This is a genomic window from Candidatus Nitrosocosmicus sp. FF01, assembly GCF_047711275.1.
Classification (GTDB): Archaea; Thermoproteota; Nitrososphaeria; order Nitrososphaerales; family Nitrososphaeraceae; genus Nitrosocosmicus.
Genome location: NZ_JBLNIG010000001.1, coordinates 348581 through 406038, shown reverse-complemented (window position 1 = coordinate 406038; position 57458 = coordinate 348581). Strand labels below are relative to the sequence as shown.

Annotated in this window: 67 protein-coding genes, 1 tRNA gene and 1 pseudogene (1 of these 69 cut by a window edge); 33 read left to right on the top strand and 36 right to left on the bottom strand. The window is 33.7% G+C overall.

Translation table 11 applies throughout. From position 1 onward, the window contains the following. The 6 genes from ACMT7R_RS02275 to ACMT7R_RS02250 all read left to right on the top strand — a co-directional run. Positions 1-1133, top strand: the 3' portion of a protein-coding gene (locus tag ACMT7R_RS02275; protein WP_415309816.1) for a hypothetical protein. The gene continues 391 nt to the left of window position 1, outside the view; the window shows 1133 of its 1524 coding nt (coding positions 392-1524); its start codon lies beyond the left edge, outside the window; it ends in the stop codon at positions 1131-1133. Beyond that, positions 1126-1395 (top strand): hypothetical protein, encoded by a 270-nt coding sequence (locus ACMT7R_RS02270; RefSeq protein ID WP_415309815.1) that lies wholly within the window; start codon positions 1126-1128, stop codon positions 1393-1395. The genes ACMT7R_RS02275 and ACMT7R_RS02270 overlap by 8 nt, the downstream gene beginning before the upstream one ends. Continuing rightward, positions 1388-2719, top strand: a complete 1332-nt coding sequence (gene serS / locus ACMT7R_RS02265; RefSeq protein WP_415309814.1) for a serine--tRNA ligase — start codon at positions 1388-1390, stop codon at positions 2717-2719. Before ACMT7R_RS02270 ends, serS begins: the two co-directional genes overlap by 8 nt. Positions 2720-2838: 119 nt before the next feature. Then, a complete protein-coding gene (locus tag ACMT7R_RS02260) occupies positions 2839-3114 on the top strand; it encodes a hypothetical protein (RefSeq protein WP_415309813.1) in 276 nt (91 codons plus the stop codon). Positions 3115-3167: 53 nt separating this feature from the next. After that, complete coding sequence (locus tag ACMT7R_RS02255) at positions 3168-3782, top strand: hypothetical protein (protein ID WP_415309812.1); 615 nt, start codon at positions 3168-3170, stop codon at positions 3780-3782. 78 nt (positions 3783-3860) lie between these two features. Then, complete coding sequence (locus ACMT7R_RS02250) at positions 3861-4259, top strand: hypothetical protein (RefSeq protein WP_415309811.1); 399 nt, start codon at positions 3861-3863, stop codon at positions 4257-4259. Here the strand turns inward: ACMT7R_RS02250 and ACMT7R_RS02245 are convergent. From ACMT7R_RS02245 to ACMT7R_RS02210, 8 genes are all read right to left on the bottom strand, one after another. Beyond that, positions 4256-4495 (bottom strand): plastocyanin/azurin family copper-binding protein, encoded by a 240-nt coding sequence (locus ACMT7R_RS02245; RefSeq protein ID WP_415310545.1) that lies wholly within the window; start codon positions 4493-4495, stop codon positions 4256-4258. The genes ACMT7R_RS02250 and ACMT7R_RS02245 overlap by 4 nt on opposite strands. Positions 4496-4508: 13 nt before the next feature. Next, positions 4509-4733, bottom strand: a complete 225-nt coding sequence (locus ACMT7R_RS02240; RefSeq protein ID WP_415309810.1) for a hypothetical protein — start codon at positions 4731-4733, stop codon at positions 4509-4511. 211 nt (positions 4734-4944) lie between these two features. Next, positions 4945-6582 carry a cytochrome b gene (locus tag ACMT7R_RS02235; protein WP_415309809.1) on the bottom strand — a complete coding sequence of 546 codons (1638 nt, stop codon included), beginning with the start codon at positions 6580-6582 and terminating at the stop codon, positions 4945-4947. After that, complete coding sequence (locus ACMT7R_RS02230; RefSeq protein WP_415309808.1) at positions 6563-7177, bottom strand: twin-arginine translocation signal domain-containing protein; 615 nt, start codon at positions 7175-7177, stop codon at positions 6563-6565. Before ACMT7R_RS02230 ends, ACMT7R_RS02235 begins: the two co-directional genes overlap by 20 nt. 180 nt (positions 7178-7357) lie before the next feature. Next, entirely contained in the window at positions 7358-8389 is a 1032-nt protein-coding gene (locus ACMT7R_RS02225) for a rhomboid family intramembrane serine protease (RefSeq protein WP_415309807.1), read from the bottom strand. Between the two features lie 45 nt (positions 8390-8434). Beyond that, a complete protein-coding gene (locus tag ACMT7R_RS02220) occupies positions 8435-8626 on the bottom strand; it encodes a hypothetical protein (protein WP_415309806.1) in 192 nt (63 codons plus the stop codon). A 93-nt stretch (positions 8627-8719) separates the two neighbouring features. Further along, positions 8720-8950 (bottom strand): Lrp/AsnC family transcriptional regulator, encoded by a 231-nt coding sequence (locus ACMT7R_RS02215; RefSeq protein ID WP_144728919.1) that lies wholly within the window; start codon positions 8948-8950, stop codon positions 8720-8722. A 76-nt stretch (positions 8951-9026) separates the two neighbouring features. Next, entirely contained in the window at positions 9027-9836 is an 810-nt protein-coding gene (locus ACMT7R_RS02210) for a helix-turn-helix transcriptional regulator (protein WP_415309805.1), read from the bottom strand. 116 nt (positions 9837-9952) lie between these two features. Here ACMT7R_RS02210 and ACMT7R_RS02205 point away from each other — a divergent pair. Further along, positions 9953-10052: transfer RNA gene (locus tag ACMT7R_RS02205), tRNA-Asp, on the top strand. 217 nt (positions 10053-10269) lie between these two features. Here ACMT7R_RS02205 and ACMT7R_RS02200 read toward each other — a convergent pair. Further along, complete coding sequence (locus ACMT7R_RS02200) at positions 10270-10536, bottom strand: hypothetical protein (RefSeq protein WP_415309804.1); 267 nt, start codon at positions 10534-10536, stop codon at positions 10270-10272. Between the two features lie 545 nt (positions 10537-11081). Between ACMT7R_RS02200 and ACMT7R_RS02195 the strand changes: the two genes are divergently transcribed. Next, positions 11082-11246 carry a hypothetical protein gene (locus tag ACMT7R_RS02195; protein ID WP_415309803.1) on the top strand — a complete coding sequence of 55 codons (165 nt, stop codon included), beginning with the start codon at positions 11082-11084 and terminating at the stop codon, positions 11244-11246. A gap of 26 nt (positions 11247-11272) precedes the next feature. On the opposite strand, the gene ACMT7R_RS02190 is transcribed toward ACMT7R_RS02195, so the two are convergent. The 3 genes from ACMT7R_RS02190 to ACMT7R_RS02180 form a co-directional block, all read right to left on the bottom strand. Then, the gene (locus ACMT7R_RS02190; RefSeq protein WP_415309802.1) at positions 11273-12274 is read right to left on the bottom strand and encodes a TIGR03557 family F420-dependent LLM class oxidoreductase; all 1002 of its coding nucleotides are present in this window, start codon (positions 12272-12274) and stop codon (positions 11273-11275) included. Positions 12275-12543: 269 nt separating this feature from the next. After that, the gene (locus tag ACMT7R_RS02185) at positions 12544-12930 is read right to left on the bottom strand and encodes a response regulator (RefSeq protein ID WP_415309801.1); all 387 of its coding nucleotides are present in this window, start codon (positions 12928-12930) and stop codon (positions 12544-12546) included. A gap of 255 nt (positions 12931-13185) precedes the next feature. Continuing rightward, positions 13186-13419 carry a hypothetical protein gene (locus ACMT7R_RS02180; RefSeq protein ID WP_415309800.1) on the bottom strand — a complete coding sequence of 78 codons (234 nt, stop codon included), beginning with the start codon at positions 13417-13419 and terminating at the stop codon, positions 13186-13188. A 150-nt stretch (positions 13420-13569) separates the two neighbouring features. Here ACMT7R_RS02180 and ACMT7R_RS02175 point away from each other — a divergent pair, with 150 nt between their 5' ends. Next, positions 13570-13845 (top strand): hypothetical protein, encoded by a 276-nt coding sequence (locus ACMT7R_RS02175; protein WP_415309799.1) that lies wholly within the window; start codon positions 13570-13572, stop codon positions 13843-13845. Positions 13846-14693: 848 nt separating this feature from the next. Here the strand turns inward: ACMT7R_RS02175 and ACMT7R_RS02170 are convergent. Next, positions 14694-15227 carry a hypothetical protein gene (locus tag ACMT7R_RS02170; protein WP_415309798.1) on the bottom strand — a complete coding sequence of 178 codons (534 nt, stop codon included), beginning with the start codon at positions 15225-15227 and terminating at the stop codon, positions 14694-14696. Positions 15228-15347: 120 nt separating this feature from the next. On the opposite strand from ACMT7R_RS02170, the gene ACMT7R_RS02165 reads away from it, so the two are divergent. The 4 genes from ACMT7R_RS02165 (at position 15348) to ACMT7R_RS02150 (ending at position 18779) form a co-directional block, all read left to right on the top strand. After that, complete coding sequence (locus ACMT7R_RS02165; RefSeq protein WP_415309797.1) at positions 15348-15788, top strand: hypothetical protein; 441 nt, start codon at positions 15348-15350, stop codon at positions 15786-15788. After that, positions 15751-16260, top strand: a complete 510-nt coding sequence (locus ACMT7R_RS02160) for a hypothetical protein (protein ID WP_415309796.1) — start codon at positions 15751-15753, stop codon at positions 16258-16260. Before ACMT7R_RS02165 ends, ACMT7R_RS02160 begins: the two co-directional genes overlap by 38 nt. Before the next feature lie 120 nt (positions 16261-16380). Continuing rightward, the gene (locus tag ACMT7R_RS02155; RefSeq protein ID WP_415309795.1) at positions 16381-17640 is read left to right on the top strand and encodes an NAD(P)-dependent malic enzyme; all 1260 of its coding nucleotides are present in this window, start codon (positions 16381-16383) and stop codon (positions 17638-17640) included. A 239-nt stretch (positions 17641-17879) separates the two neighbouring features. Continuing rightward, on the top strand, positions 17880-18779 hold the full coding sequence (locus ACMT7R_RS02150; RefSeq protein WP_415309794.1) for a B12-binding domain-containing protein: 900 nt from the start codon (positions 17880-17882) through the stop codon (positions 18777-18779). Positions 18780-18851: 72 nt separating this feature from the next. Here ACMT7R_RS02150 and ACMT7R_RS02145 read toward each other — a convergent pair whose 3' ends face one another. Then, positions 18852-19139 (bottom strand): hypothetical protein, encoded by a 288-nt coding sequence (locus ACMT7R_RS02145; RefSeq protein ID WP_415309793.1) that lies wholly within the window; start codon positions 19137-19139, stop codon positions 18852-18854. A gap of 205 nt (positions 19140-19344) precedes the next feature. Next, entirely contained in the window at positions 19345-20148 is an 804-nt protein-coding gene (locus tag ACMT7R_RS02140) for an inositol monophosphatase family protein (protein ID WP_415309792.1), read from the bottom strand. Between the two features lie 285 nt (positions 20149-20433). On the opposite strand from ACMT7R_RS02140, the gene ACMT7R_RS02135 reads away from it, so the two are divergent. Beyond that, a complete protein-coding gene (locus tag ACMT7R_RS02135; RefSeq protein WP_415309791.1) occupies positions 20434-22050 on the top strand; it encodes an ATP-binding protein in 1617 nt (538 codons plus the stop codon). A 54-nt stretch (positions 22051-22104) separates the two neighbouring features. Further along, the gene (locus tag ACMT7R_RS02130) at positions 22105-22398 is read left to right on the top strand and encodes a hypothetical protein (protein WP_415309790.1); all 294 of its coding nucleotides are present in this window, start codon (positions 22105-22107) and stop codon (positions 22396-22398) included. 377 nt (positions 22399-22775) lie between these two features. Here ACMT7R_RS02130 and ACMT7R_RS02125 read toward each other — a convergent pair whose 3' ends face one another. The 3 genes from ACMT7R_RS02125 to ACMT7R_RS02115 form a co-directional block, all read right to left on the bottom strand. After that, positions 22776-24926 carry an AAA family ATPase gene (locus ACMT7R_RS02125; RefSeq protein ID WP_415310543.1) on the bottom strand — a complete coding sequence of 717 codons (2151 nt, stop codon included), beginning with the start codon at positions 24924-24926 and terminating at the stop codon, positions 22776-22778. Between the two features lie 28 nt (positions 24927-24954). Continuing rightward, positions 24955-26229, bottom strand: a complete 1275-nt coding sequence (locus tag ACMT7R_RS02120) for a metallophosphoesterase family protein (RefSeq protein WP_415309789.1) — start codon at positions 26227-26229, stop codon at positions 24955-24957. 98 nt (positions 26230-26327) lie between these two features. Further along, positions 26328-26501 carry a hypothetical protein gene (locus ACMT7R_RS02115; protein WP_415309788.1) on the bottom strand — a complete coding sequence of 58 codons (174 nt, stop codon included), beginning with the start codon at positions 26499-26501 and terminating at the stop codon, positions 26328-26330. Between the two features lie 98 nt (positions 26502-26599). On the opposite strand from ACMT7R_RS02115, the gene ACMT7R_RS02110 reads away from it, so the two are divergent. Both ACMT7R_RS02110 and ACMT7R_RS02105 read left to right on the top strand, forming a co-directional pair. Further along, the gene (locus ACMT7R_RS02110) at positions 26600-26938 is read left to right on the top strand and encodes a hypothetical protein (protein WP_415309787.1); all 339 of its coding nucleotides are present in this window, start codon (positions 26600-26602) and stop codon (positions 26936-26938) included. Then, positions 26939-28420: a UbiD family decarboxylase gene (locus ACMT7R_RS02105; protein ID WP_415309786.1), complete on the top strand. Its 1482-nt coding sequence runs from the start codon at positions 26939-26941 to the stop codon at positions 28418-28420. It abuts the gene before it with no gap. A 14-nt stretch (positions 28421-28434) separates the two neighbouring features. Here the strand turns inward: ACMT7R_RS02105 and ACMT7R_RS02100 are convergent, their stop codons facing one another. Beyond that, positions 28435-28965: a hypothetical protein gene (locus ACMT7R_RS02100; RefSeq protein WP_415309785.1), complete on the bottom strand. Its 531-nt coding sequence runs from the start codon at positions 28963-28965 to the stop codon at positions 28435-28437. A gap of 238 nt (positions 28966-29203) precedes the next feature. On the opposite strand from ACMT7R_RS02100, the gene ACMT7R_RS02095 reads away from it, so the two are divergent. The 3 genes from ACMT7R_RS02095 to ACMT7R_RS02085 all read left to right on the top strand — a co-directional run bounded on the left by ACMT7R_RS02095 (position 29204) and on the right by ACMT7R_RS02085 (position 31272). After that, on the top strand, positions 29204-29407 hold the full coding sequence (locus ACMT7R_RS02095) for a hypothetical protein (protein ID WP_415309784.1): 204 nt from the start codon (positions 29204-29206) through the stop codon (positions 29405-29407). Between the two features lie 530 nt (positions 29408-29937). Continuing rightward, a complete protein-coding gene (locus ACMT7R_RS02090) occupies positions 29938-30546 on the top strand; it encodes a hypothetical protein (RefSeq protein WP_415309783.1) in 609 nt (202 codons plus the stop codon). A 582-nt stretch (positions 30547-31128) separates the two neighbouring features. After that, positions 31129-31272, top strand: coding sequence for a hypothetical protein (locus tag ACMT7R_RS02085; RefSeq protein WP_415309782.1), 144 nt, complete (start codon positions 31129-31131; stop codon positions 31270-31272). A 323-nt stretch (positions 31273-31595) separates the two neighbouring features. On the opposite strand, the gene ACMT7R_RS02080 is transcribed toward ACMT7R_RS02085, so the two are convergent. From ACMT7R_RS02080 to ACMT7R_RS02065, 4 genes are all read right to left on the bottom strand, one after another. Continuing rightward, entirely contained in the window at positions 31596-31766 is a 171-nt protein-coding gene (locus tag ACMT7R_RS02080) for a hypothetical protein (protein ID WP_415309781.1), read from the bottom strand. Positions 31767-31784: 18 nt separating this feature from the next. Further along, the gene (locus ACMT7R_RS02075) at positions 31785-31973 is read right to left on the bottom strand and encodes a VOC family protein (RefSeq protein WP_415309780.1); all 189 of its coding nucleotides are present in this window, start codon (positions 31971-31973) and stop codon (positions 31785-31787) included. A gap of 378 nt (positions 31974-32351) precedes the next feature. Next, entirely contained in the window at positions 32352-32699 is a 348-nt protein-coding gene (locus ACMT7R_RS02070) for a hypothetical protein (RefSeq protein ID WP_415309779.1), read from the bottom strand. Positions 32700-32922: 223 nt separating this feature from the next. Next, a complete protein-coding gene (locus ACMT7R_RS02065) occupies positions 32923-33441 on the bottom strand; it encodes a hypothetical protein (protein WP_415309778.1) in 519 nt (172 codons plus the stop codon). A gap of 274 nt (positions 33442-33715) precedes the next feature. On the opposite strand from ACMT7R_RS02065, the gene ACMT7R_RS02060 reads away from it, so the two are divergent. Beyond that, entirely contained in the window at positions 33716-33925 is a 210-nt protein-coding gene (locus ACMT7R_RS02060) for a hypothetical protein (RefSeq protein ID WP_415309777.1), read from the top strand. Between the two features lie 165 nt (positions 33926-34090). Here the strand turns inward: ACMT7R_RS02060 and ACMT7R_RS02055 are convergent, their stop codons facing one another. After that, positions 34091-34360, bottom strand: a complete 270-nt coding sequence (locus ACMT7R_RS02055; RefSeq protein ID WP_415309776.1) for a hypothetical protein — start codon at positions 34358-34360, stop codon at positions 34091-34093. 913 nt (positions 34361-35273) lie between these two features. Between ACMT7R_RS02055 and ACMT7R_RS02050 the strand changes: the two genes are divergently transcribed. Beyond that, positions 35274-35567: a hypothetical protein gene (locus ACMT7R_RS02050; protein WP_415309775.1), complete on the top strand. Its 294-nt coding sequence runs from the start codon at positions 35274-35276 to the stop codon at positions 35565-35567. A 347-nt stretch (positions 35568-35914) separates the two neighbouring features. On the opposite strand, the gene ACMT7R_RS02045 is transcribed toward ACMT7R_RS02050, so the two are convergent. Beyond that, positions 35915-36166, bottom strand: coding sequence for a hypothetical protein (locus ACMT7R_RS02045; RefSeq protein ID WP_415309774.1), 252 nt, complete (start codon positions 36164-36166; stop codon positions 35915-35917). Positions 36167-36498: 332 nt separating this feature from the next. Between ACMT7R_RS02045 and ACMT7R_RS02040 the strand changes: the two genes are divergently transcribed. Together ACMT7R_RS02040 and ACMT7R_RS02035 are read left to right on the top strand one after the other, a co-directional pair. Continuing rightward, on the top strand, positions 36499-37149 hold the full coding sequence (locus ACMT7R_RS02040) for a plastocyanin/azurin family copper-binding protein (protein ID WP_415309773.1): 651 nt from the start codon (positions 36499-36501) through the stop codon (positions 37147-37149). A 227-nt stretch (positions 37150-37376) separates the two neighbouring features. Next, positions 37377-37568 (top strand): hypothetical protein, encoded by a 192-nt coding sequence (locus ACMT7R_RS02035; RefSeq protein ID WP_415309772.1) that lies wholly within the window; start codon positions 37377-37379, stop codon positions 37566-37568. Between the two features lie 387 nt (positions 37569-37955). Here ACMT7R_RS02035 and ACMT7R_RS02030 read toward each other — a convergent pair whose 3' ends face one another. The 4 genes from ACMT7R_RS02030 to ACMT7R_RS02015 all read right to left on the bottom strand — a co-directional run bounded on the left by ACMT7R_RS02030 (position 37956) and on the right by ACMT7R_RS02015 (position 41217). Then, positions 37956-38225, bottom strand: coding sequence for a hypothetical protein (locus ACMT7R_RS02030; RefSeq protein WP_415309771.1), 270 nt, complete (start codon positions 38223-38225; stop codon positions 37956-37958). A 719-nt stretch (positions 38226-38944) separates the two neighbouring features. After that, positions 38945-39268: an antibiotic biosynthesis monooxygenase gene (locus ACMT7R_RS02025; protein ID WP_415309770.1), complete on the bottom strand. Its 324-nt coding sequence runs from the start codon at positions 39266-39268 to the stop codon at positions 38945-38947. 221 nt (positions 39269-39489) lie between these two features. Then, positions 39490-39819, bottom strand: a complete 330-nt coding sequence (locus ACMT7R_RS02020; RefSeq protein WP_415309769.1) for a hypothetical protein — start codon at positions 39817-39819, stop codon at positions 39490-39492. 1200 nt (positions 39820-41019) lie between these two features. Then, complete coding sequence (locus tag ACMT7R_RS02015) at positions 41020-41217, bottom strand: hypothetical protein (RefSeq protein ID WP_415309768.1); 198 nt, start codon at positions 41215-41217, stop codon at positions 41020-41022. Positions 41218-41542: 325 nt separating this feature from the next. On the opposite strand from ACMT7R_RS02015, the gene ACMT7R_RS02010 reads away from it, so the two are divergent. From ACMT7R_RS02010 to ACMT7R_RS02000, 3 genes are all read left to right on the top strand, one after another. After that, positions 41543-41752, top strand: a complete 210-nt coding sequence (locus ACMT7R_RS02010; RefSeq protein WP_415309767.1) for a hypothetical protein — start codon at positions 41543-41545, stop codon at positions 41750-41752. A 52-nt stretch (positions 41753-41804) separates the two neighbouring features. After that, a complete protein-coding gene (locus ACMT7R_RS02005) occupies positions 41805-42227 on the top strand; it encodes a hypothetical protein (RefSeq protein ID WP_415309766.1) in 423 nt (140 codons plus the stop codon). Positions 42228-42668: 441 nt separating this feature from the next. Further along, positions 42669-42923, top strand: coding sequence for a hypothetical protein (locus ACMT7R_RS02000; protein ID WP_415309765.1), 255 nt, complete (start codon positions 42669-42671; stop codon positions 42921-42923). A gap of 1077 nt (positions 42924-44000) precedes the next feature. Here ACMT7R_RS02000 and ACMT7R_RS01995 read toward each other — a convergent pair. Continuing rightward, positions 44001-44303 carry a hypothetical protein gene (locus ACMT7R_RS01995; RefSeq protein WP_415309764.1) on the bottom strand — a complete coding sequence of 101 codons (303 nt, stop codon included), beginning with the start codon at positions 44301-44303 and terminating at the stop codon, positions 44001-44003. Positions 44304-44315: 12 nt separating this feature from the next. On the opposite strand from ACMT7R_RS01995, the gene ACMT7R_RS01990 reads away from it, so the two are divergent. From ACMT7R_RS01990 to ACMT7R_RS01980, 3 genes and pseudogenes are all read left to right on the top strand, one after another. Then, on the top strand, positions 44316-44654 hold the full coding sequence (locus ACMT7R_RS01990; protein WP_415309763.1) for a hypothetical protein: 339 nt from the start codon (positions 44316-44318) through the stop codon (positions 44652-44654). A gap of 414 nt (positions 44655-45068) precedes the next feature. After that, a pseudogene (locus ACMT7R_RS01985) lies at positions 45069-45230 on the top strand (tryptophan-rich sensory protein); the annotation flags it as partial. 1668 nt (positions 45231-46898) lie between these two features. Further along, a complete protein-coding gene (locus ACMT7R_RS01980) occupies positions 46899-47543 on the top strand; it encodes a YsnF/AvaK domain-containing protein (protein ID WP_415309762.1) in 645 nt (214 codons plus the stop codon). A 456-nt stretch (positions 47544-47999) separates the two neighbouring features. Here ACMT7R_RS01980 and ACMT7R_RS01975 read toward each other — a convergent pair whose 3' ends face one another. Then, the gene (locus ACMT7R_RS01975) at positions 48000-48413 is read right to left on the bottom strand and encodes a hypothetical protein (protein ID WP_415309761.1); all 414 of its coding nucleotides are present in this window, start codon (positions 48411-48413) and stop codon (positions 48000-48002) included. Between the two features lie 798 nt (positions 48414-49211). Between ACMT7R_RS01975 and ACMT7R_RS01970 the strand changes: the two genes are divergently transcribed. Beyond that, positions 49212-51107 (top strand): sensor histidine kinase, encoded by a 1896-nt coding sequence (locus tag ACMT7R_RS01970; RefSeq protein ID WP_415309760.1) that lies wholly within the window; start codon positions 49212-49214, stop codon positions 51105-51107. Between the two features lie 40 nt (positions 51108-51147). Here the strand turns inward: ACMT7R_RS01970 and ACMT7R_RS01965 are convergent, their stop codons facing one another. The 4 genes from ACMT7R_RS01965 to ACMT7R_RS01950 form a co-directional block, all read right to left on the bottom strand. Then, positions 51148-51465, bottom strand: a complete 318-nt coding sequence (locus tag ACMT7R_RS01965) for a hypothetical protein (RefSeq protein WP_415309759.1) — start codon at positions 51463-51465, stop codon at positions 51148-51150. Continuing rightward, positions 51458-51583, bottom strand: coding sequence for a hypothetical protein (locus ACMT7R_RS01960; RefSeq protein ID WP_415309758.1), 126 nt, complete (start codon positions 51581-51583; stop codon positions 51458-51460). The genes ACMT7R_RS01965 and ACMT7R_RS01960 overlap by 8 nt, the downstream gene beginning before the upstream one ends. Positions 51584-51602: 19 nt before the next feature. Further along, entirely contained in the window at positions 51603-53102 is a 1500-nt protein-coding gene (locus tag ACMT7R_RS01955) for an ATPase domain-containing protein (RefSeq protein WP_415309757.1), read from the bottom strand. Between the two features lie 444 nt (positions 53103-53546). Continuing rightward, positions 53547-53852 (bottom strand): hypothetical protein, encoded by a 306-nt coding sequence (locus ACMT7R_RS01950; RefSeq protein WP_415309756.1) that lies wholly within the window; start codon positions 53850-53852, stop codon positions 53547-53549. A 701-nt stretch (positions 53853-54553) separates the two neighbouring features. Between ACMT7R_RS01950 and ACMT7R_RS01945 the strand changes: the two genes are divergently transcribed. Further along, a complete protein-coding gene (locus tag ACMT7R_RS01945; protein WP_415309755.1) occupies positions 54554-54790 on the top strand; it encodes a hypothetical protein in 237 nt (78 codons plus the stop codon). A 326-nt stretch (positions 54791-55116) separates the two neighbouring features. Next, on the top strand, positions 55117-55749 hold the full coding sequence (locus ACMT7R_RS01940) for a hypothetical protein (RefSeq protein WP_415309754.1): 633 nt from the start codon (positions 55117-55119) through the stop codon (positions 55747-55749). Positions 55750-56259: 510 nt separating this feature from the next. On the opposite strand, the gene ACMT7R_RS01935 is transcribed toward ACMT7R_RS01940, so the two are convergent. Continuing rightward, the gene (locus tag ACMT7R_RS01935) at positions 56260-57063 is read right to left on the bottom strand and encodes a hypothetical protein (RefSeq protein WP_415309753.1); all 804 of its coding nucleotides are present in this window, start codon (positions 57061-57063) and stop codon (positions 56260-56262) included. Positions 57064-57458 lie beyond the last annotated feature (395 nt).

Sequence of the window (57458 nt, the reverse complement as noted above, 5' to 3'; positions counted from 1 at the left end):
ATATTAATAAATTAAATAACAACTCAGACTTTAATATTATATCTACAATATCAGCGGTTGTATATTATCTGCTAAAGCCTTTTGACAGGAAAATAACCCAAAGAGCATATTTACCCATAGTAGCAGAAATTTCGAAATTCTCAAAAATAAATAGGAAAAAGTTCGATGAGGCCAGTGAGCAAATTTTGCAAACTGCCATAACATTGGATCTGATAGAGAGGAAAAAAGGCTTAATTTTTGTTGATAGACAAACTACTACTATCGTTGATGCGCTGGAGAACAACACATCTTATTTCATTAGAGGGTTAACTTGGAACAAACAAGCTTGTATAGAAGTCCTGAAAGAATCTGGTATAGTATTCACGGAAAAAAAGAGAATGAAGTATTTGGATGAATTTGAAGATGAAGATTTTGACAAAATAGTAAAGTCGATTGAAAAATTTGTCGAAAAAGAGTCTTTACAGAAAATTCAGGACAGCAACGGTGCAATTACTAGTAAAAATGTGCGAGACAAACTACTGACCTTTGGCTACATACTCACAAACGAAGAATCAAACAGCTTTCTTAAAGAGGCCCATTCATTCGCAAGAGTTTTGGAATCCTGTATTAGGAGAAAAAAATTTGGAATTGCATTAGCAATATCACTTGGAGATAGATATGATTTGGTAACCGAAGTTCAGAATCAGATTCAAGACGATAAAAGAATAATCAAAAAAATAGGATCAAAAATTTTTGGAGAAAAATGGAGATTCTACGAAGAAAAAGAAATTGTATTCATAAATGGTGAGGGTGTAATAGATGAAAAGGACATCGATCAATTTGCTAACCTAATAGGAGCATCGATATCATTTTCTGATAAGATTGTTTGTCTAAGAACGACAGGGACTGAAAATATGGAAATGTACAAATATACTTTGATTAATGGAGGTACCGTTAATTTAGACTCGGAAACGATAAGAAACAAAATCGGCAAGTTTACAGAAAATCAAGATTTGTCGAATATTGATCATTCTAGATCGAAATATTTGTCCGATAATGGAGAGAATAATATAGAAATTATAGTTCCTGTTAGTGAGTCAGAAGTCTTTTTATCAAATTTAAAAAAAATAGTTATGAATGCCAGAATTGCATAGCCTTTCCGTCGAAACCGAAATAGTGATGAAATGTAGCAATGAAAGCGAAGCAATTGTAATTTACAATTCACTGATTTCAGATAATATTGGTATACCTGCTTTCATGAACCTGGATATGAGAATAGATCAAAGAGATTTTTTACTGTACATAAGGTTTACCCAAGGCGAAAACAGAGAAAATAATATTAACACTTTAGTCAACACAATTGATGAGATCATGGAACATATTTCATTAGTTAGGAATGTGATAAGTATTGATTGATTCAAAAATCATTAAAGAAAATCCAGAAATGGTTAAAGAAATGCTAATCAAAAGAAATATTAACTTCCCGATAGATGGTTTGATGGACTCTGATAAGAAAAGAAGAAATCTAATAGTTGAACTACAAAACTTGAAACATCAAAAAAACATACTAGCTAAAGAAATTGCCACAGCAAAGAAGAAGAATGAAAGTGCAGCATCTAGTTTCAACCAAATGGAAGAAATTGGACAGCAGATTAAACGAGTAGAAGAAGAAGGCCGAGAAAATGAAGAAATATATCTAAATTATATCAATAGTTTGCCTAACTTTCCACATGAGAGCGTTCCCATTGGAAAGGACGAAGCTGAAAATGTAGTAATCAGAAAATATGAATTGGATATGGATGGCTCCAAGTTTTCTAATAATAATATATTCGACGAGCCGAAAGACGTGTCTAATTTTAAGAGAAAAAGTCATACCGATCTTGTTAGTGAACTTGATTTGGTTGATTTTGAAAGAGCAGGTAAAATATCAGGTTCTCGGTTTTACATACTAAAAAACGAATTGGTAAGACTAAGCATGGCATTGTCTAACTTTGCCCTAGATTATTTAACAAGATTAGGATATACTGCAATTCAGCCCCCTTTTCTTATAAGGAGAGAAGCTATGGAGGGGGCTGTTATTCTAAGTGATTTTGAAGAAACAATTTACAAGGTTGAAAATGAGGATCTGTACTTGATTGGAACATCGGAACATCCTATGGCTTCGATGCATATGGATGAAATTATTGATGGAAAAGATCTGCCGATCAAATATGCGGGAGTTAGCTCATGTTTTAGAAAAGAAGCTGGTGCACATGGTAAAGACATGAAAGGATTATTTAGAGTACATCAATTCGAAAAGGTAGAGCAATTCATTTTCTGCAAACCCGAGGATTCCTGGAAGGAACATGAGAAACTCTTACAAATAACAGAAAGATTTTATGAGTTGCTAGAAATTCCTTTTAGAACCATAGTATTGTGTTCAGGAGATCTTGGAAAAGTATCTGCAAAAACTTATGATATTGAAGCTTGGTTCCCAGTACAAGAATCATATAGAGAGATTTGCTCCTGTTCCAATTGCACAGATTATCAAGCAAGAAGTCTAAAAATAAGATTTAGAGACAATCCAAATGATGAAACAACTCTGGTGCATACGCTAAATAGTACCTTAGTAGCGGTTCAGAGAACCATAGTTGCCATACTGGAAAACAATCAAACTCCACGTGGAACTATAGCTATTCCAAATGTATTGAGAAAATATATGGATAATTTAGAAGAAATAGGGGGCAAAAAAATTAATTAATTTTTGGTTGGTATGGAATTGGATAGAATACAGTTTAATGAAATGATATAATTAAAATACTGTTTTGTAAAAATAGGCAACCAAAATATATATATCCTAGTTGTCAGGCTCATAATATAATGAGCTTGTTAAACGTACTGTCTCAAACAAGTAGTATGTTCCAAAACTTTGGCCTACAGATCGGGCCACAATACGACCCATTGTTCTATGATGTGATGATTTACATATTTGGAACTATGTTATTTGGAGTATTTTTGTTAGGTGCAATTTCATTCTGGCTAAGAAGAAAAGGTCTTGGTGGTCAATCATCAAAAGAAAAGTGGACCCAAGAATTAGAGAAATATTTCCAAAAAGAGCAAATAGGATTAATGCCTGACGAAAAGCATCATTGGTAAATATAGATCCTCTTTTTATTACTTTTAATAATTTTTAATTTTCATTTTATGAATTGTATCAAGTCATAATTAGTCATTGGGGTCTATCCCTAGGTGAAATCGAAACTATCAAGAATAACTTTAATAATTATGAAGTTATCGAATCGTATCTTCAAAAAAATAGCGATTGTGCTAGTATCCTGGAAATCGAATTCATAAAAAATATCTCTGATGAATTTTTTAATAGTATGTCCATAGACAAATGGAACATCTTCATAGATATTATCAAAAATATCAAGAAGAGGAGAGGTAATAAAGGGTTGCAGTTTAAATTAACCATAACAGATTACTTTGAAGAGCCTCAATATCAGGATGAAGATATAAAAGACAAGATCGAACTCTTATTTTTTAGAAGTATGATTTTTCTGCTGAGACATAAAAATCATAATGAATTCATCAAAGGATTAGAAAGGATTGAAATAGCAATTGAAAATATTGCAGAGTTATCCAAGCAAACCAAAAAATTTTATAATGCGGCCGATGAGTCTCCGCCCAACAAATCAATGGTTAAGAAAGACTCTGTTCACTATGGAGGAAGAGATCAACAAAATCATAGACATTTTGGGACAAATATTCAACTTTACGTATTCATCTTTGATGTTGACAAGAGAATATGGAGAACTCTGTGATTCATCAGTTGTATGTTGTTTAGTTAACTAAAGAAGATCCCACAAAACTAAAAAACTAAGTCTCCTGAAGTTTAGATCATGGGGAAAACTAATAGTGTCGAAAGAGATCCAAACATGATAAGTCTAACTTTTGAGAATGAAGAAACTCAAAGTGGTCAACCTCTAATCGGCAAGGTATCGATTGTTTATGATGGAAGATATGATAGCATAAGTATCAATTCTCAGATCGAGGATTCATCAGATGTTTTTTCCTATGTAGAATTACAGGGAAAAAAGATCAACCATCCCTATGCCCGGCTTTCTATCATGAAAAAGGAGATATTAGATCCTAAAAAAATAGAATTCAAAGTTTCTACGCAACATAAACCCATAAAAGATAATTCTACAGCAAAGTTTAGGGCGACCCTTATTCAAGAACATAAAGAAATAGGATCCGCCGTAAAATTTATTCGAATAAAAAATAATGGTTTAGGTTAGCCAAAACTCGGTTCTACATCAACCTTTCCAGTCATCCACGGATGTGGTTCGCAATGATACATATATTCACCTCGCTGAGTAAACGTAAATTCGTATGTACCCTGTGGAGGAATTAAACCAATAGTTGCTAGAGAATCAAACCGTCCATTTATAGGATCTTCATAATTATTGTCGGTAGTTACTGTGTGTGCTGTTACATCATTATTGGTCCAAACAACTTTGTTTGAAAGTCCCAGTGATGCACGTACCTCAGTTGGGAGAAAAGAAATTTGGATTTGCCGGCAGAGAAGATCCTTCTACAATTGATATAGCGGTTGTACCAGATGGGTTTAAGATTTCCTCGGCAACGTCTGGTTTTGCATTTATTGCAGGAGTATAAACAAATTGATAATAGGATAAACTAATCGTAACAATTACTACGAAGGAAATAATACTAATCCCACCAATTTGGGACTGTTTCTTTACTTTTTCCAATTGAGTTTTATTTTCATATACGATAATAAATATTTTGTTTATTAAGAAAAATCAAGAAGGAAAATTGCAGATGTCTGGACCTGTTTAAGAGATATTTTATTTCTCAAAAGAAAGGTATCTGACAGACTAGTTGAAAGTAACTAGAGATATAATAATCAGCGTAATATCTCTCCGCGAATTGCATTCGTAAGTTCCATACTATGTCAGCTGATTATTTTTTATCCGCATTCAAATTTGCTGAACCTTTAACTGCAAAATTATCCTTCTCTAATATAGATTCAGGAATATTTGCTGAAGTAGTCTGTTTGGTGGATTTAATTTCAGGTAATGGCACGGGCTCACTTTCTTCTATAATTTTATCTTTTGGCGTATCAGATGGAGACGAAACATCAGACAATTCTTTAATTGAACTATCAGAAGATATTGCCTTTCTCGGGGTTGATCCAAAAGACGGGAATATGAACTTGCGTTTCTTAGAGGTGACAACTTCAACATTTGATTTTGACAGCCCTCTTCCATATCTATACAAATGGAACATACCAGCAAACACCAACATTAATATCCCTATCAGGAAGAGCGAATAGTTCTTCATTCCATTTAGGACTGCATAGTAGGCAGCTATATTCAAATATACTTGAAATCCTATCAGGACGATAAACAGGATGTACAACCATTTGGAAGGAAGTTGGATGGGATTCTTTTCAGGCGGCTTTTGCTTCTTTGCATTTGCTTCTGCATTCTTTGCCAGTTTTATCATCAAGTACGTAAATCCAAATGAAAGCGGAACTAGCAGAACCATTACAGTGTACAGAAATATAGGATCAATAACTAGTCTTTCTAGCAGAGATTTTGTCCTGTCCGGGTCTATGTAGAACCCCCAGTAAGTGGTAATAATAATCTGCGCGATACTAGTAATCCCCAAGGCCGTAATAATTGGCCGATCCTTCCATGAGAATTTCTTATATTTATCAATGAATGGAATTATCAGCAAAGTGAATATGAATAATCCTGGCCAAGCTACTCCAGTTGTAAACTTATCAAACTGACTCCTCAAAAAGGCATACAGACCAGTCAGATACCACTCAGGCACAGTTATGCCAGGTGGTACATTAGGATCGAATTTAAGTCCCATATCAATAGGAAAAACGCCCCCAGTCAACATGATCGCTCCTGATACGGCCATTACCATTGGGACATCAAATACCAAAAATCGTGGGAAATGAACTACCATTAAACCTAGGAGCACTATGGGTAAGAAGAAAACATGGAATGCATAGAACCGAAGTACGAAATCATGAAAGCCAGACCCGAAGAAGGCATTCATCATATCGGGCCCCAGGATAGGAATAGAATTTGTAAGAGACGCCGCTATAGAAATTGCCAGTTCTGCTCTTTCACTAAATATGATATCATAACCAGTAAAGGCCTCTAGAATTGTCAGAACCCCTAGTAAGATCCCCGTTACCCAAAGCATTTCATTTCGGATCTTATATCTACCACTAAAGAACTGGTAATACATGTGTAAGATTGCGAGCATAACCATTGCATTTGAAGCATGATAATGGATATTTCTCATGTGAAAACCGTAGGGGATTGTATCATTAATCTTGCTAACACTATCCCATGCTCTATCCAATATTGGCTCATACCAAAGCATGAGGAAAGCTCCGGTAATACCCAAAATGATAAAAACTACAAAAGTTAACATTCCGAGAAATCCTAACGGGCTTACAAATTTGGTTGGAAGTGTAAACTTCAACCCCATAAATATAGTCCTATCGAACCCGGCGTAGATCCATTTGAATAGCCTTACAAGGCTATTATCTTGACTATGTAAGGAAGCGCCCATATCCGACAACCCCATTGCCTGACGGAGTCCAATTAGGTGGTTTTATCCAGATGTTACCCTCATCATCGACCTCTAGGTCCAAACTTGGCAATACATTCGATGGAGGAGCTTGAAGTGCTGCGGGGCCTGCGAATGCTTCACCAGTCAAAGGATCGTACATTGATCCATGACATGGACATTCTCCACGTTTTCTACCATCTTCGGGCCAGTATTTCCACAGGCACCATAAGTGTAAGCACACCATACTATACATTCTAAAAGCAGAAGCGTCATTCTTTTCGCCACCTAGCTCTGGTGGCAGTCTAATAAATTGCCATGTTCGAAAGGCTTCTTCATTTAATACAGGATCTTCTGACAGTGGATAAACTATAGCTTCGGCATGATTAACCTTGAATGAATTTACATTTGCTTGGCTTCCGTCGGGCAATACCACTTTCGCTCTCTCTTCGGCAGCCTCTCTAGGATTAGGTAAAAACTTTCCCCATTCAACAAAAGGTGTAAATGTCATGACTGTGCCTGCAGCTGCAAGCAATTTCAAAAAATCTCTACGTGAAATCTTTCCTCCGTCAACTTTTGGAGGTTGTCGTTGAGACATTATACTTAAAAAATGTAAAAAGATATCTTATAAATCTTTATTTAGGTTTCTCTTGTGGAGACACTATAGTCACAATCAAGCTGGAGAATATTCTTGAGCATATTTTGATTTTGTTCTATGTGGATAAAGATAACCGGAATTTTCAGCTTTTTACCTTTGCACTAATAATTGATTTTTATATTAGTCAAGTCTTATCCGAACTATTCCATTTATTACCGATATGTTTGAGACAAAGTAGTTCTTATTCTGCAGCTGAGGAATAGAAATGCTATAATCCCTATTAGTAACTAGATTGTGTATCGTTAGAATCTGTCTTTCTTTGTCAAAACTAGCTTCTATCTGATAGCTTGACAGAACGTTTTTGTCTTCAAATATTACATCAACAAAATTTTCTCCAGAAATTATCTCAGGATTTAGTCTTCTATCCCTGCTGTTCAAGTTGGTAGGATTCATATGGTTTGTGTCAATACGACTCATACCAAATGCTGCTCTTGGTGTTTTCATAGTCCCTGGTTTGTAGTATCGATTCTCATATGATCGCCGACCAAAGAGATAACTTGATAAGAATTTCCACAGGTACGCAGATATCAACCCGATCAAAAACCCCCCAATGTGAGCAAGATAAGCGACTCCCCCAGATTGACCTATAAGAGCAAAAATGAGTTGCATGATAAACCAGAAAGGAATATAGGCTATTGCCGGAATCCTCACCGTAGTAATAAAAAAGGCAAAGATAATGGTATGTATTTTTGCATGTGGAAAAAATATCAAGTATGCACCTAAAACACCAGATATTGCACCAGATGCACCTATTGCAGGAATAGCACCTTCACCTGTAGAAATAGCATAAACACTATGAGCAATAGAGGCCATAACTCCCCAGAAGAGATATAACAATAGATACCTAAAATGGCCAAACCTATCCTCCAAGTTGTCTCCAAAAACATAAAGGAAAAACATGTTTCCCAAAAGGTGGGCTATACTACCATGCATAAACATTGAGCTAAAAAGCGATCCTAAATTCTGTCCTGATAAAATCAAATCAGGAATAGAACCGTAGTTAGAATATAGCTCACTTAGTACAATCCTATTTGAAAAATTTCCTGTGAGTATCACTTCATAAATAAAAATAATTATATTGACACCGATTAAACCATAATTAACAATTGGTCGCCCATTTACTCTAGGAGTATCATCATGGATTGGGAACATGACAACATTAGTTTATAATTATTGTAAATTTAAACCATAGTTGTATTAGCTTGGTCCAAACGGGTTTAAATTTGGCATGTCTCCACCCCTTTCGTTATGAGCCTTTCTCACATGACGTCGTAATCTTTCATCATCGTCAAACATCATATCACAATGCTTGCACTTCTTCTGATTAGATACTTTAGCGCCTTTTTTTTCAGTATCCTTATTATCTTTTTTCTTGGAGAATAATTTCATAAATAGATAAAAAATAAAGATGTAGATTAAAGTTGCTATCTAGAAACTATCCCGTATTGTATCAGATCGAGTGTTTATCGAAGAAGATGGAGATCACTCCATAACTATCATAGTCAGAGTAGATTTCACACCATTGAGTTTTCTAAGCTTCCATGTTATAGTTTCTTTTACTTTGTCCATGCTTTCACCCTCAACAAGTGCTACAATATCATATACGCCATAAACCTGATAAACATGTTTTACTAAATCTATCTTCTTTAACTCATTCACAATTGATTCTTCACTTCCTAATTCTGCATTCATAAGCACAAAAGCTTCTGGCATATATCAAATTAATAATATAACAAATATAAAAATGTGATATCATCCAAATTGTAATCTACGGAGCATATACATGTTATTATATTTCTGGACTAAGTTTGGACTCGTCAAAAAGCTTGGCCTTGGTCCACTCATATTCGAAAAAATCTTTGCACCATTCATGAAATGATCTATCTTTGCTGTAAAACATTACATTTAGATCCGGTTCTCCTTTTAATGTTGGAAAGGAAATACACGATTCTCTTTCATTAAATATCGTAACTATATTGATTTTGTCTACCATTCGTCGTTCCACTATTCCTTTAGAAACAAAATTCTTCCAACCGAGTTTTTTGAGTATTTCAGTCCTCCCCCTTGGGATTACAACGTCTGCTGGGAAAATATAGCTAAACTTTACATTATTGTTGACTCTTTCAGCAATCGTTTCTATAAGATCGATTGGTACTTGGGATATCACTTCCCTGATGTATTCCTGAGAGTTGCTATAAACTGCCTTCCAGCGTTGAAGGACTGCCATAACGCCAACTACCACTTCACAATTATTGAGCGAACCGATTCTTTGGATAAATTTTAACGGAAGATTGCTAAGTGTATGCTCCTGAAAATAGTCCTTATGTTTGAATGGAAAATTAAAATTTGGAATAAGTGATACAATTATTTCACCATAAGGAGTAAGCAACAGTTCGCCTTCTCCAGTTTTCTTGACCAGTTTTGAATCTATTAATCTATTGATATTCCGGTGGGATTCTTGCATAGTTGCGTTTAAATCTGTGGCCAATTGGGATAATCTATAAGGTTTAGATGACAGTTTTAGGAGCATATAGATACGCAAGTCTCCTGCAAGTTCAAAGAACACTGATTGAAAATCGTCACCAGACTGGCTAAGCATAATCTAGGTTTATAGTACCTGGGATTTAAACTTGATAAATTTGTAGTACTATTAGTAATTCAAGATAATTTAAAACAAAACGTTTTAATTGGTTTTGCCTTTACGAAAATTATAGTGCCCGGGTAGTATAGAAATGCACACAAGCGCATTGTAAAGTCCGGTCCAGTATGGGGGACTGTCACTCCCTTGACCCGGGTTCGAATCCCGGCCCGGGCGCTTTTTCAAAATCATCTTAATATTTTGTTCTAGTTTCAAAAAATAATGATGGGTAACGTATTGAACTTGTTGAATCCAAATTCAAATACTTGTTTTTAAATTCGGTTTGATCCCAGTATGTTCTTTTCGTTTTAAAGTATTATAGATTTATCAAAAAAATCGCAGGCAAAAAACTGTCAGGAAAATTAAAATTGGTTAATTCAGATTTGAATTAAAATTAAGGTGGAATTAGAGCCTTTCTAGTCTTTTTCATATCCCAACCAAACATGGCTACAATCCATCCAGCAATAACCAAAAATACAGAAATTACCTCTGCATCAACCATCGGATTACGAAACTCTGTTTCAGTAGGTGGAGACTGAATATTGAATTCTGTATCAGGTATAGCATCGTTAATTACAACGGGGGCTGTGATTGCTACGCCAATAACTCCTGCTACAATCATGACTAAACCAGCTATTAAAATTGGTTTATAACTAACCATGCAAAGAACTAGATTTTTTCCTATATAAATTTTAAGAGGCGACTATTTGCGGACTATGATTAGTCTTCCGCTTAATTTCCACACTTATTTAAGCTGATGAAAGACGAAACAAACTGATGGGGCGGGATTTAAAGATGTTAGGGAGTAACTTTATCGAAGATTACGGTTCTGAACAAAACAAAACTGTATTTGTAATGCCGATCTACCCAAGTTCCAGAGAATAAATTACAGGCTGTTCTCAGCATACAAAAATATTTTAGATTAATATTCGATGAAAAATTAAAAGGACCAAAACAAATATTTCCAACATTTTCGGTGTTGGTCAATACAAGATATGCCCCGGAATTCATGTTGATAAACCTACCCATTAAAAATCCTTATAGACTGTGATACCTAGCAATCCAAATCAAAAAATTTCATTTCAGATGACATATTATCATTTTGATCAATTGATTTTCCTCAAAATCCAGACAGTGGTTAATATCACAATAATACATTGAAACACATGTTTGAAAGTTTAACTAAGATACATTGACATTATTGGTATGGATAAAAGTAGCGAAACATCAAACCAAGAGTCATCTACTAGCGACAAATTAAAGAAAGAGATGTTAAAACCGGTAACAAAAGCAGACTCTGAATTAGAGGAAGAGTTAAAGGAACTAGAAGTAGAAAATTCTGCTGGTGGAAAAGATGGTGGAGGAGGGTAATTCTAAACTCGAGGATGTCATCATATCTACAAACTAGGTATTATTCTATCTGTCAACAGGTCGATTAATTTCTGCTTATTTGGACTTGAATTTGTCAGTACAATCTCGGTAATTCCAGCATCGGCAAATGCAGAGATCTTCCTGATTGCCTCCTCTGCAGAGCTAATCAAAAACAAATGCTTTTTCAAAGAATCATCTTCAATAATCAATCCATTTTCTTCAATTTTTCTAGGATCATGTATGTCAGTTTCAAAGAATGCCTTGATCATTGAGCCTCTCCAAAACCGAATCGATTGAAGTGATTTTTCTTCATCTTCATCGTATGAGGCAGGGATGAATAATACTATTTCTTTATTGATGGTGGCTTTTTGATCTTGTTCCCTTTTTCCTTCCCCTTTCTCAAATGCAGGTATTAGATTATTCCTTATTTTATCAATGTTTGACTCTGTTGTAATGAGGCCATTTCCTTCTTCACCGGCCAGCTCTGCAGATTGTTTTCCTGCTGCAGCAATATAAATTGGTATAGGTTCATCAGGTTTCGTGTACAATCGTGAATCCTTCACCCAGTAATATTCACCTGTAAAGGTAACCCATTTTTCTTTCCACAGTTTTTTTATCAATTTGATAGCTTCACGGAGCATTGCGAACCGTTCTGCATTGGTGGGCCAAACATTTCCACTTGTTACTTCGTTCATTGCCTCACCTCTACCTAAACCAAGAATTACCCTATTTGGAAACATGCTTGCGAGAGTTGCAAAAACCTGAGCAACAATAGCGGGATGATATCTTAAGATAGGAGCTGTCACTCCAGTCCCTAAAACCAAATCACAAGTCTTTGCGAGGGCAGCTCCCATCCAAGGCCAGGCTGCTCCTCCTGATGCCCCCGAATTCCACCAGGGCATATAATGATCACTTGTCCAACAGCGTTTTATCCCCTTTTTTTCCATATATAGTACATCTTCTAATAGGTCACTTGGATGGTATTGCTCGTGTGATGCTTGAATACTAATCTTGATTCTTCTTGTCATATTTCACAGTCTAAGATAGTATTTGTGACGATTCTTTATTAGATTGTAATAGACATGGTCAGTAATAGAAGAATGGACGAGGTGGTTATACTGGAATTTCCAAGAATCGCAATGTGTGTTCTACTAAATCAATTTTGGTTAAAGCTTTTTTGTCAAAATAGTTAATTTGATTTAATCCAATCAAGTTATACCTAAAATAGATATTGTGAAGTAAAATTTCTACGTATTTATGTCAACTTAATTGTATCCGATCTAATATCTAATCACAGTCAGGTTTTGACATGTTTGTTGGTCTGCCTGTTAACTAGCTCTATAGTTAGTTCATTTAGCTTTGATAATTTAAACGGCTTTATTAGCAGTTTTATATTTTTTGTAATGAATCTTTTTTCAGCATTAAATGCCTGTTTCACGGTATCGTAAGCAGATATTATTAGGATAGATGCAAATGGGTAATTGCTGAAGATTTCGTTGGCAGCCTCGAGTCCATTTTTACCATCTGGTAGTTTGTAATCAAGTATCACTAAGTCGGGTTTGAATTCTTCATAGTCGCTCATAATATTGGATGCAGTCGTATTTGTGACAGAAATGTAATAGCCCTTGTTTATAAGAAAATCTTTGTAAAGATTCAACAAGTCCTGTTCGTCTTCGATTATCATAATACGAATCACTTCTGCATCTGTACAAATACATCATTCATTAATAAACCATAATACTTTTGGTAATCAAGTACAACTAACTAGATTCAATACTCCCCATTACTTAGAAATTACTGGTAAAATCACTTTTTCCAATGTTTTATAGACAAAAAAACGTTTCCACTCGATTCTAGATATTAGCTGGACATCAAAAACTGGATTGAAATCCCGTTTTTTTTAATTTTGACTAAACTAATTGGGCAATAATTGGAAATCTCATTGTTTGTATTTATTTGCATCTTCTTGAGACAAGTTCAAATGCAAAGTATGTCCGTCAAATTTAGAACTTAGGCTTTTGGGAATTATAAACTTGTCCTTATCTACCATACCCCTTTCAGTGACAATATAATCTTCACTTATTTCTTGTACTTCTCCTAAATCATAGTCGTTGAGGCCTCTAGCTTCTCTCTTGATTGCATCAGACCAATTAATATCTAGATTATTTGACATATAAAATACTATAAAACAATTCTTAAATAGATCATACTGATTGAAAATCTTTTGAAATATTGAATGAAAGATTGTAGTGCTTTTATCCATCACAAACTAACTTGAATTTAACAATAAATATAATAACTATCAGATGTATAAATAAAGTGATTGAACACAGATAAAGAAAGCAACATTCCAGCCTCATCTGCCTCGAAATCTGTGGAATATATTCTTCTTGAAAGCATTGGAAACGAACTTTGGGAAATCGATTATCAAAATGGTATTGCATTGAATGTAACGGAAATAATAAACCCAGAGACAACTGGAAACATTATTCGCTATTCAGGAAAAATTGAGGATTTCCTATCCAATGAGAGGGGGCTAAGAAATCTTCACTTTCACGAATCAGTCAATTTCCCCATGAGAGTACATTTTGACAATTAATAAAAATTGATTTATACCCAATGTTTGAATTCCGGACCATTTTTGATTAACAGATGAAATCAAGTAATTGCAAATTTGCATAAAAATATTTTGACCATGATCTAGATCACAGGTGTTCAATTAAGTGATTGTTCCATATCGAAAATTACCTATTGAATTTCAATAAGCGATAAGAATGAAAGGGATTGAGATCTTTTACCATATAGATATATCAATACAAATTTTGACTTCACTTCTCAAGATTCAGTTTAAATCAGAGCAGTCATTGCCACCTAGATCTGCTCCTTTAAAAATGTTATGTATTAGTATAAATCTTTTCCACAAAGGATCTTTTTTTTCAGCTCATCGGACTTGCTGTGTTTTTGTTCTATAAACCAGAAACACAAATGAGATATTCATTAGTAAAGGTTCAAGATTCTTAACAAAAGGAAATTTTGATCATCTACGAGACAAGTAGCAATCATATCAAAATTCTTAAAATAACATGATACCAACGTTTGGTCTAATGAACAAGTAAGACAAAAATGAGGTAGATGTCTTATGCTTTCAATTTTAGCACAATAGTTATGACATTGTCAAATGCGTTGATTCACAAATTCGGATTACTAGTAAGTATAAGAATGTATTCCTAATTCCATACCCCTTTGGCTTTCTTATATAGCTCGAACGGGCTTCAGACTTTTGCATTCTTCATTGTTTACTTCTTCAACTGCTTTGGCATTATTCTCGAATTCTTGCTCAAGTATGTCTTAACTATTAATAGGTTTTTTACCTATACAAAGAATATTGCATTCAAGACTATTTGATCATTTACGTCACGCTGATAATACAGAAAATTAATTGGTTTTTTATTTTAACTCGAATTGTATCTTGACAGAATAGTCGGTTACATCGATCTCTGGTTCCAAATCAAGAGTCTGTTTTATGAGGGATTTCATGAATCCCAATAAAAATCGCGAACCCTGCGCACCTAGTCTATGTCGGATTACAATAATCTTGTGCTTATCCGTCTCTAGTTCGTCAAAGGTCCCGATATAACCGTATGTACATATTATTTTTTCAATATATTCCAAGACTGATTCAAAAGAAACATTTTTTTTCCAAAATAGAATTGTATCATTAGGTATTTCTTTCCCCATGTCCAAACCAAGGGCATATGACTCAGATTCATCGAGTCTTGTAAGTAATGATCTTAATATTTCACGGTGAATTACTAGGAGGTCTAATTTGGATTGAAATCTTGTAAACTCGGCATACTGTTTAAGGACTGAATTAATCATGGCATTAACTGAAACGCCCATTCGTTCAGCTTCAGAATTTAATGTTTCTGAAAGGGTTTTATCGATTCGAAATGATCTTACTGTTGAGTTTGAAAGGGCCATATAGTATTCATAACATCATGGCTTAAAACTGTAACTAACTGTAACCTTTTGTAATTTATTTATACCATAGGTTACATAGTATACAACCTTCACTTATAGTCTCTCAACTACCATACTTCGATGTATAATAGTTTATTATTTAACGAATTAGAGAAAGTCTCTTCAGATCATCAGCATTCTATAATATATGATTATGAAAAAGGAGAAAAACTATGTAAGACCTGTGGAGTTATTGTTCAAGACAGAATTTATGATGCGGAATTGAACACCGATTTTTACAAATACAGAAGTGACACCAACACTGTACTACCGCACTCCATTATTTTGAATGACAAGGGAATGTCTACATCTATTGCAGATTACGATGCAACCAGTTCAAAAAGATTTTCTAACAGAAAAGAACATAACAAGATTGAATTTCTCAACAAAATTGTAAGTTGTTCAAATAAGAAGAGAAATCTAAAGATAGTTATTGATCTGCTTAACAGAATCAAGGACAAGTTGTCATTGACTTCTGTGTGTATTGAAGAAGCACTATTACACCTACAAGAAAGCTCTTGAAAAGGGCCTAATTAAAGGTAGATCGATCAAGGAAATGATAGTTGCTTGCGTTTATTTGGTTTGCAAGAAAGTTAATATTCCAAGAACCCTATCAGAAATTTCACAAATAGTTGAAGCAGACGAAATATTTGCTGCCAGATGTTACAGGTTATTAATGCGAGAATTAAAGATTACCCACGTCCAGTTTAAACCTACCATATTTATCAGGAAAATTGCAGACGAGGCCAATATAAATGAGCGAACTGCGAGAGAGTCGATTGACTTGTTGTTAGCAATACAGAATGAAAATGTTTTTTCAGGCAAGAACTCACTCTCCATCGCTGCAGCCATTTTATACATTACTTGCAGAAAACATAAACAAAAAATATCGCAAGCCAGAATCGCCTCTGCTGCAAATATAAATATCATGACTTTAAGAAAAAGGCTTTCTGAGGTAAGAAATGTAATTGTTAACGCATCATTTCTAAATTAGTTTTTTATATATTTACCTACTTCTTTGGAAACATTATGAAGAATTTCTGAAAAGTTCTCAGAGGTAAACATATTCAGTGGGATAATCTGTTTATATGGATTCTATATAAATAAAGACCTATTGACATTAAAAGAGGATGCTTTAAACCTTCATCGAATCCTTAGAGGAAAAATCGAGATAAGTAGCAGAATTTCTTCAGATAATATCTTTGAAACTGAAGGAGAGTATGGAAAAGGAACACTTAGTTCGATCTACACGCCAGGTGTAGCATTTGTTTCCGAAGAGATAAGTAAAGACAGGAATTTGGCTTATGAGTATACATCTAAATGGAACACCATTGCTATCGTATGTGACGGAACAAGAGTTCTCGGATTGGGAAACATTGGTCCGGAAGGTGCGTTGCCAGTAATGGAAGGCAAATCAGTATTGTTTAAGACTTTGGCTAACGTCAACGCATTTCCTTTATGTATATCTCTCAGAGGTAAGGAGGAAATTATTAGTTTTGTAAAATCTATAGAGCCATCCTTTGGAGCCATTAACATAGAAGATATCGAATCACCAAAAGTTTTGGAAATTGTTGAAATACTCCAACGTGAAATGTCAATACCAGTCTTTCATGACGATAGACACGGTACGGCGGTAATAACTATGGCGGCTTTATTAAATGCATTGAGACTATTAAACAAAAGAATAGAGGAAACCAATGTGGTTATAGCAGGAGCAGGTTCGGCGGGATATGGAATATTTAAAATTTTAAACAAGGCCAGATTCAAAGATATTATAGTATTAGACAAGAGAGGAGCTATTTATGAAGGAAGAGATACCAATAATAATAATCCAAGTCCACCTGTATCTAACAAGGCTCAGTATCCTGTTCCTAAGATAAACCCCTTCAAGAAGGAAATAGCATTAAATTCAAACAAGAGGAAAATAAAAGGAGACATAACAACGGCCATTAAAGAAGCGGATGTATTTATCGGAACATCTGGGATAGGAAACTTACTAGATGCCAATATGATCAAAACAATGAATAAGAATCCAATAATATTTGCACTTAGCAACCCAGCTCCGGAGATATTACCGCTGGAAGCTGTTAGAGCAGGAGCGGCAATAGTAGGCACTGGTCGTTCCGATTTCCCCAACCAAATAAACAATGCAGTTGTGTTTCCAGCGATATTTAGGGCGTTATTGGATTTAAGGATAAAGAACTTGGATGAAGATATTTTGATTGCAGTGTCAAAATCAATAGCAGATCTAATTGATATCAAACATCTATCGAAAACCTACATAATCCCAAAAATAAATGATCCTAGAATACTTCCGGTGGTTACAAAGTCAGTAAAGGATTACATTGTCAATCGAAAGTTAATAAATCCCTAACTATTTAATTACCAGTTTGAGAGAAAACTCACTTCATGTATTAAATAGGTCCTCTTATTATTACAACTATTTGCAACCGGTATTGAGAGGATAATAGTAGCTTTAATCATGAATTACAAGTATTTTGTTTTGCGTCATGCTTGCTTATCTATTTAACAAATATCATTACTTATAAAGTTAGCACTAGTCTAAGTAATTAGCACTATGTTAATATCTAACAGTATATAACTCTTTTTGTCATGGTATTCATCCGCGTAAAAAAGGTAAAAGGATTTGATTATTATTATTTAGTAAAAAGCCAATGGGATTCGAAGAGAAAGATATCAACCCAACAAACAATAAAATATTTGGGCAAATCATGTGATTTGAGAATTGAGAACATCCCACCAGAATATAAAAATGATCCCAAAATATTGTCATTAGTTTCGGCTGTTATCACAATGCAGAAAGTTCCGGAACAAACACTTAATGAACTAAGACAAAATGTATTTGACGGTTTAAAGTCAGGAAATATTGATAGCATTATAAGAGTGGTTGAAGACTTTCGAGAAAGCCGCAGTTTATCCATGTTTTATGAAAATATTCTCAAGCCCATATTATACGAAATTGGCATTTTATGGCAAAATAACACGATTGATGTGGGTACGGAACATGTTTGTAGTAATATGGCTAATATGGCTATCCATAAATTAACTAGATCCACAAAAGCCAGTAATAATTTGGGGGGCATCCTAATATGTACTCCGGATGGAGAACTTCACAATATTGCTTGTAACATGATTGAATCTGTGTTGCTAGAAAAAGGTTTTAACGTATTAAATATTTCTCCCTCTATTCCAACCGATTCAGTAATAGTACATATGAAAGAATCAAATCCAAAATTAGTATTAGTATCAGTAACCTTACGTGACAATATGGGTTCAGCCCTAAGATTAATAAATAGTTTAAGTTCTCGTTTTCAAACACCGATCCTACTTGGTGGATTGGCTATAAATAATTGTAGTGATGAGGAAAGGAAAAGATTAGAATCCACTGGTCCAAATGTTACTTTAATTGTCAATTCAACTATAGATTCACTCATCAAAACGGTAAAATTGGTATTAAAAAATCACCCGAAAAACAAAAAGTTGTACGAATAAAGATGATCAAACGATCTATAACGGGGTAAAACTAAAATAAAAATAACAGATAGAAAAATTCTGCTAATTGTGTTAGAAATTGTCTCCGAAGTTTCGCATATTTGAGTCCACTTGGTCTTGAGGATTTCCCGTTCCCTTATGTTTGTGCTCGCTTTTGTGAACTCTAGCATCCATTTCCTTCTCATGTTCTTCGCGAACATGATGTAGCCTATCCTTCTCATGAATAAATTGCTTTCCGCATTTGTGACACTTTAATATCATCTTATGATGAATTGTTCGATAGTGTTCCATTAATTCGTCCTCTGACGCAAACTTTTCTCCATCTATTTCACATGAATATTTCTTATGAAAAAAATCCACAAGACTAATACTTTGTTGGCGTTATTAAATTCTTTTATCTAATCGTCACCAACCATACCAAATTTTTTGAAAAGTATTGATCGTTAATCGTTATTGGACTCTACTTCTATAACCACAATCAACTCTAACCAAAAGAAATGGTTATGCTCACCTGAATCTTATAATTTTTGACAATGTAAGTAATCAGGATATTATTAAAATACGATTATTCACTTATCAAATTTTTGATCCAATTGTACATTTCAATATTTGCAACTGCGATAAACGACATCCGTGAATCCACAGAAAGGCCACAATTCAATTCTCTTCCCGTAGTATCGAAAATCAGCCCGCCGGCTTCCTTTGCTATCAGATAACATGCCGCCATATCGATTGATCGGATCTTATCTCTGACATCAATGTATGCATCAATCGATCCACGTGCAAAATAACATAATTCCAATGCGTTGGCGCCTAAATGTCTTACGTGGTTGATAGATGAAACTAGGTTAGATATCGAATTAAAATGTTCCCTAGATAATCCAGAGATATTGAGGCCAATAACCATTTCATCAATTGCTAGTGAAGGATCTTTGATGGTAGAAAGTCTTTTTCCATTCATAAAAGAGCCCTTTGATTTGGATGCATAAAAGATATCACCAGATACTAGATTAAATACTACTGAATCGGTTACTGAAGTAAGATTCATATCTGGAGAATAAGCAAGAGAACAACAATAAAAAGGCAATCCACAATTTGCATTGGTTGTTCCATCCACTCCATCCATCACTATTATGCCTGCATCTTTACCCTCAACTAAACCACACTCCTCGCCAACAACATTTGGATCAAAGGCGTTCTTTTTCAAGATGTCAAAAACTGATCTTTCAGCTATCAGATCAATTCTAGTCGAAACATCGCCACCTGCACCTACGCCGAATTTTTTCTTTCCTTCAAGCGTACCTATTACATCCTTTGTATTATCATAAACATTGATGGCACATTCCTTTAATATATCCAAAACTGACACATCAAATCACATCAATATTAATCTGATAAGCACATAAAAACTATGGAATGAATACACTTAGAGTGTAATCACGTTATGCGATAAACATAATAAAAAGTCAAGAAATCACGAATATTGATTTCATTGTTTAGAGGGTATTCCAGCTGATCCTTGCTCAGATTTATCTATTTCTTACAAATGATTTTGAGCTGAATTTTCCTAATCGTATATTCAGACTTAATTTTGATAACTCAAGCCAGTTTTAGATAACAAGTAATAAAAATACCTGATACGAACGTATCATAGATGATGGATGAAGTTGGCGAAGTAAATTCTGAGAGTGATTTGGACCTAAATCAAACTAGAATAGACGGTGAACTTTTGGGTGTCGTTATTGGCGTTACTAAACCTGGTTACATAACATTTGAAGGAAAGGAACCTGTTGGTTTAGGGGAGTATATTACAATTGCCAACGGGGAGAATAAGAGTATTCTAGGAGTGGTCGAATCCTGCTTCATCAAAAGTGATGCATTAGACGAAATCTCCAATTTTGAAGAGGCATTGGAAAGCAAAATTGTTGCTGAAATAAACAAAAGAGACAAGAGTTTTAAAGTGAACGTTAAGATATTGGGTTTACAAGAATTGCTCAAAAGATCCAAATCCATTTTACCAGAAATACCTCCACTCCCAGGCACTGAAGTGTATAGGGCAAGAAGGGAAGATCTGAGAGATATCTTTGACTCTGAGGAAGAATCATGGATAAAAATTGGTACTCTTCTAAGAAACACAAATGTGAATGTAAAGGTCAATACAAACAAGATGACAACTAGGCATTTGGGTATTTTGGCGATGACAGGTATGGGAAAGAGCAATTTAGTCAGTGTGATTGCAAAATCTATCGCGAAAATTCCAGGCACAATGGTAATTTTTGATTATCATGATGAATATCGATTTCTAAAAGGTGAGAACATTAACTTTATGCAAGCCCGAATAAATCCCAGGTTATTGACGTCAGATAAGTTTGCCGAAGTGATAGAAATAAGAGAAAATGCAGACATTCAAAATACTATCCTCTTAAAGGCATTTGAGAATGATGAATTGAAAACAAGAACAGGAGATGGTTTTTGGGAGGAATTGGAAAAAAATATCACAGGGATAGGATCTAAGGAAAAAAGATTCACAAGTTCAGCGGATAGAGTTATCGATAAAATCAAGGAAGCCAGGCGAAGATTCGACAATATACTGATTCCAGATGCGTTAGACCCTGTGTCTCAAATTAGAGAAGGCTGTATTAATATAATAAATTTGATAGAGTTTACTGAGAAGCAGGCAAATGTTGCCATAGCGTTTTATCTTGAATCTATATTGTACCATAGAAAGTTGGCAAAGGGTCAAAGTCTAAAAACTAATTATCAAAACAAAAATCAAATATTGTTCCATAGTCCAGTCATAGTCGTTGTAGAAGAAGCTCATGTCTTTATGCCTAAGAATGAGAGTACTGATACTAAATATATCGCCTCAAAGGTTGCAAGAGAAGGCAGAAAATTTGGGGTTGGTTTGATAATTGTATCTCAGAGACCAAGAACCTTGGACCCAAATGTATTGAGTCAAATGGGTTCACTAGCAATAATGAAATTAGTTCAACAAGAGGATCAATCCCAAATTGAATCATCTAGTGAGTCAATAAATGGTAAGATAATTGAACAGTTACCTTCACTAAACCCCGGAGAAGCATTACTAGTAGGACAATGGGTAAACCTGCCTTCTTTTATAAAGATAGATGAAATATTAGAAAGGATGATGGGTAAAGATCCCGAACCAGTCAATGAATGGAAAAATACAAAAGAGAAAAAGAAGTTGTCAGTTGAAGATAGTCGATTGTTTATTAGAGAAAACTATATTGAAGAAGAATACATAGAGTAACTAGCGCTCTTAAAAAAGCATAAATTAGTAACAATAGTATTCATTTTCAAGATAATGAATATTGTCAAGATTTCTAATTCCGGAAAGCTTACAAACCTTAAACTTTATGATGACTGTCTTAAAGAACTAGCAAGTGAAACTTTTGAAGACATTTATACCTTGAATTTCTTTTTGCAGACGATACCAAGAAATTTCGGACAGAAAAAAACACTAATAATTTATGTTAAGTCAGGAAAATTATCTGTAAATAACAATCCTTCTGATAAAGATTTGAATCAAAGGCAAACAGGAGACAACATCCAATTGTTAATTGCGGAAGATGAAAACTCTTACTTTGTTAATGAATAGAATCGTTGATAAATGAACCGGTGAACAAATAGGTTTTTTCTAATTTGCATTTTTTATTATGGTCATAACTCTGGATTATTAAACTTGAAACATTTTCTTGCAATGGATACTTTGCTTATTGAGTGGCAGATAGGACATTCGGCCCAATTTTTCCCGCCAGAATAACGCCAATAGTAATTGCATTTTTGGTATGTACACTGGATCCAAAAAGTCTTGGTTGGATATTTGACCCAGTTGTCTTGAAGAGGTTTTCTTGTCCTTCTTGCTTCTCGAGGTAAACGCGGTAATTTCATCGTAAGCTGCTGATGAATTTTATGATTTTGAAGATGTATTAACCTTTCTGCTTTTATCCAATTTTTACTATTTTACCTAAATATTCATATTGTTTTCACTAGTGAACCTCTCTCGGTCATTTGGAATTTGTAAACTTGTTCAATCTCTGAGTCCTCAAAAATCTCTTCGTCATGTGTGATTATGATTAACTGATTTATAGGGCCAGCACCTTTATCAAATATCTCCGAAACGATCTTTACAAAGGATCGACGTCTTTCTTCATCTAGATTAGTTGTAGGCTCATCTAAGATAATAAAATCGATCTTTGAGGCACCCATTAGAAAGGCTATTCCCATCCTAATTGCAAGGGATACTGCGACTTTTTCACCTCCACTTAATGAGTTCGTATCTATTTCTCCACGATTACCAAAGCAAACCACTTTTATCTCTCTAGGCTTTTCAACCAGAGATATTCTCGACAATCCTACGTTAAAAATCTGTATATATTCTGAGGCTTTTGCAGATATCAAACTCAATGCCCTTGTTCTCAAGCTTGAACTAACAAATCCATCTCTATTGAAAATGAGAGAACGTATCTTTTCGAGATCAGCTATAAATAGGGATATTGACTTTAATTCAGAAATCAAAATACCAAGGTCATAGTTTTCTTTTTCTATATCTGAAATAGTTTTTTCATATACAGCTTTTTGATTATGAACATGTATTATTTCTTTTGATAGAGAATTCTTGAGGGCCTTTTTTTGTTGAAAGGCTTCATGATCAGCATCAATCACCTTAATTCTCAAATCTTCTATCTGTTCAATCAAATTGGAAGAGTATTCATCCAATTTAAGAATAGACAGATCGACATTATCCAAGTTCTCCAAAGAGAGTATAGACAATTCAAGATATTCTTTATTTAAATTACTTAGATTACTTTGCATGTTTTCGATACTAAATTGTGGACTATAATCATAATTTAATAAGGTTCGATCTGCTTCAATAATCTCTTTTTCTCTTTTTTTTAAATCGAATTCCTCTTTGTTGAGTTTTGACAACTCTGTACTCATTAACTTTTTTTCAGTGATTTTTTGATGCAATTGTTTAGTTATATGGGAGATATCAAACATATGATTGATGGATACGATCTTTGAGTTACACACTGGACATTTTCCATCTATAATCTGAATTTTTTGTGCACATTCTGTAAGTCCTTCTAGTTTGCCTATCTCTCCAACTATTTTGTTTACCCTATCATTTAGATCGTCTTTCTCAGATTTAACCATCTGAATAGTAATAAATGTTCTTTCTTTGTCCTTCAAAATATTAAGTGACTTCTTAACATCTTTTATTACACGATTTAAATGGTCTATCTCCTTTCTTAATGAGTTTGATCGTTCTTTGAAATATTTCAATAGGGTGTTTTCAAGTGATTTGAGTTCCGATAATTTGATTATCTTAGGTTCCAAAATTTCGATTTGCCTCTCAAGCCTGATCATTGCATCCGTCTTGCTAGCAACTTGTAACAAGATGTCGCCTAACAGTTCTTTGGTTTTTGATAATTTTGTTTCATTATTTTTAATTCGTGTTACCAAAATGTCTATCTGATTATCATCATATCCCGAAGTTTTTTCTCTTAACATTCTTCGAAATTCTTCAATTACTCCATGCATATTATGGAAAGATGTATCTAATCGATCCAATCCAATCATACTATTTAACAATTCTTTGAACTCCTTTGGCTGGGAATCTATTATCTTGCTTATTTCACCTTGCTGGATTATGCCAGCAATCTGTAATTTGGAATAATCCAATCCCATTATGGCTTCGATCTCATGGATAACTGATTCTCCAAGTTGCTTTCGCTCGCCAGAAATAATTGGTCTGTAAGTTATATTAGAGTCAATGTTTCTGTTAGTTGCTTGTTTTTCTAATGGTCCTCCATGTTTTACTGCCTGTTCCAATTTAGCAGAGATGAGTCGACCCTGAACATCAATCTGTCTTTGTACACGATATTCAGAAGACCCAATAGAGAATTTCATGATCACATGGGATCCAGCTTCATTACTAATGCTTGAATCCATCCCTCTTGTCAACAAATTCTTGTTTGATTTCCGTGTGTGTTCATTAAAAAGGGCAAATGTGATGGAGTCAATAATACTCGATTTACCGGATCCATTATGTCCAACGAAGACTGTAATGCCGGGATGCAAATCCAGTGATGTATCTGTATGTGATAAGAAATTATTCAGGATAAGTTTTTTGATCAGTTCGTATCTCCTCCTACTTCTCTTCCGACTCTTCTGATGGCATGTTATTGATATCTACTTTTGGATTCTCATATGAGGATCTATTAGATTCATAAAATTCCCATAGAAATTTAGCAATCTGCTCTCTCTTCTTCTTATTCAGTCCATCGTTATAAGGGGATTCATGATTATCGTTGAATGACTGGATTAGATCCAAAGAAAGGTCTGCAAGAGGCATTGACCCCAATGATTTTTGTATCAATGTCGACATCTCTTTATCCATATCAAATCCCTTGTCTTTATCATAAGAATATCCGGTCATATCGGAATGCTGGGCATCTGTAATACTCCAATTGTAATGTAGCGTTGTATTTTCTAACGATATTAGCTGCCTGGCTAGAATTTTCTGATCTATATTCGAGCCGACTATCTGAAGATCGACTACTGGTTTTTTGGAATAACCCGAGGTTTCCTTAATTATAGAATTCAAATTGATACTAATATTAGAATAATCGACTTGATATGCTAATTGCGGTCTCCTTCGTTCTAATTTTATCCATTGAGTGTTTACGCCTTTAGGGCTATCAGATATATCAACCAATAAGAATCCCTTTTCAACATTTGATATTGGTTCACTGTGACCTAGATCAATTGATCCAGGATATGCCACCAACCCGTCATTAATACAGGAAAAACGTTTTTCAATGTGATCATGATAGTGACCCATAGCATAATAATCAAAACCTGATGGCAAGTCACTTGAAGATATCTCCCCTGCGAATTTATTGAAATCATTTAACCCTTGATGAAGTACCAATATTTTACTAGGTCTTTTATTGTCATGGGTATATTTTTGTTCATCACTTTTTACTATAGACTCTAACACTTTGAAAGGTTTTATCAACCCCTTCTCAATGTTTGATCGGCGTTCCTTGTTAAAACCATAAATTAGCACACCTTCGACCTGGACGGGGGAATCGGGCCTTAGTCGCCTTGCCAATCCCAAATTATGAAACAAGTAAGGCAAAGGGACATCATTTGATCTACTTATGTCGTGCTCACCTAAGATAAAAAAAACTAATACGGACTTCTCCTTTAGTTTTTTTAGTTCCCTTGCTAGTCTTACTATGGGAGCACCATTTGGTTTCGGATTATGGAATATATCTCCGGATAAGATTATGGCCTTTACGTGTTCCCTGATGGATTTTTCAATTGATTCTTCAAAGACTTCGTATAAATCCTCCTCCCTCTCTTGGAGGCTAAATTGGGAATATCCTAGATGAATGTCAGAGATATGAGAAATGAGCAACTACAACTAAAAAGATCAACACCATATTTTATTCATTAATTTTTTGTATATCAATACACAATTGACAACATTTTAATCGACAATTCTCCTCGCTACCTTCATCCACCACCTGCACTTGCTCCAAGTGTACCCCATTGAGATTCCTGATAATTGTCTATTAGATCATTTAGCAGATCATTCATATCCAAATCTTGCTTTTTTGCAGAAATAAATTCATCAAGCAATGACTGGAGTCTTTTATATGTGATATCATCAATCTGCAAATTTTTCATTTAATTTAATAATAAGAATTGCCTGAATAATATAGATATTTATTCCAAAATGATTTTAGAAAGATTTAACAGTATAAGATTTCTTCTGATTGTAGAGGATGCCAAATAATAATCCTATCGAGATATTCTCAAATTCTTTAGGGAGAAAGTTTATTCTTAACATTCTGAGTTTTGATAACGGCAATTTTATTTCTATATCTGAAAATGAATCAAAATTAGGATCCATATCTGTTTCTCTATCTGTTACAAATAAATCAAATACAGCGAGGGTAATCCCGGACAAAAACGATCAACTCTTTATTGATACTTTGTCAACTAGAATATCTTTGATGAAAAATGGAATTTGTGTGATTTCGTTGTACACAAAAAATAAATTACATCTAGATGATATGAAGATAATCAATGAAAAGATACTTTCAATGATAGAGGAAAAGTAAATGACTACGAAAAAGACAGGCTTTAGCAAAGGACGTAAATCAACGAGAGGGACAGATAAAGTATTTTCGAAGTCGGGATTAAATTTTGCTTCAAAGTCAAATAGCAGTAAGAACAAACCCTACAACGGAAAAGATTTTGACAAAGGGATAGGAAATGATCTCAGGGGTTTTCTACAGATTCTTTCAGAAAAAAATGAATTAATTACTATTAACAAGAAAGTAAAGAAAAAGTTTGAACTCGCAGCAATTGTTAGTAAGTTCGACAACAAGGAGGCACTAATTTTTACAAATGTTGACGAATCTAAATTTAGGGTCGCTTGCAATCTGTTGGGAACAAGGGAACGATTTTTCCTGGCTGTAAATTCTACTAACAATCAAATAGATTTATCTCAATTGGCCAGTATAGGGACTGAATATTATCCCAAGGATTTTTCTTTAGAAGCCCCTTTTAATAGTAACAGTACGCGCAACTTGTATGATCTTCCTATTGTAAGTCATTTTGAAAAAGATGCTGGTCCTTTCGTAACTTCGTCGACGGTATATGTAAAGGATCAAGAGAACGGTAATCAAAATTCTTCCATACATAGGATGTTATTACTAAACAACAGTCAAATGGTAATCAGAATGGTCGAAGGCAGACATCTTCACAAGTCTTATACCTATGCTAAGGAACACAAAGAAGATATGAAAATAAGTGTTGTGATCGGCATACATCCCGCAATTAATATTGCTGCAGCCTATCAAGCCTCTTATGGTGTTGATGAAACCTCGATAGCGAATTATCTTTTGGATGGCAAGTTACTTCTAACAAAGAGTAGTTACTCGGATCTGCTGATACCGAAATTTAGTGAAGTCGTAATAGAGGGTAAAATATTGCATGATGAAGTTGCAGAAGAGTGGATGGTCGAAATGCTTAGAACATATGACTTTAGAAGAAAACAACCAATATTTGAAATTAGTAATATATGGTATAGGGATAACCCTATTTACTACGACATTTTGCCAGGTTATACCGAGCATAGATTGCTAATGGGCTTGCCTATTGAAGCAAAGATTTTGAGTTATGTCAAGAATACCGTTCCTACTACAAAATCCGTTCATCTGTCCGATGGCGGAAGTAACTGGTTGACTGCTGTAATACAAATAAAGAAAAGATTAGAAGGCGAACCAAAGAATGCGATACTTACTGCTTTTGCGGCTCATCCATCCCTCAAGTCAGCAATTATTGTTGATGAAGACATTAATCCACGAAATCCAGTGGAAGTCGAATACGCTATTTCCACTCGAACTCAGGCAGACAGAGACTTTGTGATGATACCTAACACCAAGGGTTCAAGTTTAGACCCATCAAGTGATCAAACTAATCTCCTGACAACAAAATTGGGTATTGACGCAACTATATCTTTCTTGAAGGAAAAAGAGAGATTTGAAATTGCAAGAATTCCTGGAGCTGAAAATATAGATCCAAACAAGTATCTTTAAGTAACCTGTAATTTTTATTGGTTGAATAGCAGAAATCCCCATGAAAGTATGAGACCATATATTATATGACCAAATAGACTTACAACAAGGGGGCCAAACCCTTGAGGGTGACTAAAAGGATCAACACTAGTAATGGGTTTATGTATAGGAAGCAGTGTCAAAATCCATAAAACAGGACCGTAAATTAATCCTACAATGTATATTATTGAAATCTGAAAAGGAATCAGGATCAACAAAATGGAAAAGCCCAATCCGCCTAGTACTCCATTAACAAAATGTAATAAGAAAATACCAAAGAAGTTTAACCTATCTGGATTATTATTAGTCAGTTTGCTATACAGTATCTGGTTTTCATGCCATTCTAAAATTCCCTTTAATCCCCACTTTTTCCAAAACGGAATTTCGAAGATGGTCATGCAAACGGTGGCCATCAATCCCCCAAGCGTTCCTGAAAAAGCAAAAAAATAGTAATCAAAATTCATGTATCGAAAGGATGTAATGACGTGACATAATAAACAATACGTAATATCCGTATTGATTGGCATTATGGCAGATAATGCCATCATAATATTATATTGATACAATATTGGGGTAAAGAAACTTCAATTTTGATAAAACTTTATTTATTTTTAGAATGCAGAAATCTATCTGTTTAGTGATTCTATTAAAATCAAATTCGTTATTGGGTGTACGAAAGGTTGGTACAATAGAAAAAAACAAGATAATATAAAATTAATAAAGATGAATGTAGAAGAATAAATACTAGGAAGAGAATAATTGAGTATGAACCGCCTGATAGTTGAATCTTACACTAACTCTACCTTGAATACAATTTTGGACGATATAGCAAACAAGTACAAGATTGACACAACAAAAGATCGTCTTGACAAGGATATACCTATAGATGAGATAAAGTTCAAATATAGAACATATTCTGAGTGTGTAAAAATGCTTTACAAGAGTGCAGGCGTAGTTAATGCAATTTAGGTTCTAACTTTCATCAGTTTTATGTGACCTGTCGTACAGATTTCAGAACTCTCCTCGTGTTCGTGTAATAGTTTTTTTGCTTTATCTTCGGGCAATTTCTCCGTGGAAATATACCCGCATTTTTCACATATAACAATATAACTCCAGCCTACCAAATGGTTCAATTGTAGTTATAGGCCATTGATATTTATCTTATATGCAAAAAACATAGCAAAAATACTAAAAGACTTCAAATTTTTAGTTTATTTGTAAAAAACTATAGGATTTCATACTTCCCTATACAAGATGGTTTTGGAAACAATATTATTTGTATTGCAAAGCTAAAATACCGCATCAATCAGTGAGTCTTGAAGATAATATTATCAGCATCTCTAAATCAAACTAACTCAATAGAATGAATACCGAAAATGAATATTACTTCGGCTATTTAGCAAAACTTTTTGGAGTTAATGCAATCTGAATCAAATATGTATATTATATTTTTTTGTTGAATATAAAATCTTAATATAAACCCCATCGAACACGTAGATATGATGAAGTCCAAAAATAAGCTTCTTCGATGTTTTGTAATTGTTTTTGCGTCGCTTCCACTTCTTCTGATAACCGCATTGTCAGGTGGTACCATCCAAATAGCGAACGAGGCGCATGCATCAGTAATTGATCAAAACAGCTCGTCTATTAGGTCTGAAAATAACACATTTTTTCATGACCCAGAATCTACCGTAGATGCAATGATAACGGCATTTGGAGAACCATTCTATGAATTAACAGACTCGGTAGACACAGGAAAAGAAGTAGTAAGTATTAATCCACAACAAACAAAGGACTCGTATAAAGCAGAGGGAAACATGATAGGAATAGGAAATGTTACTGAGTATGGTACTTACGTGTCAACGTATTCATTACCTTCTATAAGCAGCGCAGGGAAAGGAATGATAGTCAAAGGTGACAGTGTAGCAACATTCACGGCCGCAGATACTGGAGAGTATGATGACGAGGGTAATCTGCTTTTGAAGGGGAGCATGTTTTTCGAATCGGACATTAAGGAGATGAAAAGTATTGATGGCAAGGTTGGTCTCTATCTCTATTGGAAGGACAGCAATGGTACTGACTGGACAAAGACATGGTTATGGAAGTAAAGTAATACCAGTTCTTTAAATTCATTTATTTGGTTGTGACTATTTCTGTCACAGATACCATTAATGACCCTTTGAGGGATTTTTGGTCCTAGATTATTCTTTTTATTTAAGGATTTTTTCTGTTTGGTCGTATCTGGGCTAAATTGCTAAACCATTAAAATTGCATTGGAAAATCGGAAGCATTCTATTCAATTTTCTATATCCGCATAATACCAAACATCTACGGGATTATTTCGATGTGAAAAAGATTAAAGCGTAAGACCATTGGGAGGATTGATTTCATATTTATATGAAAAGAGAACCCCTGTTAGTCGATCTAGATAAATCAGCTAAACCAGTTCATATCCATTGCATACAAAAGTATTCTCTTTTGATTAAAAGGATTTATCTAAATAACACATTAACCATCTAACTCCCTTTTCAATTTGTCGGCGTCTGGATGAAGTCTATAGTACAAAAAATTTACTATCTGGACTTTCATCTTTCCTATGAACTAAGTCTTGTCTCCACCGTCTGTTGTAAATCTTCCCTTCTATTTGAATTATTTATGTCATTACTATGTAATAGGGGGTGACCGCTGACTTGGGTCACGGCATTTGGAAAAAGGATATCCATTATAGAGTCTTTCCAACTCCGTTCTCTTTTAGATATTCCGTGGGAGCTATCACAATAGAAAGGCAAATGAGAATGTTAGTATATCCTCAAGAACAAGTAACAAGTTTTTGAATTAAGAAAAATTGCAACAACTTTTCTTTAGATGCAAAGCTAAGTAAAGCTTGGACATTTACATCCTGCCGCTTTACAAAAAGGAGGAGCACTGCCCATTCTCGCCGTTAAATGAAGAGATTTAGGATGACTGCAAGTTTTGCAAGCAATAAAATCATCAGGAGTACTAACACTCATGCATTATAATGTACGCCATTTTATAAAAAGTATATAGTATCTATTGAATCCTGATTCAGATCCATTTTATCTTGCTAAAATAAAATGAGAAAACCCCCACCACATTTGGAACGGATAAAGAAAGGTAGTTAGTATGTATTATGTTTTTAGGATTTCTTTCCTTCATACAGCCCCAGCATATTTCCTTCGCTATCTAAGAAAACTGTAAAGTATCCCATATTAGGTATCTCTGTTTTTGGAATGACAATTTTCCCACCCTTCTCAGTTATTTTGATTGTGTACTCATCTATGGAACCTACAGTAATGTAATTAGTCACCTTATGATCTGATGACTGTCACTTCATCATTCCGCCACTTATACCGAGATTTCCTTTTTCATCCTTGGTCTTGATGAACCAATAATCCATATTCGGATTTTCAGGATTTGCCCATTTTTCCAATTCCCAATTAAATATATCCCTATAGAATCCAACTGCTCTTTGAATATCGCCTGCAGGTGACTCGAAATGTTCTATAGCGGGCATTTAGAATATTGTCTCCATGATAAGATAAATTACAAATTTATTTCGCATATACGTACAATTATCCAAATAATACAAAAATAGGTAGGGGCACAAAAGTATATCAGATCAAGCAAGTTTAGTAAGTTGTTCACCTTGAGACGAAAAGACAGTAATTTCATTCTCCCCGCATCGTGCCGTGTTCGCATCAGCTTGAATTTAAACCTCAATTCCACTTTATAACAATTACAAAAAAGGTTACCAAATCTTAGGTTCTTATCTATTGACCCCCCCCCCCTAAGCGAAGGAGCGAATTAAGTCATTTGTTCCTTAGAAAATCTAACTCTTGGCGTCAAGTCTAGAGATATAGTTACATTTGTAGAATTCCCAATGATCAGCTGTTCAATTATCGTTGGAAGAATCGTCAATCTTGATGTCTGGATCAATAATATATTTGATCAACTTTTCTTTGTCAATTCGAACGGTCGAAGATTCTCCTGAATTATCGGTTCTAAAAATAATGATGCCTCTCTTCTTCATCCATTTTATACTAGCATTCAAAGAATCCAATAGCTCTGTACCATAGTAACCACTACCCTCATATTCACGAGCTGAACCTATGGAGAAAGAGACTTTAGCATAGAGGTCTTCCAACGAATTAAAAGTATGTTTTTTTTCAGGTGCGTTTCCTAAAATAATGTGGATGTGTGTCATTATACTTTTCTTTATCTCTAAATCTTTATGGTCCATATCAGGGCAGATAGGCTAAAACGTCAAAAGAGTATAAATTCTTTGGGTTGTCAGTAATATGCGACCAAATTGTATTTGATATTTGAAATGGTAATCAAATCGTGGTTCCTATTTCATCTGTTTTGTCATAAAATGACAAGCAAATAAAGAACAGAATAAATTGCAATGGTAAAAGATATCTAAAAAGTCACAATAACATTAGCAGCAAAAAAAAGAAAAGTAGCTACTCCTCTGAAATAGAGATTTCTTTGACTATATCGAAACTATTTCCCGAATTGCTGTCATGAATAGTATATGTTATCACATAGTCGCCGACTGGGAACGGTGTTGTTTGAGAGATAGTAAATGGAATAAACACTTCTTTGTTTTGATGATGAGAAATTATCTCACTAACTGGGAGTCCTTGCTGGCCCGTCAATACATTACCTTCGGTGTCAGAAATGATGAAGTCAGCAGAGAAGTTTATTGTATTTAACGATTCATCACCTTCCTCAGCGGTAGTGCCGTATTCAAAACCTACGGGCTCGATGTATAAAGTAATGGCTTCGCCAGGACTAAACGTACTAGAGTCTCTTTCATCGTATACGCCAAAGCCTTGCGGGTCTGATTCGACAAATGTGTCAAAGGCTGAACTAAACGTCTGCACTTCACTGGGTGCACTCAATCCTGTTACACTTCCATCATCTTGAGCTATTGTCGATTGAGCTGAGATCATAGAAATGGTCAAAATTGCAGCCACCATAATTATGAGCTTGTTAGTAAATTGTATCACAAGTTGCTAAAATGAAATGTCCTAAATATCTTTATTGATGGTTCTCCGATTGATCTTATCCAAAATAATGTCATGAGTTGAAATACTACGAACTACGATGACATCATAAGTGAATGATACAATCAGTGGATTTAGGATATTAGATAAGCTTGGACAAATTTTGAAAGAAAAGATACTGGTATGATATATGACCGAAATGATCATTCTAATAGGATTTAAATATTAGATTTTATGTATTATAACAATGAATAGTCCATTGATTTTGGGATTTACTCTAGTAGCAGCCATGACATTATTTGCAGTTATTGCAGTAACTCCAGGGTTAAGCAGTATCAATAGCAATGTAATTCCGCAAGTTTATGCAGTGGATGGCACTAGCGATAAAGAATGTCTATCTGCTTCATCGGCCCTATTCTTTGATAGCCAGTCAGCATTGTATGCTGCATCTGCCTAAACCCATAATTTAATATCAAATTAAACAGTTTTTTTATTTTTAATATTTGAACTGGTAATGTAATATAGATTTTTTATATTGCAGCAAAACGATCGGAAATAAAATAATACAAATCAATATTGTCGAATGCAGTCATTAATTTGGAATATTAAGAAAAAAGGAAATTTATTGTTGGCCTAATGCCAAATCGCCTAATTGTTCTTGCAATTGGATGTTGACGTTATTGCATGAAGCAAAGGTAATTTCACCAGATACACATTGTGCATTCTGTTCGCTGGCTTGACCTTGTTCAATTTCTTGCTCTGCGTCATTGTGTTTCTTCTTTCCACCTGCATAGGCATAGTTGTCGCCAAAGGCTACTACTGAACCTATGAGTGCTGCTGCAATAAACATTGCAAATATTCCGACTTTATAGTTTTTTGTTATGTTACTCATTTCAATCAAAATGTATAGGTTAAATTAAACATATCATAGTTTGGATACTCGATACTGTAAAATTAAAACAAAATCTTACTACAGAATTTTGTTCGTATAAATAATCTTATAATAGTATTAGATGAACAAATTATTTTTCTACAATATATTGTGTTATAAGTTCAGAAAGACAAGATCATGACAATTAGAGGTTTTGAGAATAGTCAATGGCAAGTATACCTATATGAGAGAACATCAACTTGGAACCTTGTTCTTCAGATATAGAGAATAAATTTCAGTGGGCAAATAGTAACCGCTTTATTCAATAAATAATTTTGAATTTTCTCATAGTATTATCAATTAAGGACCTTATTGTTTTGGCAGCATGTCCCAAAGATCGTTCTTTGATCATGTGTAGGGAAAGACTTTCAGATATAATATACGCAATTTCGCGTACATTTATTTTATCTACTCCGAAATCACCAAGCATCATAGCAATATTGTTATGATATTCGATATTTCTTATGAGGTGAGAAATGGAACGAAGATGGCCAAAGGATTAGAAAAGTATAAAACTGCATTTATTTGCTATTATTACTTTAGTCAATCTAACTTTGAAGATACAATTCACCATATTCATAGATCGCTTTAGGTTATCAAACATTGCAAGATTCTATACTATTAGAAATTGACCGGAGAAAATGAATAAAAAGTAGATATCGACTGTTTGTGATCATCATTTACCTCAACTAGTCAGCCATATTACAAAAATTCATTAAAACAATATGACAATTTATGCAAGGATAAAATATCTATCAATTTTTTACGTTGAATTGAGTAAATTTGATAAATGAGTACAGAAAATGAATTAGACATGGATGTGTAGCAACCAACAAACGAAAAACTTAATTACCCAACTCTAGGTTAACCCCTGATGAACAAAAATCAGTATTTAAGCATATTCATTTTGGCCTATTCTATCTTGATGGTTAGCGCTATGGCAGTAAGCCATGTTGGTTCAGTCTTTGCGAGCACTGATGAATCCAATTCTAACCAAACAAGTACCGACGACGAGTCAAGCAACGAACAGCCGAGTTTACAAACAGTTGATGATCATCTCGAAGATTGTATTCAAGAGTTAGAAGATGATAACACCAATGAAGCACTAGAATTCTGTCAATCTGCTGATGACGAATTAGACAGATTATTAGCCAATTCTACTGGATAGTGCTTTCCAAAGGCTCTATAAATAGAGCAAACACGGTTCATGAGCAAATTGGTTAGTTAAGAACTAACCAAATTTTTTGAAGAAAATATTTTCTATTTTAATTCTTGTGAAAAACCTTGGATAAGTTTATCAAATTATCTGCTGTCAATAAGACACCAAATTTTCAACAAGAATTTATCCATTCTATTCAAATGACAATGAATAATATAACTCAGCCACAATTGTAACTGATTCCAGATTTGTATCTGATCCATAACAAAAAGACGCTAATTTTTTACTAAAAATAGTATTATCTATGCTAATCAAAAAATAAAAATAAAGGGATTTAATGTTACTTATCTAAATTACTATCTGCAGCTTCCCTTGTCCCAACCGACTGCGTATCCTCTAGCGTAATCGCCTTTCCCTGGATAATATCCCCAACAATGATCATGATCATACCAACCTTGTTTACACCCTTCTATCCAATCTTTGGATTTACCCTTGTAATCAGTACAATAATGATTTGCTTCTGCTGATTGATTCATCACTAATGTAGGAGCCAAAGTCAAGGAAGTAACCACCATCACAATTGCCATCATCCCTAATCTAAAATCCATTATCGACCTATAGTCAAAGTCATATAAAAATATTTTATGATAGTCAATAAAGGATTTGATTTCAATTAGGTTACAAGATCATTTCTATTTTCCAGAAACTAAATTGAACAGCCGAAAATAGCAACCTTATATCTATTTTATATTCCTTTTATAGGACTAGCCGAAATATTTTGGAATAAATTTACTTGGCGAGAATGTGACAAATTAGGTTTGAGAGGTTATAATAAGTACAATAAGGATAGCATATTTCATGTCAATAATAACATACCAAGAAAAAGTATATCATATAGTAAATACAAATGCATTTGAAGATGGCAAAAGCATCGACATCAATGACAATAATCATCTCAGGGTTGACACTAGTAACAATCCTAGCAATTCTCTCAGTAGACGGCATACCTACAAAAGTAGCATTAGCATCGACTTCAAATCAAACACAAGAAAGCGAACCCGTGAAAATAGCTGCAGGAGGAGGAAACGGTACTGCTCCGTTGACGGCATTTATCCCCGAGAATGTGGAAGTTCGAGTGGGTCAAACTGTAACATGGTATAATCCAACAACTGTAGGCGAACCTCACACTGTTACCTTTATCTTTGATGGAAATAAAACTGCAGGTGTAGTTTCACCTATGAGTATCTCAAATACAACTGAATTCACCGCTCTCCCACCAGGATCTAATAATGAGCCGATACTAATACCTGGCGAAGACGGGATGAATACTATTGTGGTTGTCAATGCGCGCACTTTTAATCCGGTTGTAATTGATTCATCAGATAATGTAAATTTCATGACTCCAAATGCTAACTATACTTTGACAGGAACAGAAAAATATGTTAATTCAGGATGGTTCTTACCAAATGGATTTGAACAAGAATATCCTGGTTCAGGAAATACATTCAGTGTAACATTTGAAAAACCTGGATCCTATAATTACATATGCATATTGCATCCTTGGATGACTGGAAGCGTGACAGTGACTTAAGAAAGAACTAAAGATACAGAATTAAAAAAAAATTCGATTTCTATTTTCACTCTTTTTTTGGATTGATTATTCTTTATTGGGCAATCACCAAAAATGATCAAATAGTGGTAAACAAGATTCAGATGTATTAGTTTAGCCCACTCGAATAATTATCTCAATACTTAGTACAGTAATGATTACATTGTCTTTGATTTTTCAATTGAATTAACTAGTTTGATATATAGAATATGAATGACATTGGATCTAGGCCTTACCGTCTTATCGATATTCTAACAATATCTAATATATCGTCAATTAGAGTAAATTATTGTTTTGTTGTGGCCCATTATCAGAGAAGATTGAAATTAGTAGAAGAAAACATAAACCATAACAATGAAGGTAACGACCTTTACAAGATAGATAGTGTTACTCGCAAATAAGTTTGGATTCACGTAAGCCCTCCATACAGTGACGCTGTGGATATACAAATAGTAAATTTGGAAACGCAAGACCATGTTTCGTTCCTAAAAGCATTTAGTAAATCAAATCACCCAAGGGCAATCCAATTTTGTAATTTTGTATAGAACCCCTTATAATAGACTTTACGGTTGGACCGCCAACTGCCTTTAAATGATTAGCGAATCAACTGACAGGTAAATAAATAAGCAATCTTAAATTTCAAGCTTTTCGTATGAGCATAAAGTATTACTATTAATAGTTATTTAGGGGTTAAAAAAAATTCAAGTTCATGATTTTGAACTATCAAGTTGAAATATACAGTCCAAAGAACAGATTAATTATTAGAAACTTAAAAAAATAAAAAGAGTTTATTGCTGTCCTGCGGCAATATTGCCGTTTTGGAATTGGAGGTCTAGGCCTATGTTGTTACAGTCAATTAATGAGAATGTTCCAGATACACATTGTGCATTCTGTTCGTTTGATTGACCTTGTTCGATTTCTTGCTCTGCGTCATTGTGTTTCTTCTTTCCACCTGCATATGCATAGTTGTCGCCAAAGGCTACTACTGAACCTATGAGTGCTGCTGCAATAAACATTGCAAATATTCCGACTTTATAGTTTTTTGTTATGTTATTCATTGTGATCAAAATGTATAGTTAAAATTAATAATTTCATAGTTTGGATGCTAATTTCTGTTTGATTATGATGAAAACTGATTATAGAACTATTATCTCAAATAGTTTTAGAAAATATGAATTAGCCAAAAAATATCCTCTGATTATTAAAATGGATAAAAATAGGAATTCGCTCAATTGTTCATTCAAGAGGTAAGTAAATCAATACAATACAGTATAATGAAAATAACGATACTTTGAGGTGATTACAATAGTTTTTGTTATTGAAATATATAAGAAACTATGTTGCTTTGGCTCTTTCTAATTATTTCGTTAGAGATTAGACCAGATGAACAAAAATCTTACACTATTATTATGGACATATGCATTCTTAATCCAATCATATTCAGATAATTTTTATGACGGCATGAAATTTGCGATCTAAATCTTGAATTCAAAGATATGGTTAATTAGAAAGTAACTTCAACAATTAAGAGTATTCCAAGTATTCAAATAAAGATAAAAGAATGATTTCCATATCATATGGCGGGTCTTGTTTTAGATAGCATTTGCTATTCCATTTGGTAACTATACCACGCCACCGTTCCTCTGTATTTTACACATTTGACGGATAAGATGATCAAGTAGGCAAGAATAAAAAGTCCGATCAAAATCATAGCAATTACTCTATTTTAGCGCAATGATGTGAATAAAACGAATTGAAATAGTGTAAGGATTAATGATTAATTCTTTGTATCTGTAAAAACTACATCGTAGAGATGCCCATCTGCTTTTGACATGGAGAGTATTTTATTCATACGGACTATGGCCTCAGGATTATCAAGCCTTCTATCAAACGCGTCTTTCCCCTTGTACTGAACGTAGTTTACTACCCTTTTTCGATTCTTACTTTTATGGATACTGGCAGATACATAGCCATCTTGTAATCGCCAAACTTGTTTGGTAGTTTCAATGAGAGCATCAACTAGTTGTTGTTGTTTTGAAGGATCAACCGTAAAAACATTGATTAAAGTAATAATGTCCTTGTCTATTCTTATTAAAGTCATATCTACTGATATTGTTAATTATCACCAATAGAATAAAAAGATTGATCCATTAAAGGCTAATTTACAGGATAGATAGTTTGGAGTAGATGCTCTAAAATTCCAGGATAATGGATACCTAGAGCAAACAAGCAAATTCATTTATTTATTTTTTTGGATATATTCATATTTACCTGAAAAGTCTTGGTATTTGAGATCACTTTCACCAACTAATTTAATCCTATTTAATAATGCGGTCGAGCTATTTTCCAATGATCCTCAAATTGATTTTGTTTCTCACTTACGAATAATGTCGAATTGCTCCACAGTATTTGACTAAATTGTTCGTTATCACGTTCAAACAGTGGTTTTATACATATCTTGATATCAATCAATTGAAAGTTTTCTGGCACAGTGTCTAATTGTTTTACCTCACGATATTTCATGGAGTTTAGAAACCTTGTGATCCCTTCACTTGATTCAACAATAATCCTAAACTTGATGCCTTTTTCTTTGGACAGTTTTTCTACATGAAAGAACACTCCTCTAAAACCTTTCATAATATGAGTAGTCATCCGACGGTTCCACAGAATTTCAGGTTCATTTAGAGGGAAGTTGAGAGATTCCAAATATAATGTTAGTATTATCTCGGGATCTTTGACTACAGTGGTCAAGTTTGGCTTCTTAAAACCAGATTTCCTTAATTTTAAATAAGTGATTGATAGCATCCAACGTCAAGTTTTTTAGTAGCCATGAATGAGATCATGTCTGGCCTTGCTTATCTTTTACAAATTTAGAATCTAGAAAATAAATTACAGTTCTTCCATTGACCATAAAGTGTTTGATTGGCGGCAGGAAATCCAGGAATTTACCTTTGTGGACATGATAATCTAGACTAGCATGCGATCTGTTGCTTTCCATAATTACATAATCGATTGTTATGCCAATCTCAGAAGATGCATTTCAAAGGAGTTATAGTATTGCTTATCCCCCTTACCATCCGGGAAGTGTTGGGAAAAATTAAAATTTCTAAAGCGTTCCCCGTTATGATTGAAGTATGAAATTCCCCCTTATTAGGATCGTTAAAAGTTTCTGTAGAATTTTTTTCCTATTTCTATCAATGCCCCATAGTCAAAATTAATAAAATAGCGAGAATTGACTTTTGTCATAAGGCCTTCTCATTTGATAAGACATGTCAAAATTATTTGTTGTAATTAAACGAACGTTTGGATTCGCAAGATTCGACCAGAAATCGGATTTGATAATTTGTCAAACAGACGAAAATAACAACATATTTGACCTCCTAAGAAGTTACAAAGGATTTTTAAAGTATCAGTTTACAATACGATGATAAACCTAAAATTTGATCAAAATTTTTGTAAAAGATCATGATATTAAAGTAAAGATATCCGTGACCTTGTATTTCTCAAAATTAGCTTTTGCAGTAAGGACAGACAAAGCAATGCAGTTTCTTATTGTAAATTGATTCCTTCCAATCATATTCTCTATTGCATTTTTCGCATATCAATTGTATTGCCAATTACAAACAATTATCAACAATATTAATCTTTAAAATAATTTTTCCAAAGTTTACAGCAACGAGTATCATTTTTGCATATAGTCTTAAGATTAATGCAACAATGCTAACAGAATTCCGGAATCAAAATTGCCTCTGTATATGGCTAATAAGTAGCTCACCTTGTCTTGAATTCTGATGGAACTTTTATTACTTTTGAAGAGGAGATAACGTATGTCGCAAGATCGATTCGAATACCCTAAGAGGAGTTAGATTCTATCAAACGTGTGCCACAATATGGACAAAATATCAAAGGGGCGCTGGCAATATTGCCTTCAAACATCAAATAATAAATTCCTTTATGATCTCCAGAATATTTGAAAATCTCAGTATCATGTCTAATACACTCACTTTTATATTCTTCCTCAAACTTTTCACAACAAAACTTACGGGTCATCCGAAACCACTCACTTCACAGAATAGAGTGTACTTATTTGGAATATAAACAAGATAGTGACCAGTCTATTGAAGTATGAGTACAAGTATTATTTTTTATTCAATGTGGTCAATCTTATTTAAAATATTATCAGAAATCAACCCAGTATGTTGAAAAACTAGCTAAACAAATTGAAATCAGATTAGGATATACGATAGACAGACCATAGAAAATAGGGTTTATTGGAAATATTACAATGTCATGATATTTGCTGTCTAGACGCCAAAAATGAAAGCTTGGAGATATTGTACGCCTTTGTGAATATATGATATGTATTTATCAAAAATTGTCTAAGACTAACCAAACAATTTGGAGTGATTCAAAAGATTTGGTAGACAAACAACACTTGGTTGTTCAAAAAAATTGTGGAGCAGGGCAGTTCCATTGTAAATGGGAAAGAAGAAATTACAATATGCAAGAGGAGATAGTGAAAAAAAGTAAACATTACAAGAACGAAGATAATGTGAAAAAACATGTCAGAGAACCAAAAAAATAATGAATGAAAGTAGTTCTTTTTCTTTTTTTGTCAACAGGGTTGTCTGTAACAAGTGCCTATTTTTTTACCAATTGTCACTGAATTCGTTGTACTGATAACAACAATACTAGATGTTTTCGCAGTAACAATAGTTGCTATATCTGTATTCCAAGCTCTGATATCCAGTGTTTTTAAGCATGTAAGTTATCCTTTTTCTTTTTTGTCTAATAGATATGACATTCAGATCAAAATCAGCAATGACCACAAAGTCCAGTCATACAAGGTAAGTTCATCACCTAGAAACTTGATTAGAGGACTATTGTGGGGTTTGGAATTTGAATCCGCCAGTGTCATAATAAAATTGGGAATTTTCATGATAAATATTACTATATCTGCTCCTATGGGAGATAACATTAATGATTTTTTGTTCTTCTCAAGTATTCTTACACTCAGGATAATAATAAATCAATCTCTGAGAAGATTTAATATTATTTAGTAGTAGGAGTTTGAGATTCTAATCGACATGTCGTAATTTATCTACAAAAATCTAAATACACTCAACCAGTCAACCACAAATAACACCAGTCGTTAGACTTGATACAAATTTAAATCAGAATTATGTAAAATTATCATATTGATATCTCTTCTCGCTTCAGTCTAGAAAATAAAGTAAATTTGATGATGACCCCGTTCTCTAGCAAGTCTTAGTTAACGATCGAAGATTTTTCGAATATTCGATGAGTATTGGTTTTGGGAAAGAATATATAAAAAGCATATCATTTGTCCAGATATCTCAATTTAACTGGCATATAAATATCATTAATCATTGCAGGTCCCAAGCATATCCCAAATAGTAACAAGTAAATATTCTATATAGAAGTACTTACATTATTTACGTCGCAGATATAACTATTAATCCGTACTACGAGAGATAGGTATGAACATAATTGAAAACGAAATACCATATTTGGTAGAAGCAAAAACAAGTGGATGTAAAGAAAGAGGAAAGAGTGTTTCGTATCATTTCTTAGAGTCTTCTCATAATCTTTGTTTGGAAAAAGGCGAATTAATGTTGGCTCAAATTCAAGCATGTGAAAGATTGTTAAGATATTCAAAGGAAGAGGAAGAAAGGGATGTTCTAAAGGAAGAAATTACCAAACTAAGATTAGCTTTGGATTTGATACGATACTAAAACAGAAATGGAGGCTATTCTAATGACCTTTTTTCTAAGAATGAATACAGCCTTAGTCAAACCATTATACCGATGCGACCTAATTATGAACCGATAATGATCGTCAAAGTTAACATTAGTTCCTGAAAAGTTCACTTCGTGGCTTGCATCTCTAATTCCAAAATTTCCTAACTTGCAAGACCCGAATTTATTTGGCTTATGAAATTATAGATACTCAAAACTGTTTCAATACGTCCAGAGAACAGAGATAAAGTAGGCTGATTTGTATACAGACTGGTTCAAGTCTATCTCAAAGCAGTGCGAAGTGCGGGATTTGAACCCGCGATCCCTCTAAATGGTAATGTAGCCGCACTTCGCACAAATGTTACGAGTAAGTCGTCTAGATCTTTCAGATCTAGACTTAACTAACTAGCGATCCATCCAAAGGTTAATTCGATTCCATGTTTCTTAACAAGACAAATGAATATGGATGTAAAACCCTATATGATATACTTTAGTGAAGAATTTCAAGTTCTGTATTTGTAAATCACTATTATAGACCCGACATCAACGAGATAATAACAAAAAGAATAAGGCCAGTGTTAGATGAGTTGATGAAGGAATTGCTAAATTAGGTACATATTTATCCCCTTTAAGAACTATTTTTCCAGTTCTAATCGGCATGAGTTGCAATGGAATATGTATAAGATACAAGGCTAAGAGAAATCATGAAATTCCATCAAGGTATAAAGAAGGACAGAAAAGATGCAGCGTATGTGAGATATTCATAAATTGGAAAACTAATGTATATTGTCCGTGCTGTAACTACAAATTGAGAACAAGATCATTTCGTGGCTGGGAAATGAGGAAGAAGTACAGGGAAGAAACAATCAAGAGATATTAATTTTGAATAGAGTCTCATCAGCAAAAAGGAAAATGGAGGGCCGCCCAATAGGGCGGCCCATCGTTCCTTTATTTCTTTAAGAATTTTAATTTGTAATGAAATACCCTCTCATATTTCTAATTCTTCAAAGTCTAATTGGGTTATTGATAATTCGATTCTGTTGGTTATTATGTGTTCTCTTAGTTATCCCCGTGTTAAAAGACTGGGCGCGGCGGAGCCGCGCAACGTGACGGATCAGTCTCACGAACAGAAGGATTCATTTCAGAATGTAGATATCTTACATAATCTTCCACTATCTGACATTTTTCTGACTCTAAATCACCAAATGGTGGGACACATACTAATTGCGCATATTCCATTAGGTTATCGAAACATTCCTGTAAAGTTTCTTTATCTGCTTTCAGTAGATATGTTTGAGTATAACATCTTGATAATTCTAAATCCACTGAAGCTTCGACAAGATCTTTTTGGTCCTGTTCCGGTAATACAAATTCCAAAGCTGATACGTTTTGAGAAATTATATAACAGACATTTATCTATCTATTACTATTATTCCAATTGATAACATGCAAAATTCTATTAGATTTTGTGTAGTTTTAACGATTATTACGGGTGCAATATTTATTATTACGATCAGCGCTATTGATTTCTTATATTCTGGAGCTAATGCTCAACTATTTTCAGATAGAAGACACACAAACTTAGTAATTGATGCTCCAATCGCTGTATCAGAAGATAATGTATACGTCGCTTGGTGGACCAATAAATCTGGGAGCAATGAAGTATTGTTCAGAACATCAAATGATAATGGTGCTACATTTGGAGAACCAGGTACTGACTACTCCTGATGCTTATTCGGTGGTTAATCTCTTCGCATTAATTATCTATGGAACTAATTTCAACTTGCTACCTTAGATCACCTATTTTACCATTATCCAGATATGTATAAATCCTAAAAAATTCATTACAATATCTTTTCATAAAGGTGGGATACTGATATTCTGATAGAGTAAAATATCTTTGAATATGGCATCTCCTGTCAACTTCAAATATCTTTGATAGTTTATTTGGTAGAAACCCATATCTTTATGCACGCGATTCTATAATAATACAACTTCGACTATTTAATGATATAAGAATGAATTTACTATGGGAAAATGATTAACATAATTTTGGATACTTTATATAAAAGTGACTTGAAATGGATATGATTTTATTTGCGTTAAAAACAATTCTTGTTTTTTTTTTGATTAAGGTCACCATTCCTAGGATTACTAGATATCATGCTACTTGATATTATGGCAATAGTTACTATAATTTATGCAAAATCAATTTCGAAACTTGCTATGATACTTTTAATTCTATATTTAGTCTGGATAATTTTCGCTTCTATGCTAAACTTTATGATTTTCTTGCTTAATTAAATCAATTAATTTTTTAATGAGTTAATTTGCTAAGGAAAACAGTATACAAATCAAACGGGCCCGGTGGGTTTCGAATCCATGTAGCATATGGGAACTGTTACTTTTATTTATCTTTTGGATACGGTGACTTAGTTGTATGGATATATGATTTACTGCAACAGTGACACTTGGACAAAACTATTGTGGTGATGGCCTTTAGCGTATATAGGAATTGGTCAAAGGGAGTCAGAGGAATTTGAATATTGCTATAAGAATCGGTCAAATATTTATGAATTGATAATTGATTTGAATCTAAAAAAATTAATTCAGGCATGTCAATAACAACTGGCTGGTTGGCAAAAGTCACAACAAGTGATAAATGGTAGAAATAATATAGGAAATAAAAATATGAATAATGGTAATCAAGAAAACCCGTCACCAAATAAAAGTGAATTATTGCGAGTTTGTATTCAATTATGTTCTTACCATAATAGAAGAATCAATGAAACCGAGTTGTCCATAGGTGAACTATAACATGAAGTATTTGGGAATGATGGCAGGTTAGACTTTGATAATTTTAAAGATATTGATTGGTTAAATTCAAATGGTCTAATATCATTAAAGAATAATATCATAACTATCGATAACGAGGCTGTAAAAACATTGTTATCTTACGTTTTTAAACATAAAGATGAAATCTGATTGTTTAGCCTGTTGGGATTTTCCTTCGATGATGATGCTATCTGGCCCTGTTAACTTAAGCGTTTGAATTAGGGTAAATTTGAATTGTCATTGAGCCAAACTACTCACTTTCGACAAGTTTGTTTGGAGTTTATGCACGATTTGAGACATAATGTTCTGATATTATTCATCCTAATCCATATGAAATATTGGAAAACATTTGAAAAATCACGTTAAGTTAACAGGGCCTGCTATCTCCATATAATGATTTAATGTCTATTAATTTGTGATGCCTAATAGTTAGATATTGTTAGGATTATCATTGCATTAATAAAAATAATTACGCTATATGAATTGCGATGAGTTCCATCAATATTCCACCTCATGAAGAAACGAGTCATGTAGTAAATAACAATGGATGTAAATTGATTTTCAATCTAGAACTGAATTTGATTTTTAAATATGGATCATCCTAATATTGCTGTCCATGGTTTTACACTCAGTTATCCCAACTGGTGAACATATGCTTCTATAGTGCATTGTTCATGAACAAAGTCCTCTTCATAAAGCATTTTCAGCTTCATACAGAATTTCTAATTCAGGAATTCGTAACAGTATACTTCCAATAATCATAGTGTCAGTTCTTTTCTTCTGAATATTTAATTATGACTGCTGCAACTGGGTTTCCATTTAATATTGCCTTTTGATAGGCTACACTGTGCTCTTTTGCTTCCTTATCGATATTATCCTAAACATTCTTTGCTTCTTCTGCTAACGAAATGATTATAGAATTGATCCCATTGGGGATTGAATATATACAATTGGTGGAATCTCCAAGACATCAAATGAAAATCCGTAATTTAAAAATATTGCTGTTTAAATCATTTGTACTACAGCTGATTCGTGGTTAAAGCGTATGATTGAGATATATATTATGATTAAAACTAATATTACCATATCAAGTAATATTTTACCTATCTATATATACAGTGTTATATATAATATAATATGAGTTCAACTATTAATTGGAATGATGTTATTAAAAGAGAAGCCAGAGGATCAAATGATGAGGATTTTGGTGAGGTTCAAGATATTTCAAATGGTTATGTTTTCGTTCAAAAAGGTATGATCAATAAACAAAAGTTTTTCATACCTCAAGAAAAGGCCAAAAGTTATGATGGTGATATTCTTAGATTCAGTGTTTCGAGAGATGATGCAATGGATGCGTATCAGGGAGATGATTTTCCAACATCATTCCAAAATAGGGATCAAGGGCTTAATCTTCCACAAAGCGACCCTGTGACTATACCACTGGTTGAGGAAAGATTGGACGTGAAAAAAAGAGTTGAGGAAAGCCAAGCCACTATTATTAAGGTACCCTTGAAAGAAACAAAAACTATCCAGGTAGAAGTGACCCATGAGGAGGTCTCATTCGAAACAAGACAACCAACGGGAGATACATCTACATCACAAGAGCCTGTGAGATCAAGACAAGTGATTGAAATACCATTAAAAAGAGAAGAAGTAGTGGTATCTAAAACTCCCTATATTAGAGAAGAAGTAGTGGTAAAGAAAAAGCCTGTCACGGAAACCAGAGAATTTACAGAGGAAATTGCATCCGAGCAGGTTGATGCGCCGCCAGCCATACCGTAGAACAAAATTAGAAGGATGAATCTCATAAATCCTTGAATAGTAAAAAAATCTACATCTAACTTTTGATGATTACTATGGACTCTATAGTTTTGGAGTAACAACGTCAAACAAAATTATTACGTGGTTTCTGCCATTTCATTACCTTGGCAGATATTTGAGATGTTGACTACGTTGAAGGCGCAAAAAAATATGATGCTAGATATATTTACATTTTTACCTATATACACGAAATATGTAGTGATTAAAAACTATTTGTTGATTTACATCTCTGGAATTTCAGACCTTATCGAAAGGATAACATTAAATCACAACAGTTTCTTAAATATCATACATAAAAATATCTCTTATTATTCTTTTTTGAGGAATTCTTATGTTATAGACTATGAATAAAAAGTCAAGTTTGTATTAGATTAAATCTTGTATTTTACCCTTATCGTAAACAGAATGTTGTGAATTTTATCCCTTCTGCCTAAATAGATGGATATATTTTACAATAAAATTTATTGTCACATATGATAGCAATGAAGCAATTAGTGATGATAACGTAGCAGCCTCGACAGCCGAATATTCTAACCTTAGTAATTGTATTATGAGAAGAAACCTCGTTACATTATTCACAGTGTCAAATACCGAACTTGCAAATATCATTTTAATCAAAATTCGTCTCAATGCAAGAAAGTTAATTTTGCCAGTCAATCGCTTTGTATATTTTCGTTTATTGTCAATATGAAAAAGAATTGCAAAAATTATCTTATATGTTAAAAATCCTGCTACCACGGTCAATGCAGAATTAAGAACAAAATTGATAGAGTATTGCGCAACAAAATGTGCAACAATTATGCTAGAAAGAAATCCTGATGTTCCTGACATAAATAGATTCTTATTTAAAGATATGGTATTGTAATACTTTTGATAACACTGTAGAAGGAATTCACCAATTTTATGTGGTATTATTGTCACCGTCTTATTGTAAGATGTTTGTTCAATTATTTAACCGTCATCCATTTTATTATTGCTTCAACTCATAAAATTACTGTTGTTAGTAATTAGAATAAGGGATTCACCAGATACTCAAAGTATTGTTGTCTATGATGCAGGTAAATTTGTCACAAGCCCTTAAGGCTATAGCAAAGTAATGTTTTCATTGTGGATGTCGATCTTAAACAAATGAGGTAAACCCAAACCCAAACCGGATTCCATATTCCGGCGGGTTTAAATTCCGTGTGATATTCTGGTTAGGGTTGAGGCTGAAGGGAGGTCAATAGGTATCTGGCGATAGGTATTCATCATGAAATGAATCACTATCAGTGGTTATCCTATACCAATAACAGGGTAAAGGACATTTTGATATTTTATTAGTTGAGATAAATTATCAGACACTATTTGATTCACAAATCTGACAAGGACATTAACATAATTTTATGAATCGAAGCCACGATAACAAGCAGTGTTCCCTTATAATAGTTTCTATTATAAGATCAAATTCTGCCTCAAAGCTTTTCTTAATAAATTGCAATCAAGAGATCAATATAACTACTCTTACTCTAGCTACAAATTCAATATTTGTACTAGTGTATTTAATCTACGTTAAACCATTTAATAAATCATAAGAATTATGGTTGTCATCTTAATATACAAATTTAAAAGCCATCATATATATAATTAATAGTGTCAAGAAAAGTTTTTACTTCAAAAATAAAACTTGACATACTTGGTGATTTCAGAAATTTCGAGGCTTTATCGACGAATTATAAATTATTAATGAATTATCCATCTGAATCTATAGAAAAGATTTCAAACGAAAGAATATGCAGCAGGTACATAATTGAAATAACTACAGAAAACTTGGACTATTGTAAGGCTATGATGAAAAAATTTGAACTTCATCATTTAGATAATCTCAAAGTTAACTCTATCATTTATGAAAACAAATTTTCTTTTATTTCGACCGAGACCAAATGCAAATCATATGGGGACAACGAAGAAGAATTTGACAAGAATGTTAATGTAACTATTATCCATAATTCTACAAGTGAAATTGTAAAATATCAAGAGAAAATATTTGACATACTGTGGCAGAATTCTATACCTGCGGATGAAAAAATTGAAGAATTAAAAAAGGAGAAAGAGACTAGTATCAAATTTAGCGACTACGAATTTGAAAGTAAGAATCTTGATTCAGTAACGCCTTTTGATAATGATAGTAGAAACATAGTACAAATAACAAGAATTAAGGAACTCATTAAATCATTACTAATATCCAATGTACTTAATTCTAAATCGGAGATACTACTAACCATAGGTTTACTTCATCATTTGAGATATTTCTGGAACATTGGTCTTCATGCAGAATTGAAACGTGCCAACAAGAAAGGAGTTAGATTAATTATTCTTTATCCTGAAGATGGAAAATCAGATATGACTAGAAGGCATGTTGAAAACTTTGTTTCGTCTACAGAGGAAAACGTTCGTCTTAGTGGTGTTTCCGGTCCTATTGGTACTGTGATCATAGTTGATAATGCTAAGCTAATTTTGATAGACAGCAAAAGAGGGGATAAATCTACGAATAATGGCTTCCTTGCGGTATATAGCAATAATAAATCCGTGGTAAGTAATTTTGGGTCGTTATTTGATACTCTATTAAACGAAAAAGAAGTTCTAAATTATGCTGTCGAAACAAAACTTCAACTAGAGAGTTCAAACAAGGAGTTAGAGGAATATAACCATAGGTTAAAGACATACTCTGACGCACAACTCGAATTTATTAACTTGGCCGCCCACGAGCTTAGAACACCAACACAAGCCATATTAGGCTATATAGAGTTGTTAGATAACGCTGTTGTTGGTGATATCACTAATCAGAATTACATGAACTCTATTGAGAGAAACTGTAATAGGCTTGCCAGATTAGTTGAGGATTTGCTTGACATATCAAGAATCGAGTCTAGAAACTTTGTTTTACATAAAGAAAAAACAAATTTAATAGATTTAATTGATACCGTAATTAAAGACTATAAGGTCGAAGTACAGAAGAGAAATGAAGAGGGCGAAAAGAATGGTGATGGAAGATATATTAAGAATGTGGAGATCCTTTCTTCGTGGAATTTATCCGATGAAAAAGAAAATAACCCTTCTGTTTTGAATATAATGTTAGATCGTAGTAAGATCATTCAAGTCCTATCCAACCTGATAAATAATTCCTTAAACTCCATTTACAATGACAAGACTAATAGTAAATCAAATGGTAATAGTATAAACATTATAATAACCAAAATGACGCACAGTAATAGTAATAATAATACAGAAAGTGACAGAAACAACAAGAGTTCAGATATTAAAAATGAGTTATTGGTAACAATTAAAGATACAGGCAAAGGTATGGATTCTGAAGTGATCCCCAGGTTATTTGAAAAGTTTATAACCACTTCAGCCTCTGGAACTGGACTGGGATTATACATTTCAAAAGCCATTATCGAAGCCCATGGGGGGAAGGTTTGGGCTGAAAACAACACGAACGAAAAAGGAGCAACTTTTAGATTTACATTGCCAGCGACATTGGAATAGAAGAAGAATGTCCAAATACTATTGTTGTAACAGTAAACAATTATTTTTTCTTTTCAAATAGTTCTTTTGCCTCTAATACTTTCTTTTCAAAACCCTCTGTAATTACAAAATGAGGTTCAATTCCTACCTTTTCGTATAATAAACGAAGAATTCGTCTTTGAATAACTCGTGTTGCTCCATCGATCACGGATTTTAAGGATTCTGTAAGTACCGTCGGATTATTGTAGGTATCCTTTAACCTAAGGGAGTATTTTTCAAATACATAAAATTTTATAAGATTGGCAATATGCGGACCCAATACTGAAAGCGCTTCATCTACAGACTCTTCATAGAGCTTTGCAAATCGTCTTTCATCCAAGGGAGTTCAATCCAGGTCCAATGACCATATGTCCCGGTGAAATTCCTAATGCACTAGATTGACTTAACAAAACAAGAGAGATATCGTTAGTCATTGTTGTTATAGTGAATCTCATCATTTAGTTATCCCTTTACCTGTTACTTTCTCGCTACACCCGAAAAAATCCCAGTGTAATCCTCCCCAATGGGACCGACGATTTCTATGCCTTTGTCTTTTGAAATTACGAATTCTAATATGGCACCATCTTGATGAGACATACTAATCTTTAAGATCATCATTACTCGTTTCATACGTCCATACAATTCTACAAATCTAAGCAGGATGACATTATGAAAAAGAGGGGACAAATTCATCTCAGTAACTTGAAAAATATCCTTTTGGGCTCCAAGAAGGGTAACGAGGGTAGTAATTTGGTATTTACGCACAAGACTAGAAATACGTTCGGTTATATCATGTAATTCGCTCTTATATCTAAGTTCATAAACTGAGAGACCGTCTATGACTAATCGTTTTGGCCTCTTTTTCTTGATTTCCTCTTCCAAACTTGCTATAAAGGCGTCTGGATTATAGTCGACATGATTATATGTTAAGATTGACATTCCAGTTCCGTTATCTTCAACTTTTTCTGAGTCCACTTCCCCTTCGGCTTCTTTTCTTCCTCCATCGCGACTTTCTTTGTGTGATAAAAGAACCTCCATGTTATAGCCAAATCCATTAGCCGTTCTCCTTATCTCTTCTAGCGAATCTTCTAGCGAACAAAATATTCCAGATTCATTATATTTTCTAACACCTTCTACAATAAATTGAAAAGCAAAAGTGGATTTCCCAGAACCGCTAGCCCCTATAATAGCAGATAACGTTCCTTCGATAAGTCCACTTCCATCAATTTTTTCGTCGAGATTTACAATTCCGGTGTGAATTCTATTCTCTGAAGCAGGAAAGTCCATTCTTATTTTTTGTTTAGGATATAATATCAATCCCTTGCTAGTAATTGTGCAAACATGCTTCTCTCTATTAATGGCAGTTCCCCTCATTTTTAATACCTGAAGAAAGATTGGAGATGCGTTGTCTGGCCCATGTTCAAGTTTTATAACGGCATCTGCCACAGACTCTTCGATTCCGTTGCCTAAATCATGGCTTCCATGTGGAATCTCTGAAATGATTATAGACGTTATACCCTCTGCCCTCATGATTTTTCCCAAAAATACTTGAATTGTAATTCTTGATTCAATTTTATCTTTAAATGACATTGCTATTGCTGAATAAGAATCGAGTACTATTCTTTTTGCGTTGACTGCTTTGATGGCGATTAGAATTTCTTCAAAAGCATCTTGTATTGCATCATTGTAAAGTGAGACAAAATCCAGATAAATGAACTTGGTTTGGTTCTCAAATTTTTCAAAATCCATCCCTAGTTTTTTGGAAGTTGCGTAAAACTGGGACTTTGATTCACTAAAGGAGATATAAACACCGTGTTCATTAGGCTGCGAGATTAAACCCTCATATAGGAATTGTGAGCCAAGTATGGTCTTTCCAGTGCCTGAATTACCTGCTACCATTACAGTAAACCCCATAGGTATTCCACCTTCAATTAAAGCATCAAGATTTGGAACGCCAGTTGATATTCTATGATCCAAATCCAAATTATTCTATGAATTTATTATAATGATGCTATATAAGGTTGTTAGATCGTGGTAATAGGTACTGTTAACTTAACGAAAAATCTATGGCTTGAAGATGCCCCATTTCTAATATGTTAACCAAAAGAAACAGAACACCTTCGTTAGATATTGACCGTGCATTGTATTTGTATTTTCTTGGACTGTCAACTAGAAGTGTTTCCAAAGCATTGTTATTCATACATAATGTTAAGAGAAGTCACGTTTCAATTTGGAAGTGTATAAACCAATGTAAATACGTAATATCCATGTGGTAACTATAAACTAAGAACTCGGTCATTCCGTGGCTGGGAGATGAGGAAAAAATACAGGGAAGAAACAATAAAACGCTACTAACATCAAATGAGTTTTTCTTTAGCAATGGGAGGAAGCGCCTCGCTCGCAAGCGAGGCGCGAATGTGTCTAGTCTAAGAACTTGATAGAATTTATCAAGTGATTCATTATTTCTTGGGATTCTGGTGAGTCGAATAATTCTGCACTATTTTGATATGTTATACGGTATATAGCATTTGGAGTATCCACGATAAATGATTCAACTCCGTATATTATATAAGGTCCTTTAGCAGTTGTATGTTTAACCGTTTCATATCCTCCTATTTTATAATCTGAATAATTAGAATATTCAACAATTCGTTCCTCAGGATAATTTTCTTCTATATATTTGATAAATTCTTGATCATATTTCAGTAAACCACCCATGGAAGTCATCAGTGTTTTATCTTGGTCATGATTAATAGTAAATGCATTATATTTATCATCAGGATTTGTAATCTGAATATCAGATTTGGAGATAAATCTATTTGGAGTATCATCAATAACCCAATCATATGGGTATTCTAAAGTAATTCCATATTTTACACTGGTGTATAAAGAATATGGATCTTTTTGAGAGGAAGGTCCTTAGATAATTCATCTAAGGCAGGACCAATCATATTTGCAATTTCGTCGCCAGTTGTTTGTGCGTATATATTGGATACGAAATGGGAAGTAGACCCAAATATGACCAATAATATTATTATAAAAAGGCATTTCATTGAATTAAAATATAATATTTGATCTATATACTTTTGTAGAAGATTTTTCTGTTTCATTTTAATTAAACTCAAACTTGGTTGATTTTAAGATTCATTTTCAAGATCATTGTTTTTAATCATTAAGTATATCATATTGGGGATCGAAAACACTTTATCTTCACACAATCTCACACTCGCCATCCTTTATCATTGTAAAAACATGGAATTAAGATGTTGATGTGTTTCTAAATAGCTCATGATTGATGCATATCAATATTTTGCAACAAGATCACTGGGAGAACTAGGAGAAAAATAATCTCAATTTATTAGATCTTTTTAATACAATGGTGATCTATACAATTTATATTCTATAAAAATCGCATAACAGAGCAGATAATGGATATAGGGCCAGATGAGCACTTCTATGGGAAAACATACCCAAATAGGCCAGGGAAAGGATTCATGATAATAATTACAATGATATTCTTTTTAGGATGGTTAATCCTCTGGGGTAGTGCTTTTAATGATTTTAGTTTTAATAGGGATATAGGTTGGATTTACATCAAGGTATTCATAGGAGTGTTATGTATGTTACTTGGATTTGCTGGTATTTCCAGTATTAGAAGAAATTAGTTATCTGGAATCACTAGTATGTAATATTCTATTTAAAAATGGAATTCTCAAGGACTCATCTCTCAAATTTAATTAATTTTGATTGAAAGATTAGCCAGCTTGTAATATTAGTATCTCGATTAAAAGACCCCTTTCCAACCTTCATAACTCCATCCTGAGCATACCAAATAAAAGGTCATTTCTATACTTTCTTATAGGATTTAACCTTAAAATTATTTTACTTTCATTTAAAAGCTAAAAAGGTCTAAATCTCACGCATACATGAAACATAGATTCAAAATAACAATTACCATAAGTATTAATATTGCTGAACAAATTCAAAAGCAATGGTAATCAATAATATAACCATAGGTATGGGATTGGTGGCAATCTCTTTTGTTATTATATTTGGTATTTCTTCAAATAACCAAGCAAGTGCCGTTACTGTGGCCGCAGGCGGAGGCAATGGAACGGCTCCATGGACGATATATGTTCCTCAAACTATTAATATTAAAACAGGTGACAGCGTGACTTGGGATAATCCAACTTTAGTTGGTGAACCTCATACTGTCACTTTTATTAAAGATAATGATATGATTCCTCCATTAGTAGCTCCATTTAGCATTCCCAACAATACTGAATTAAGTGCCGCTATACCAGCACCAAATGTCGAAGCTACAATAATACCAGATAGTTCAAATCCAAATAACAAGTTGGTTCTGGCAGATAATTCAAGGTCATCTGCCCCAGTTTCAATTGACGGCTCCAAGACGAATGTAACTTATCTTCAATCTGGCTCAAACTACACATTCACCGGAGATGAGAGTTATCTAAATTCTGGTTGGATTTGGCCAGAAGGACAGGTTCCACCTGGTGCTCCACCAATCACTTCATTTACGATGACGTTTGAGAATCCAGGAACATACAACTATATTTGTGTAATCCATCCTTGGATGACAGGCACTGTCATGGTGAATTAAAGATATCGTAAATCCTTCTCAACCATTCCTTTCTTTTCCTATTTTAAATACAATTAATTCTATTTTTGATCGAACAGATTAAGAACTCCATTACAGTTTCAGACACCTTACTTTTGAGGTAAGACAAGACATATACATTCAAGAATAGTTTAGAATTAAATCCTTTCAATTTTTAACCTAAAACCTCAAGATGATAAACGATTAATATGATGTCTTAAATTGTTATATGCTCTTAACCCTGATGACATTGCTTATGATGAGTAATTAGATTGAAACTAGGTATGTTGGCAAAGATTTGACAGAATAATTAACTTCTAGAACTTGGGAGAATGCAGAAGAATACCCAAAGGCCTCTCAAGGCTTTGGGCGACACGAAGATAAAGGAAAAATGACTATAATTCGTCACATTACCGGGTTTAAACAAATACAAAGAGAATAAGACCGGCGTTGGATGAATTGATGGAGTTATCATATGAATCGTAATATCTAAGAATACATAGAGATGTTTGATTACGAAGACGGATCGAAAATAAATGATTTAGATTTAACTTCTGGGATTTCCAGAATATCATTATGAATCAAGAAAAGTAATTTAGTCATTTGCAAATGAACATCCCAGCCATCTCCGCCCCTAATGCGTTCACCGGTTTTAATTATGGTTGTTTCATCCTCCAAAATTTGATATTCCGATCGTTGTTTGGCATCCTCCTTATTTTTATTCTTATTATATGGCATGTGAACTCCATTATTATGTATTGAATTTCTGATCTTATTGAAAGCGACAAATCTGTCGTGATATTCGGTTAAATACAAAGTATAATTCTCTGATCTCGACATTAGATGGTCAAGCATTGAAACTATATTATTCTGCGTTTTTACATAGCAATCCTCATTCACAGATCTCATGATATTTCTTAAAGAAGATTCGAAAGAACTATATATTGAGATAGAAAACAGGTTCGACAAACATTGACAATTATTCCATCTTATCTTGTTTAAGGGTATCATTCGTCCCATTGCCTTGGAATTAGGTATACTGATCTTGAATTCATCATAATATTGACGTAGCTCCAAAGGTTTGTTACTAATGTAAGTATTAAACATTAGTAAATGAATCGCTGCATCAGAATAGTTTGAAGCTAAAAAGTAAAATGCCAATCTGGCATCATCATTACTTTTGTCGTTTTGAAATTGGAATGTATTCTTAAGTTCATCTATTTTATTAACAATTAGAGTATAATTCTCTTGCAATCCCTGTAATATCTTGACATATTTTTCAATATTCTTATCATAGGTCATTTTTAAGTTTTCCATTCCTTAGGTTAAACAGTTTATAGGAATATTTGACGTTTATCTTTGGACTCGTTTTAGCCTATATTTCATGTTATTTCTATGCAATCCTTATCAATACATATACGAAAATTCAAATTCACTAATCCTTATCAATACATATACGAAAATTCAAATTCACTAATCCTTATCAATACATATACGAAAATTCAAATTCACTAATCCTTATCAAAAGGGGATATTTACTCTTACTTTAAGATTGGTTTTTGGGTCTAGATATCTATGGATTGGGATGGAATTCGAATAAGTTTTAAGGCAATAAGAAATCACAATGTACTATCCAGATACAGGAAAGGTCAAAAAATACACTACTTATAAAATACTTGGGTAACTATCTTTTATCAGCCAATGTAAATAAA

Excerpts from the sequence above, each read along its gene's own strand:
- ACMT7R_RS02225 (WP_415309807.1), bottom strand. The coding sequence starts at position 8,389 with ATGTTCCCAATCCATGATGATACTCCTAGAGTAAATGGGCGACCAATT.
- ACMT7R_RS02045 (WP_415309774.1), bottom strand. The coding sequence starts at position 36,166 with ATGGATTTTAGATTAGGGATGATGGCAATTGTGATGGTGGTTACTTCC.
- ACMT7R_RS02015 (WP_415309768.1), bottom strand. The coding sequence starts at position 41,217 with ATGACCCGTAAGTTTTGTTGTGAAAAGTTTGAGGAAGAATATAAAAGT.
- ACMT7R_RS02170 (WP_415309798.1), bottom strand. The coding sequence starts at position 15,227 with ATGGCCCTTTCAAACTCAACAGTAAGATCATTTCGAATCGATAAAACC.
- ACMT7R_RS02090 (WP_415309783.1), top strand. The coding sequence starts at position 29,938 with ATGATGAAGTCCAAAAATAAGCTTCTTCGATGTTTTGTAATTGTTTTT.
- ACMT7R_RS01940 (WP_415309754.1), top strand. The coding sequence starts at position 55,117 with ATGGTAATCAATAATATAACCATAGGTATGGGATTGGTGGCAATCTCT.
- ACMT7R_RS02235 (WP_415309809.1), bottom strand. The coding sequence starts at position 6,582 with ATGGGCGCTTCCTTACATAGTCAAGATAATAGCCTTGTAAGGCTATTC.
- ACMT7R_RS02215 (WP_144728919.1), bottom strand. The coding sequence starts at position 8,950 with ATGCCAGAAGCTTTTGTGCTTATGAATGCAGAATTAGGAAGTGAAGAA.
- ACMT7R_RS02165 (WP_415309797.1), top strand. The coding sequence starts at position 15,348 with ATGTATAATAGTTTATTATTTAACGAATTAGAGAAAGTCTCTTCAGAT.
- ACMT7R_RS02260 (WP_415309813.1), top strand. The coding sequence starts at position 2,839 with ATGAGCTTGTTAAACGTACTGTCTCAAACAAGTAGTATGTTCCAAAAC.
- ACMT7R_RS02130 (WP_415309790.1), top strand. The coding sequence starts at position 22,105 with ATGAATATTGTCAAGATTTCTAATTCCGGAAAGCTTACAAACCTTAAA.
- ACMT7R_RS02150 (WP_415309794.1), top strand. The coding sequence starts at position 17,880 with ATGGTATTCATCCGCGTAAAAAAGGTAAAAGGATTTGATTATTATTAT.
- ACMT7R_RS02200 (WP_415309804.1), bottom strand. The coding sequence starts at position 10,536 with ATGGTTAGTTATAAACCAATTTTAATAGCTGGTTTAGTCATGATTGTA.
- ACMT7R_RS02105 (WP_415309786.1), top strand. The coding sequence starts at position 26,939 with ATGACTACGAAAAAGACAGGCTTTAGCAAAGGACGTAAATCAACGAGA.
- ACMT7R_RS01975 (WP_415309761.1), bottom strand. The coding sequence starts at position 48,413 with ATGTCAGGAACATCAGGATTTCTTTCTAGCATAATTGTTGCACATTTT.
- ACMT7R_RS02040 (WP_415309773.1), top strand. The coding sequence starts at position 36,499 with ATGACAATAATCATCTCAGGGTTGACACTAGTAACAATCCTAGCAATT.
- ACMT7R_RS02030 (WP_415309771.1), bottom strand. The coding sequence starts at position 38,225 with ATGAATAACATAACAAAAAACTATAAAGTCGGAATATTTGCAATGTTT.
- ACMT7R_RS02115 (WP_415309788.1), bottom strand. The coding sequence starts at position 26,501 with ATGAAAAATTTGCAGATTGATGATATCACATATAAAAGACTCCAGTCA.
- ACMT7R_RS02070 (WP_415309779.1), bottom strand. The coding sequence starts at position 32,699 with ATGGACCATAAAGATTTAGAGATAAAGAAAAGTATAATGACACACATC.
- ACMT7R_RS02020 (WP_415309769.1), bottom strand. The coding sequence starts at position 39,819 with ATGACTACTCATATTATGAAAGGTTTTAGAGGAGTGTTCTTTCATGTA.
- ACMT7R_RS01945 (WP_415309755.1), top strand. The coding sequence starts at position 54,554 with ATGGATATAGGGCCAGATGAGCACTTCTATGGGAAAACATACCCAAAT.
- ACMT7R_RS02250 (WP_415309811.1), top strand. The coding sequence starts at position 3,861 with ATGGGGAAAACTAATAGTGTCGAAAGAGATCCAAACATGATAAGTCTA.
- ACMT7R_RS02135 (WP_415309791.1), top strand. The coding sequence starts at position 20,434 with ATGATGGATGAAGTTGGCGAAGTAAATTCTGAGAGTGATTTGGACCTA.
- ACMT7R_RS01935 (WP_415309753.1), bottom strand. The coding sequence starts at position 57,063 with ATGGAAAACTTAAAAATGACCTATGATAAGAATATTGAAAAATATGTC.
- ACMT7R_RS02025 (WP_415309770.1), bottom strand. The coding sequence starts at position 39,268 with ATGACTTTAATAAGAATAGACAAGGACATTATTACTTTAATCAATGTT.
- ACMT7R_RS02185 (WP_415309801.1), bottom strand. The coding sequence starts at position 12,930 with ATGATAATCGAAGACGAACAGGACTTGTTGAATCTTTACAAAGATTTT.
- ACMT7R_RS02095 (WP_415309784.1), top strand. The coding sequence starts at position 29,204 with ATGAACCGCCTGATAGTTGAATCTTACACTAACTCTACCTTGAATACA.
- ACMT7R_RS01950 (WP_415309756.1), bottom strand. The coding sequence starts at position 53,852 with ATGACTTCCATGGGTGGTTTACTGAAATATGATCAAGAATTTATCAAA.
- ACMT7R_RS02180 (WP_415309800.1), bottom strand. The coding sequence starts at position 13,419 with ATGTCAAATAATCTAGATATTAATTGGTCTGATGCAATCAAGAGAGAA.
- ACMT7R_RS02100 (WP_415309785.1), bottom strand. The coding sequence starts at position 28,965 with ATGCCAATCAATACGGATATTACGTATTGTTTATTATGTCACGTCATT.
- ACMT7R_RS02230 (WP_415309808.1), bottom strand. The coding sequence starts at position 7,177 with ATGTCTCAACGACAACCTCCAAAAGTTGACGGAGGAAAGATTTCACGT.
- ACMT7R_RS02190 (WP_415309802.1), bottom strand. The coding sequence starts at position 12,274 with ATGACAAGAAGAATCAAGATTAGTATTCAAGCATCACACGAGCAATAC.
- ACMT7R_RS02000 (WP_415309765.1), top strand. The coding sequence starts at position 42,669 with ATGAACATAATTGAAAACGAAATACCATATTTGGTAGAAGCAAAAACA.
- ACMT7R_RS02035 (WP_415309772.1), top strand. The coding sequence starts at position 37,377 with ATGAATGACATTGGATCTAGGCCTTACCGTCTTATCGATATTCTAACA.
- ACMT7R_RS02060 (WP_415309777.1), top strand. The coding sequence starts at position 33,716 with ATGAATAGTCCATTGATTTTGGGATTTACTCTAGTAGCAGCCATGACA.
- ACMT7R_RS02055 (WP_415309776.1), bottom strand. The coding sequence starts at position 34,360 with ATGAGTAACATAACAAAAAACTATAAAGTCGGAATATTTGCAATGTTT.
- ACMT7R_RS02195 (WP_415309803.1), top strand. The coding sequence starts at position 11,082 with ATGGATAAAAGTAGCGAAACATCAAACCAAGAGTCATCTACTAGCGAC.
- ACMT7R_RS02210 (WP_415309805.1), bottom strand. The coding sequence starts at position 9,836 with ATGCTTAGCCAGTCTGGTGACGATTTTCAATCAGTGTTCTTTGAACTT.
- ACMT7R_RS02220 (WP_415309806.1), bottom strand. The coding sequence starts at position 8,626 with ATGAAATTATTCTCCAAGAAAAAAGATAATAAGGATACTGAAAAAAAA.
- ACMT7R_RS01960 (WP_415309758.1), bottom strand. The coding sequence starts at position 51,583 with ATGATGAGATTCACTATAACAACAATGACTAACGATATCTCTCTTGTT.
- ACMT7R_RS02050 (WP_415309775.1), top strand. The coding sequence starts at position 35,274 with ATGAACAAAAATCAGTATTTAAGCATATTCATTTTGGCCTATTCTATC.
- ACMT7R_RS01980 (WP_415309762.1), top strand. The coding sequence starts at position 46,899 with ATGAGTTCAACTATTAATTGGAATGATGTTATTAAAAGAGAAGCCAGA.
- ACMT7R_RS02065 (WP_415309778.1), bottom strand. The coding sequence starts at position 33,441 with ATGGTGGCTGCAATTTTGACCATTTCTATGATCTCAGCTCAATCGACA.
- ACMT7R_RS02110 (WP_415309787.1), top strand. The coding sequence starts at position 26,600 with ATGCCAAATAATAATCCTATCGAGATATTCTCAAATTCTTTAGGGAGA.
- ACMT7R_RS02075 (WP_415309780.1), bottom strand. The coding sequence starts at position 31,973 with ATGCCCGCTATAGAACATTTCGAGTCACCTGCAGGCGATATTCAAAGA.